Source organism: Paraburkholderia caffeinilytica, from assembly GCF_051027425.1.
Classification (GTDB): Bacteria; Pseudomonadota; Gammaproteobacteria; order Burkholderiales; family Burkholderiaceae; genus Paraburkholderia; species Paraburkholderia caffeinilytica_A.
The window spans coordinates 170,990-227,654 of the sequence record NZ_CP186552.1; the positions used below are offsets into that span (position 1 = coordinate 170,990).

The 56,665-nt window shown below is 61.6% G+C and carries 52 protein-coding genes, 1 tRNA gene and 1 pseudogene (2 of these 54 cut by a window edge); 29 read left to right on the top strand and 25 right to left on the bottom strand.

Annotated features, from left to right (window positions below; translation table 11 throughout):
- The 6 genes from ACOSV0_RS00730 to ACOSV0_RS00755 form a co-directional block, all read left to right on the top strand.
- Positions 1-435, top strand: partial view of a xanthine dehydrogenase family protein molybdopterin-binding subunit gene (locus tag ACOSV0_RS00730; protein ID WP_434108094.1) — the 3' portion only. It extends 1,944 nt beyond the left edge of the window; only the last 435 of its 2,379 coding nucleotides appear in the window; the start codon falls outside the window, past its left edge; the stop codon is at positions 433-435.
- 22 nt (positions 436-457) lie between these two features.
- Entirely contained in the window at positions 458-1,255 is a 798-nt protein-coding gene (locus ACOSV0_RS00735) for an FAD binding domain-containing protein (RefSeq protein WP_434108095.1), read from the top strand.
- 285 nt (positions 1,256-1,540) lie between these two features.
- Entirely contained in the window at positions 1,541-2,428 is an 888-nt protein-coding gene (locus tag ACOSV0_RS00740) for an AAA family ATPase (RefSeq protein ID WP_434108096.1), read from the top strand.
- A complete protein-coding gene (locus tag ACOSV0_RS00745) occupies positions 2,407-3,819 on the top strand; it encodes a vWA domain-containing protein (protein WP_434108097.1) in 1,413 nt (470 codons plus the stop codon). Before ACOSV0_RS00740 ends, ACOSV0_RS00745 begins: the two co-directional genes overlap by 22 nt.
- Positions 3,810-4,406, top strand: a complete 597-nt coding sequence (locus ACOSV0_RS00750; RefSeq protein WP_434108098.1) for a CoxG family protein — start codon at positions 3,810-3,812, stop codon at positions 4,404-4,406. Before ACOSV0_RS00745 ends, ACOSV0_RS00750 begins: the two co-directional genes overlap by 10 nt.
- Entirely contained in the window at positions 4,379-5,401 is a 1,023-nt protein-coding gene (locus ACOSV0_RS00755; RefSeq protein WP_434108099.1) for an XdhC family protein, read from the top strand. The genes ACOSV0_RS00750 and ACOSV0_RS00755 overlap by 28 nt, the downstream gene beginning before the upstream one ends.
- A 1,338-nt stretch (positions 5,402-6,739) precedes the next feature.
- Here the strand turns inward: ACOSV0_RS00755 and ACOSV0_RS00760 are convergent.
- From ACOSV0_RS00760 to ACOSV0_RS00800, 9 genes are all read right to left on the bottom strand, one after another.
- Complete coding sequence (locus tag ACOSV0_RS00760; RefSeq protein ID WP_434108101.1) at positions 6,740-8,131, bottom strand: amino acid permease; 1,392 nt, start codon at positions 8,129-8,131, stop codon at positions 6,740-6,742.
- 144 nt (positions 8,132-8,275) lie between these two features.
- On the bottom strand, positions 8,276-8,932 hold the full coding sequence (rqpR, locus tag ACOSV0_RS00765; RefSeq protein WP_434108102.1) for a response regulator transcription factor RqpR: 657 nt from the start codon (positions 8,930-8,932) through the stop codon (positions 8,276-8,278).
- A 10-nt stretch (positions 8,933-8,942) separates the two neighbouring features.
- On the bottom strand, positions 8,943-9,782 hold the full coding sequence (locus ACOSV0_RS00770; RefSeq protein ID WP_434108103.1) for a sensor histidine kinase: 840 nt from the start codon (positions 9,780-9,782) through the stop codon (positions 8,943-8,945).
- A 431-nt stretch (positions 9,783-10,213) separates the two neighbouring features.
- Complete coding sequence (locus tag ACOSV0_RS00775; protein WP_408194220.1) at positions 10,214-10,984, bottom strand: ferredoxin--NADP reductase; 771 nt, start codon at positions 10,982-10,984, stop codon at positions 10,214-10,216.
- 754 nt (positions 10,985-11,738) lie between these two features.
- Positions 11,739-12,698 (bottom strand): ABC transporter permease, encoded by a 960-nt coding sequence (locus ACOSV0_RS00780; RefSeq protein WP_434108106.1) that lies wholly within the window; start codon positions 12,696-12,698, stop codon positions 11,739-11,741.
- Positions 12,699-12,727: 29 nt separating this feature from the next.
- The gene (locus tag ACOSV0_RS00785) at positions 12,728-13,705 is read right to left on the bottom strand and encodes an ABC transporter permease (RefSeq protein WP_434110352.1); all 978 of its coding nucleotides are present in this window, start codon (positions 13,703-13,705) and stop codon (positions 12,728-12,730) included.
- A 40-nt stretch (positions 13,706-13,745) separates the two neighbouring features.
- Positions 13,746-15,311, bottom strand: coding sequence for a sugar ABC transporter ATP-binding protein (locus tag ACOSV0_RS00790; protein WP_434110354.1), 1,566 nt, complete (start codon positions 15,309-15,311; stop codon positions 13,746-13,748).
- A 408-nt stretch (positions 15,312-15,719) separates the two neighbouring features.
- Positions 15,720-16,745 (bottom strand): ABC transporter substrate-binding protein, encoded by a 1,026-nt coding sequence (locus tag ACOSV0_RS00795; protein ID WP_434108107.1) that lies wholly within the window; start codon positions 16,743-16,745, stop codon positions 15,720-15,722.
- 110 nt (positions 16,746-16,855) lie between these two features.
- Positions 16,856-17,908, bottom strand: a complete 1,053-nt coding sequence (locus tag ACOSV0_RS00800; RefSeq protein ID WP_434110356.1) for a LacI family DNA-binding transcriptional regulator — start codon at positions 17,906-17,908, stop codon at positions 16,856-16,858.
- Positions 17,909-18,246: 338 nt separating this feature from the next.
- Here ACOSV0_RS00800 and ACOSV0_RS00805 point away from each other — a divergent pair, with 338 nt between their 5' ends.
- Entirely contained in the window at positions 18,247-19,227 is a 981-nt protein-coding gene (locus ACOSV0_RS00805) for an aldose 1-epimerase (RefSeq protein ID WP_434108109.1), read from the top strand.
- A gap of 86 nt (positions 19,228-19,313) precedes the next feature.
- Here ACOSV0_RS00805 and ACOSV0_RS00810 read toward each other — a convergent pair whose 3' ends face one another.
- Positions 19,314-20,111 (bottom strand): endonuclease/exonuclease/phosphatase family protein, encoded by a 798-nt coding sequence (locus ACOSV0_RS00810; RefSeq protein WP_434108110.1) that lies wholly within the window; start codon positions 20,109-20,111, stop codon positions 19,314-19,316.
- An 82-nt stretch (positions 20,112-20,193) separates the two neighbouring features.
- Positions 20,194-20,688, bottom strand: coding sequence for a hypothetical protein (locus ACOSV0_RS00815; protein ID WP_434108112.1), 495 nt, complete (start codon positions 20,686-20,688; stop codon positions 20,194-20,196).
- 292 nt (positions 20,689-20,980) lie between these two features.
- On the opposite strand from ACOSV0_RS00815, the gene ACOSV0_RS00820 reads away from it, so the two are divergent.
- The 4 genes from ACOSV0_RS00820 to ACOSV0_RS00835 all read left to right on the top strand — a co-directional run bounded on the left by ACOSV0_RS00820 (position 20,981) and on the right by ACOSV0_RS00835 (position 25,565).
- A complete protein-coding gene (locus tag ACOSV0_RS00820) occupies positions 20,981-21,958 on the top strand; it encodes an AAA family ATPase (RefSeq protein ID WP_434108113.1) in 978 nt (325 codons plus the stop codon).
- 429 nt (positions 21,959-22,387) lie between these two features.
- Positions 22,388-23,494 (top strand): NAD(P)/FAD-dependent oxidoreductase, encoded by a 1,107-nt coding sequence (locus tag ACOSV0_RS00825; protein WP_434108114.1) that lies wholly within the window; start codon positions 22,388-22,390, stop codon positions 23,492-23,494.
- A gap of 201 nt (positions 23,495-23,695) precedes the next feature.
- Positions 23,696-24,007, top strand: a complete 312-nt coding sequence (locus tag ACOSV0_RS00830) for a high-potential iron-sulfur protein (protein ID WP_434108115.1) — start codon at positions 23,696-23,698, stop codon at positions 24,005-24,007.
- A 265-nt stretch (positions 24,008-24,272) separates the two neighbouring features.
- Positions 24,273-25,565, top strand: a complete 1,293-nt coding sequence (locus ACOSV0_RS00835; protein WP_434108116.1) for an MFS transporter — start codon at positions 24,273-24,275, stop codon at positions 25,563-25,565.
- 8 nt (positions 25,566-25,573) lie between these two features.
- Here ACOSV0_RS00835 and ACOSV0_RS00840 read toward each other — a convergent pair whose 3' ends face one another.
- A complete protein-coding gene (locus ACOSV0_RS00840) occupies positions 25,574-27,094 on the bottom strand; it encodes an amidase (protein ID WP_434108117.1) in 1,521 nt (506 codons plus the stop codon).
- 328 nt (positions 27,095-27,422) lie between these two features.
- The gene (locus ACOSV0_RS00845) at positions 27,423-28,121 is read right to left on the bottom strand and encodes a dienelactone hydrolase family protein (RefSeq protein WP_434108119.1); all 699 of its coding nucleotides are present in this window, start codon (positions 28,119-28,121) and stop codon (positions 27,423-27,425) included.
- Positions 28,122-28,398: 277 nt separating this feature from the next.
- On the opposite strand from ACOSV0_RS00845, the gene ACOSV0_RS00850 reads away from it, so the two are divergent.
- From ACOSV0_RS00850 to ACOSV0_RS00860, 3 genes are all read left to right on the top strand, one after another.
- Positions 28,399-29,502, top strand: coding sequence for an NAD(P)H-dependent flavin oxidoreductase (locus ACOSV0_RS00850; RefSeq protein WP_434108120.1), 1,104 nt, complete (start codon positions 28,399-28,401; stop codon positions 29,500-29,502).
- A 433-nt stretch (positions 29,503-29,935) separates the two neighbouring features.
- Positions 29,936-31,081, top strand: coding sequence for a branched-chain amino acid ABC transporter substrate-binding protein (locus ACOSV0_RS00855; RefSeq protein ID WP_054037935.1), 1,146 nt, complete (start codon positions 29,936-29,938; stop codon positions 31,079-31,081).
- A 153-nt stretch (positions 31,082-31,234) separates the two neighbouring features.
- Positions 31,235-32,239: a cupin-like domain-containing protein gene (locus ACOSV0_RS00860; protein WP_434110358.1), complete on the top strand. Its 1,005-nt coding sequence runs from the start codon at positions 31,235-31,237 to the stop codon at positions 32,237-32,239.
- 225 nt (positions 32,240-32,464) lie between these two features.
- On the opposite strand, the gene ACOSV0_RS00865 is transcribed toward ACOSV0_RS00860, so the two are convergent.
- Both ACOSV0_RS00865 and ACOSV0_RS00870 read right to left on the bottom strand, forming a co-directional pair.
- A complete protein-coding gene (locus ACOSV0_RS00865; RefSeq protein WP_434108121.1) occupies positions 32,465-34,081 on the bottom strand; it encodes a collagen-like triple helix repeat-containing protein in 1,617 nt (538 codons plus the stop codon).
- A 258-nt stretch (positions 34,082-34,339) separates the two neighbouring features.
- Positions 34,340-35,551, bottom strand: a complete 1,212-nt coding sequence (locus tag ACOSV0_RS00870; RefSeq protein WP_434108122.1) for an MFS transporter — start codon at positions 35,549-35,551, stop codon at positions 34,340-34,342.
- A gap of 117 nt (positions 35,552-35,668) precedes the next feature.
- Between ACOSV0_RS00870 and ACOSV0_RS00875 the strand changes: the two genes are divergently transcribed.
- The 3 genes from ACOSV0_RS00875 to ACOSV0_RS00885 all read left to right on the top strand — a co-directional run bounded on the left by ACOSV0_RS00875 (position 35,669) and on the right by ACOSV0_RS00885 (position 38,533).
- On the top strand, positions 35,669-36,331 hold the full coding sequence (locus ACOSV0_RS00875; RefSeq protein WP_434108123.1) for a HugZ family protein: 663 nt from the start codon (positions 35,669-35,671) through the stop codon (positions 36,329-36,331).
- Positions 36,332-36,728: 397 nt separating this feature from the next.
- Positions 36,729-37,031: an H-NS family nucleoid-associated regulatory protein gene (locus ACOSV0_RS00880; protein WP_120297377.1), complete on the top strand. Its 303-nt coding sequence runs from the start codon at positions 36,729-36,731 to the stop codon at positions 37,029-37,031.
- Positions 37,032-37,288: 257 nt separating this feature from the next.
- Positions 37,289-38,533 (top strand): cation diffusion facilitator family transporter, encoded by a 1,245-nt coding sequence (locus ACOSV0_RS00885; protein ID WP_434108124.1) that lies wholly within the window; start codon positions 37,289-37,291, stop codon positions 38,531-38,533.
- A 175-nt stretch (positions 38,534-38,708) separates the two neighbouring features.
- Here the strand turns inward: ACOSV0_RS00885 and ACOSV0_RS00890 are convergent, their stop codons facing one another.
- The 3 genes from ACOSV0_RS00890 to ACOSV0_RS00900 all read right to left on the bottom strand — a co-directional run bounded on the left by ACOSV0_RS00890 (position 38,709) and on the right by ACOSV0_RS00900 (position 40,528).
- Positions 38,709-39,167: an Lrp/AsnC family transcriptional regulator gene (locus ACOSV0_RS00890; RefSeq protein ID WP_012431468.1), complete on the bottom strand. Its 459-nt coding sequence runs from the start codon at positions 39,165-39,167 to the stop codon at positions 38,709-38,711.
- 90 nt (positions 39,168-39,257) lie between these two features.
- Positions 39,258-39,887: an exonuclease gene (locus tag ACOSV0_RS00895; protein ID WP_434108125.1), complete on the bottom strand. Its 630-nt coding sequence runs from the start codon at positions 39,885-39,887 to the stop codon at positions 39,258-39,260.
- Positions 39,884-40,528, bottom strand: a complete 645-nt coding sequence (locus ACOSV0_RS00900; RefSeq protein WP_434108126.1) for an MBL fold metallo-hydrolase — start codon at positions 40,526-40,528, stop codon at positions 39,884-39,886. Before ACOSV0_RS00900 ends, ACOSV0_RS00895 begins: the two co-directional genes overlap by 4 nt.
- 637 nt (positions 40,529-41,165) lie before the next feature.
- Between ACOSV0_RS00900 and ACOSV0_RS00905 the strand changes: the two genes are divergently transcribed.
- The gene (locus ACOSV0_RS00905) at positions 41,166-41,756 is read left to right on the top strand and encodes a septal ring lytic transglycosylase RlpA family protein (RefSeq protein ID WP_434108127.1); all 591 of its coding nucleotides are present in this window, start codon (positions 41,166-41,168) and stop codon (positions 41,754-41,756) included.
- Positions 41,757-41,969: 213 nt separating this feature from the next.
- Here ACOSV0_RS00905 and rsmI read toward each other — a convergent pair whose 3' ends face one another.
- The gene (gene rsmI, locus ACOSV0_RS00910; protein ID WP_434108129.1) at positions 41,970-42,848 is read right to left on the bottom strand and encodes a 16S rRNA (cytidine(1402)-2'-O)-methyltransferase; all 879 of its coding nucleotides are present in this window, start codon (positions 42,846-42,848) and stop codon (positions 41,970-41,972) included.
- Here rsmI and ACOSV0_RS00915 point away from each other — a divergent pair.
- From ACOSV0_RS00915 to ACOSV0_RS00945, 7 genes are all read left to right on the top strand, one after another.
- Positions 42,847-43,329, top strand: a complete 483-nt coding sequence (locus ACOSV0_RS00915) for a YraN family protein (RefSeq protein ID WP_434108130.1) — start codon at positions 42,847-42,849, stop codon at positions 43,327-43,329. The genes rsmI and ACOSV0_RS00915 overlap by 2 nt on opposite strands.
- A 265-nt stretch (positions 43,330-43,594) precedes the next feature.
- Positions 43,595-44,182 (top strand): phosphoheptose isomerase, encoded by a 588-nt coding sequence (locus ACOSV0_RS00920; RefSeq protein WP_434108131.1) that lies wholly within the window; start codon positions 43,595-43,597, stop codon positions 44,180-44,182.
- Positions 44,183-44,202: 20 nt separating this feature from the next.
- A complete protein-coding gene (locus ACOSV0_RS00925) occupies positions 44,203-44,997 on the top strand; it encodes a BON domain-containing protein (protein WP_434108132.1) in 795 nt (264 codons plus the stop codon).
- Positions 44,994-45,344, top strand: coding sequence for a c-type cytochrome (locus tag ACOSV0_RS00930; protein WP_434108133.1), 351 nt, complete (start codon positions 44,994-44,996; stop codon positions 45,342-45,344). Before ACOSV0_RS00925 ends, ACOSV0_RS00930 begins: the two co-directional genes overlap by 4 nt.
- Positions 45,345-45,432: 88 nt before the next feature.
- Positions 45,433-45,508, top strand: a tRNA-Ala gene (locus tag ACOSV0_RS00935).
- Between the two features lie 439 nt (positions 45,509-45,947).
- Positions 45,948-46,298: a helix-turn-helix transcriptional regulator gene (locus tag ACOSV0_RS00940; protein ID WP_434108134.1), complete on the top strand. Its 351-nt coding sequence runs from the start codon at positions 45,948-45,950 to the stop codon at positions 46,296-46,298.
- A gap of 98 nt (positions 46,299-46,396) precedes the next feature.
- Entirely contained in the window at positions 46,397-47,332 is a 936-nt protein-coding gene (locus ACOSV0_RS00945; RefSeq protein ID WP_434108135.1) for a replication protein RepA, read from the top strand.
- Positions 47,333-48,699: 1,367 nt separating this feature from the next.
- Here the strand turns inward: ACOSV0_RS00945 and ACOSV0_RS00950 are convergent.
- Positions 48,700-48,984 (bottom strand): DUF29 family protein, encoded by a 285-nt coding sequence (locus ACOSV0_RS00950; RefSeq protein WP_434110360.1) that lies wholly within the window; start codon positions 48,982-48,984, stop codon positions 48,700-48,702.
- A gap of 53 nt (positions 48,985-49,037) precedes the next feature.
- The gene (locus ACOSV0_RS00955; protein WP_434108136.1) at positions 49,038-49,382 is read right to left on the bottom strand and encodes a hypothetical protein; all 345 of its coding nucleotides are present in this window, start codon (positions 49,380-49,382) and stop codon (positions 49,038-49,040) included.
- 687 nt (positions 49,383-50,069) lie between these two features.
- Between ACOSV0_RS00955 and ACOSV0_RS00960 the strand changes: the two genes are divergently transcribed.
- The 4 genes and pseudogenes from ACOSV0_RS00960 (at position 50,070) to ACOSV0_RS00975 (ending at position 51,065) form a co-directional block, all read left to right on the top strand.
- A complete protein-coding gene (locus ACOSV0_RS00960; RefSeq protein ID WP_434108138.1) occupies positions 50,070-50,333 on the top strand; it encodes a hypothetical protein in 264 nt (87 codons plus the stop codon).
- Between the two features lie 119 nt (positions 50,334-50,452).
- Positions 50,453-50,710 (top strand): hypothetical protein, encoded by a 258-nt coding sequence (locus ACOSV0_RS00965; protein WP_434108139.1) that lies wholly within the window; start codon positions 50,453-50,455, stop codon positions 50,708-50,710.
- Positions 50,700-50,819: pseudogene (locus tag ACOSV0_RS00970) on the top strand (DNA polymerase III subunit beta); the annotation flags it as partial. The gene ACOSV0_RS00965 and the pseudogene ACOSV0_RS00970, both read left to right, overlap by 11 nt.
- 57 nt (positions 50,820-50,876) lie before the next feature.
- Complete coding sequence (locus ACOSV0_RS00975; protein ID WP_434110379.1) at positions 50,877-51,065, top strand: nucleotidyltransferase; 189 nt, start codon at positions 50,877-50,879, stop codon at positions 51,063-51,065.
- An 83-nt stretch (positions 51,066-51,148) separates the two neighbouring features.
- Here ACOSV0_RS00975 and ACOSV0_RS00980 read toward each other — a convergent pair whose 3' ends face one another.
- From ACOSV0_RS00980 to traW, 4 genes are all read right to left on the bottom strand, one after another.
- Positions 51,149-53,356, bottom strand: coding sequence for a DotA/TraY family protein (locus tag ACOSV0_RS00980; protein WP_434108140.1), 2,208 nt, complete (start codon positions 53,354-53,356; stop codon positions 51,149-51,151).
- Between the two features lie 12 nt (positions 53,357-53,368).
- Positions 53,369-53,890 (bottom strand): hypothetical protein, encoded by a 522-nt coding sequence (locus ACOSV0_RS00985; protein ID WP_434108141.1) that lies wholly within the window; start codon positions 53,888-53,890, stop codon positions 53,369-53,371.
- A gap of 352 nt (positions 53,891-54,242) precedes the next feature.
- Positions 54,243-55,685 carry a hypothetical protein gene (locus ACOSV0_RS00990; protein WP_434108143.1) on the bottom strand — a complete coding sequence of 481 codons (1,443 nt, stop codon included), beginning with the start codon at positions 55,683-55,685 and terminating at the stop codon, positions 54,243-54,245.
- Between the two features lie 8 nt (positions 55,686-55,693).
- Positions 55,694-56,665, bottom strand: partial view of a conjugal transfer protein TraW gene (gene traW, locus ACOSV0_RS00995; protein WP_434108145.1) — the 3' portion only. It continues 237 nt past the right edge of the window; only the last 972 of its 1,209 coding nucleotides appear in the window; the start codon falls outside the window, past its right edge; it ends in the stop codon at positions 55,694-55,696.

Consider the following 56,665-nt stretch of genomic DNA (forward strand, 5'->3'; position numbering starts at 1 on the left):
GAGGTCGACCCGGAGACGGGCGTCTGCCGCATCCAGCGGTTCACCGCGGTCGACGACTTTGGCAACGTGATTAATCCGATGATCGTCGAAGGCCAGGTGCATGGCGGGCTCGCCCAGGGCATCGGTCAGGCGATGCTGGAGCGCTGCGTGTACGACAACGAGAGCGGCCAGTTACTGTCCGGCTCTTATATGGACTACGCGATGCCGCATGCGTCCGATCTGCCGAACTTCACCGTCGAAACCGCAAAGGGCACGCCGTGCACGCACAATCCGCTCGGCGTGAAAGGCTGCGGCGAGGCCGGCGCAATCGGTTCGCCACCGGCGGTCATCAACGCGATCCTCGACGCGCTCGCGCCGCTCGGCGTGACCGACCTGCAAATGCCGGCGACGCCGCATCGCGTGTGGTCCGCGATCCACGCTGCCAAACCCCACTAAGATCCTGAGCGGAGCATTCGACATGTATTCATTCGAGTATCAACGCGCGACGGATCCGAAAGCGGCCGCCGCAGCCATCGCCGCCGACAGTGACGCAAAGTTCATCGCCGGCGGACAAAGCTTGTTGCCCACCATGCGTCTGCGGCTCGCGCAGCCGTCGCAACTGATCGACGTGACACGAATTCCGGCGCTTAAATCGATTACCGTCGATGCCGGCAAGGTGACAGTCGGCGCCGCTGTCTGTCACGCGGACGTTGCGGATCATGCGGAGCTTCGGCGCGTATTGCCGGCGCTCGCGGATCTCGCCGGGCACATCGGCGATCGCCAGGTGCGCGCGCTCGGCACCATCGGCGGTTCGCTCGCGAACAACGATCCGGCCGCCTGCTATCCGGCTGCGGCGATGGCCCTGGACGCGACCATCGTCACCGATCGCCGACGGATTTCGGCGAGCGATTTCTTCGTCGGCATGTATGAGACCGCGTTGGCGCCCGACGAGCTGATCGTGGCCGTCGAGTTTCCCGTGCCCGAGCGCGCGGCCTACGTGAAATTCGAGAATCCGGCATCGCACTTTGCGCTGGTCGGCGTGTTCGTCGCGAAGTTCGCGAGCGGCGCGCGTGTTGCGGTGACCGGTGCGGCGTCTTCGGTATTTCGTGTGACGGAGCTGGAAAGCGCGCTATCGGCGAATTTCACGCCCGACGCCGCGCGAGCCGTGACCGTATCCGACGCCGACCTGAACACCGACATGCACGCGAGCGCCGAATATCGAGCGCATCTGATTCCGGTACTCGCCGCGCGAGCGGTGACGAAGGCGAACGGTTAGCGATCGTTGGTGTTGGCGGCTGACGTGATTTGGCAGAGCGCGTCAGCCTTGTTCGATCGCGCACGCGGCGTGGCGCGCTGTTCGCTCTTATCCGCTCCGTTCCACTAACGGTATGAGTGACACGGGCAAGCGCCGCACCATCGATCGAGCAAGCGTTTTGTCATGGCGCGCCCTGGTACTTCGCCGCACAACATGCGGCAACACACCGGACCCGGCGCATTGACGCAATCGCGACACTTCGCCGGCGCGCCGTTTTGCTCTTCACCGTGCAGATTCAGGAACACCATGCAACCCGGTTCAATCGACGACACTCTCGCGCAACTCGCCGCTCAAAATTACTTCGCCAGCCGCGAACTCGCGACCGCGTTGTATCTCGCGCTGCGCATGGAGCGGCCGTTGTTCGTCGAAGGCGAGCCGGGCGTCGGCAAGACCGAACTCGCCAAAGCCGCGGCGGGCATGCTCGGCACCTCGATGCTGCGGCTGCAATGCTACGAAGGACTCGACACCGCCAGCGCACTCTACGAATGGGACTACCCGCGCCAGATCATGGCGCTGCGTCTGGCCGAAGCGGCGGGCGAGCGGCCTGGCAACGACACGCTGTATCGCAGCGAATTCCTGCTGAAGCGTCCGCTGCTGCAAGCGCTGATGCCCGACGAAAATCATCCGGGCACGCGGCGCGTGCTGCTGATCGATGAAATCGATCGCGCCGACGAACCGTTCGAAGCATTTCTGCTGGAACTGCTGTCCGATTTCCAGGTATCGATTCCCGAATACGGCACGGTGCGCGCAGAGCAGCCGCCACTCGTCGTGATGACATCGAACCGCACACGCGAAGTGCACGACGCGTTGAAACGCCGTTGCCTGTATCAATGGATCGGCTATCCCGAGCGCGATCGTGAACTCGAGATCGTCGCGGCGCGCGCGCCGCAGACGTCGGCTGAATTGCAACGGCGCGCGGTCGATTTTGTGCATCGGCTGCGCGGCATGGATCTGTTCAAGGCGCCCGGTATCGCCGAAACGATCGACTGGTGCCGCGCGTTGGAAGCGCTGTCGGTGACGGAGCTCGATCCACAGTCGGTGCAGAACACGCTGGGCGTGCTGCTCAAGTATCAGGACGATCTGGCGCGCGTCGACGCCGCGCAGATCGCGCAATGTCTCGTGACACCGGGATAGCGGCGATGGTGCAAGCAACGGACGGAGACCACAACGTGTCGGCAAGCAGTGAGCCACTCGCAGACGGCGATATTGCGCGAAACAGTAGCGCGTCGGCGGATCGTCCCGCGTCGACAGACGACGCAAGCGCACGCTCGGCGCCCGCGTCCGTTGACCTGTCGGCCGCACCGATCGATACCCCCACACTCGCTCATAACGTCGTCCACTTTGTGCGCGTGTTGCGCGGCGCGGGTTTGCCTATGTCGCCGGCCCAAGCCGTCGACGCGCTCGCCGCGCTGCAGTGGATCGATCTCGGCCGGCGCGACGATGTCCGCGCGGCGCTCGCTACGCTGTTGGTCTCCGCGCCGGACGAGAGCGACCTTTTCCACGCCGCCTTCGATCTGTTCTGGCGCGATCCGGATTGGGAAGGCAAGCTGCGCGCGCTGCTGCTCCCGAAAGTCCGAGATGGACTGCCGCCGCCCAAACGCAACAACCGTCTCGCCGACGCGCTTGCCGTACGTACGCCTCCGTCGTCACACAACAAAACGCCACAGGAAACCGAGCAGCACGAACTGCACGCGCACGTCACCTTCAGCGCGGAAGAACGGCTGCGTCATCGCGATTTCGAAACGCTTTCCGCTGACGAATGGCGCACGTTACGGCATCTGATCCGTGGTCAGCGTCTGCCGCTCGCCACCGAGCCGACGCGCCGCCTGAAGGCCGCTTCACACGGCACGCATGCCGACTTGCGCGCGAGTGCACGGCAAGCGGTGCGGGCGGGCGGCGACTGGACGGTGTGGAAGTATCGCGCGGTGGTGGAACGCAAGCCGCCGCTGGTCTTGCTGCTCGACATATCCGGCTCGATGAGCAGCTATTCGCGCGCGGTGCTGTACTTCTGCCACGCGCTGCTGCAATCACGCGAGCGCCTGCAGGTGTTTCTTTTCGGCACGCGCCTGAGCAACGCGACGCGCGCGCTGCGCGAGCGCGATCCCGATGTGGCGATCGCGGCGCTTACCGATCAGGTGGTCGACTGGTCGGGCGGCACACGGATCGGCGCCGCACTCGCCGAATTCAATCGACGCTGGGCTCGCCGCGTGCTGACCGGCAGAGCCACCGTGCTGCTCGTCACCGACGGCCTCGATCACGAAGCGATCGACGTGCTCGACACCGAAATGGCCCGCCTGCGCCGCTTCGCACACCGTATCGTGTGGCTCAATCCGCTGCTGCGTTTCAGCGGTTTCTCACCGAAGGCGCGCGGCGTGCAGGCGATCCTGCCGTATGTCGACGCGCATCGCCCGGTTCATAATCTGGACAGTCTGACGGCGTTCGGCCGCGATCTCGCGCAACTCACGCGCGCGCCTCGTCTCGCCGTATCCGCCACGACAACCGCAGGAGCAACACCATGGAACTGAGTGAAACCCACACGCTGCCGGTTCCGCAGCAGCGCGCCTGGGATGCCCTGAACGATACGGAAATCTTGCGTGCATGCATTCCCGGCTGCGAAAGCATCGACCCGGATGGTGAAAATGCGTACGCGGTGGTGCTGAGCGCATCGGTCGGTCCGGTGAAGGCGCGCTTCAAAGGGCGTATGCTGCTGACCGACATCGAGGCGCCGAACACGTACACCATCGTTTTCGAAGGCCAGGGCGGCGCGGCAGGCTTCGGCAAGGGCCATACGCACGTCACGCTCGAACCGGACGGCGACGCCGCGACGAAGCTCACCTACACGGCTACGGCACAGGTCGGCGGCAAGCTCGCGCAGATCGGCTCGCGGCTGGTGGACGGTGCGGCGCGTAAAATCGCGGGCGAATTTTTCAAGCGCTTTGGCGCGCAGGTTGGCGGCGACGCTGACGGCGCAACGTCCCCGGATGATGGCGACGCTGCAGCCGCCGACGCGGCGGCGCAGAATACAGAATCGAATGAGGCCGCGGACACCGAGTCCGGCGGTGACGGAACGAAAAGGAAGAAATCATGGACAGCGTGGATCTCGAAGTCCTGAAGTCCAGTGCACGTTGGCTGGAAGAGGGACATCGCGCGCTACTGGTGACGGTGGTGAAGACGTGGGGCTCGTCGCCGCGCCCCGAGGGCGCGATGCTCGCGGTGCGTGACGATGGACTCGTAGTGGGTTCGGTATCGGGTGGCTGCATCGAAGACGATCTGATCGACCGCGTGCGGCAAAAGGGTATTGAACAGACACGCCCGGAGGCGGTGAAGTACGGCATCACGGCGGAAGAGGCGCATCGCTTCGGCTTGCCGTGCGGCGGCACGATCCAGCTGGTGCTGGAACCTTTGACGCAGCAAAGCGGCATTGCCGAGCTGTGCAATGCCGTGGAGGACGGCCGCCTGGTGGCACGCGAAGTCGACATGGTGACGGGCGCGGTGCGGCTCGATGCGGCGCTGGCAACGGACGGCGTGCATTTCGACGGCGAGCGTCTGCTGACGATTCACGGCCCGCGTTACCGGATGCTGGTGATCGGCGCGGGACAGTTGTCGCGCTATCTGTGCAACATTGCAGTGGGGCTCGATTACCAGGTCACCGTGTGCGATCCGCGCGAGGAGTACACGGAGGAGTGGAACATTCCCGGCACGAAGATCGTGCGGACGATGCCGGACGATACGGTGATCGACATGAAGCTCGACGAGCGGTGCGCGGTGATTGCGCTGACGCACGATCCGAAGCTCGACGATCTCGCGCTGATGGAGGCGTTGAAGACGCCGGCGTTTTATGTGGGTGCTTTGGGTTCGAGAAGGAATAATCAGGCGCGGCGCGAGCGGTTGAAGGAGTTCGATCTGAACGATACCGAGTTGGCCCGGCTGCATGGGCCGGTGGGGATTTATATTGGCAGCCGGACGCCGCCTGAGATTGCTGTTTCTATTCTTGCCGAGGTGACGGCGGCCAAGAATGGGGTTTCGTTGCCGACTTTGTTGCAGGTTGAGGGGGCTAAAGCCGCGCGGGAGATCGCGGCTTCTGGAGGGGCTGCTTGTAGTGTTTAGTTTTTTTGCCTGCGGCGCGTTTTGTTGGCTGGTTTGATTGCCTACGGCGTTGGGGTTTGCTTGGCCTGGTTGCCTACGGCGTTGGGTTTTGCTTGAGTTGGTTGCCTGCGCGACGCTTATTGTTGTGCGCCTACGGCGTTGGCCTTTCCTTGAATTGTTATTGGTTTATTAGCGTCGCCCCTGTGCGGGGCAGGCACCTACTTTTCTTTGCCTGCTGCAAAGAAAAGTAGGCAAAAGAAAGCAGCTCACCCCGCCAGCTTATAAGCGGGTCCCCCGCACAGCCGCGGTAGTGGTGCATCTGGAATCTGTGCCCTCGCGCATTCAGCGCTGGTGACAAAGGTGTCATCAGCTCCCACTCCGCACTACGTGCGTCGCGGACGGGTCTGCATGGGAAACCAGCGGCTTCGTTTGAGCGCGGTGGCGGCCATCAGCGTCGCCTCGCCACGGACGTCTGCGCTGGAAGCCAGTAGCTCCGTTTGGATGCGGTGGTGACTATCGGCGTCGCTTCGCCACAGACGGGGCTGCGTCGGAAACGGCATGCTTCGTTTAAAGGCTGTGAGCGCCATCGACGTTGTCCTGGCGAGGACGGGCTACGCGGGAATCCTGGGGCTTCAGCCAAGTTCCGTGGGAGATGCGGTTTCGCCTCGGCGAGGCGCTAAAAAGATATCTGTCCGGAAGTGCTACCCTGCGCTCCGTGTGGCCGACAAGTCGCGGCAGCGCATGCAGGCGTGAATCCGCACTTCGAAAGAAGCGCTGGCGCATGGGAAGAATGCTGCGGATACAACGGCGAGCCGCGGCGTCGGGTGAGGCCTACGCGCGAAAACGATCAGACGGTTCCCGGAACTACGTATCGGCGCGCGCAGCGCCGCCGGAAGAATGACGGCCTTGTCACGAACGTGGAATGTGCGAGGGCACCGATTCCAGATGCACCACTACCGTGGCTGTGCGGGGGACCCGCTTATAAGCTAGCGGGGTGAGCTGCTTTCTTTTGCCTACTTTTCTTTGCAGCAGGCAAAGAAAAGTAGGTGCCTGCCCCGCACAGGGGCGACGCTGATAAACCAATAACAAAACAAGGAAAGGCCAACGCCGTAGGCGCACAACAATAAGCGTCGCGCGGGCAACCAACTCAAGCAAACCCCAACGCCGTAGGCAACCAGACAGAGAAAGCCCAACACCGCGGGCAATCAGATAAACAATCGCCAGGCAGGCAAACCAATCAAGTAAAGGCCAACACCACAGGCATACAGCGAAGCGCCGCGCAGGCAAAAAAATCAAGCAAACCCCAACACCGCAAGCAAACAACCAATCAACCGCGCCGCAGGCAAAAACCTGAACCTTTTACTTCGCCAACCTGGAATGCCGCCGCGAATACCCAAAATAAATCACCATCCCAATGAGCAGCCAAACCACAAACGCCACCCAGGTCACAGCCTTGAGATTGAGCATCAAAAACAGACAGGAAGCGACAGCCAACACCGGCACCACCGGCACACCAGGACACCGGAACGCCCGCGGCAACTCAGGATGCGTCTTCCGCAAAACAAGCACCGCAATCGACACCATCGAAAACGCGGCCAACGTGCCGATATTAATCAGCTCAGCCAGCACATTCAACGGCACCAGCGCACCAATCAGCCCGAAGAAAATCCCCACCAGCCACGTCGTAAAGAACGGTGTAGCAAACTTCGGATGCACCTTCGAAAGCTTCGCCGGCAACAAGCCATCCCGCGACATCGCGAAGATCACACGCGTCTGGCCATAAGCCATCACCAGAATCACCGTCAGCATGCCCAGCACGGCGCCAAGGTCGATAAAACCCGCGACCCACTTTTGACCGGCTACCTGCAACGCGTAGGACACCGGGTGCGAGATATTCGCGAACTGCGCCGACGGCACAATCCCGGTAACCACCGCCGCCACGGCGACGTACAGCACCGCGCACACGCCCAGCGAAGCAATAATCCCAATCGGCAGATCGCGCTTCGGATCCTTCACTTCTTCCGCTGCGGAAGACACGGAATCGAACCCGATGAACGCGAAGAACATCACCGCCGCCGCGCCGAATACGCCGTTCCAGCCGTTCGGCATGAACGGATGCCAGTTCGCCGGCGTCACGTGGAAAACGCCCACGCCGATCACCAGCAGCACCACGGTCACCTTGATCGCCACCATGATGTTGTTGATTCGCGCGGATTCACGCACGCCGAGCGACAACAGTGCGGTGATCGCCATCATCACGAGGAAAGCGGGCAGGTTGAACCATGTCTCATGCCCCGGCAAGGCGCCCGGCGCCGCCGTCAGCACAACCGGCAGGCTCACGCCGAAACCCGACAGCAGCGACTGCAGATAGCCCGACCAGCCGACCGACACCGCGGACGTTGCCAGCCCATATTCGAGCATCAAGTCCCAGCCGATGATCCACGCGGCCAGTTCGCCAAGCGTGGCATACGAATACGTATAGATGGACCCGGCGACCGGAATCGTCGACGCGAACTCGGCATAGGCGAGCGCGGCGAACCCGCAGGCAATCGCGGCGATCAGGAACGAAACCATCAGCGCCGGGCCGGCCTGAACGGCGCCCGTGCCGGTCAGCACGAAAATGCCGGTGCCGATAATGGCGCCGACACCGAGGAAAGTCAGATCGAGCGCGCCGAGCGCTTTCTTGAGGCCGGCGTTCTGGGCGCTCGCGGCGATCATGTGCTCGACGCTCTTCTTGCGAAACAGGGACATTGGCGGTGGGTCTCCAGTTGTGCACGCATCTTGCGCGCCGAATGTCGGGGAAACCCTCCATTTTAACGGATGCGTGCCTCTGCACTATTTTGGGAAGGTGTTGCAGACGATCGCACGCTGTTCAGCGATCGCAGGAGGAGTGTCTCAGCCGGCCATCGCCGGATTCAGATCGACGAGGCGGTTGCTCATCACATAGAAGGTCAGCTCGGCGTTATTGCGCAGTTTCATTTTCTCGAGCAGTCGCGTACGGTACACGCTGACCGTCTTCACCGAAAGCGATAGCGTCAAGGCGATATCCGTCAGCCGTTTGCCGGACGCGAGCATGCAGAGCGTCTGATATTCGCGGTCCGAGAGCTTTTCGTGCGGCAGTTGTTCGCCGTCGAAGGAGACGTAGTCCGCCAGCGCTTCGGCCATGGCCGGGCTGACGTATTTGCGGCCCGCCGCAACCTGCTGGATCGCGCCGATCATCTGCGCGGCGTCGACCGTCTTCGAGAGGTAGCCGGCGGCGCCGGCCTTCAGCGCGCGAACGGCATACTGGTCCTCGCGATACATCGAGAACATCAGCACGGCGACGCGCGGCGCTTTGCGCTTGAGGCGCTTGAGCACTTCCACGCCATTCATGTCGGGCAGCGAAATGTCGAGCAGCACGACGTCGTAGCTGCGTTGGGCGACGGCCTCGAGCGCCTCGGCGCCGCTTTGCGCCTCGGTGACTTCGCGCGCTACGCCACGGTCGAGCAGCAACTGGCGGACGCCTTGGCGAACCACCGCGTGGTCGTCGGTGAGCAGGATGCGCAGACTCATGATGGCGTGCTCACGATTGCAGCGTGCGGCGCTCGGCGCCTGGTGCGCTCGCCAGCATCGCGTCCCACGCGAAGCGTGCACACACGAGCGTGCCGCGCGGCGCTTTGCCGCCGTCGCCGCGCTGTGCGCCGACTCGCCGCCGGGCGCTGATCCGCAGCGTGCCGTCGAAGGCGGCGCAGCGCGCCTGCATGCCGCTCAGGCCGAAGTGGCCACGACGGTTGCGGGCGTTGCGCGTCACGCCGATGCCGTCATCGCTGACGATCAGCGTCAGGTGGCGGCGGCCGGTTTCGATGCGTACGTCGGCGGATTCGGCGCGCGCGTGCTTGGCAATATTGTTCAGTGCTTCCTGGGCGACCCGGAACACGGCCAGCGCGGCGTCGGTGGGCAGGCGCGTGAGCCGTACGTCGGCGGCGCAGACGAAACTCGTGCGCAGGTTCGTGCGCGCGGCGAAGTCGCCGGTCCATTGCGCCAGCGCCCCGACAATGCCGGCCTCGAGCGACGGCGCATGCAGTTCCGCGACGGCCTGGCGGCTCGCGGCACACACGGCGTCGAGCGAACGATTCGCGACGGCGAGCGCGGCCGCGCACTGCGGCGGCGCATCGGCGGGCAGCCAGGTTTCGACGCCGGCAAGGGCGAAGCGCGTCGCGGTCAACTCGGCGCCCACGCCGTCGTGCAACTCGCGCGCCACATGGCGGCAGGCAGCTTCCTGCGCCTGAACGAGCTCAGTCGACAGTTCGCGCACGCGGGCGCGCAACTGCGCGAGTTCACGCTCAGCGGCGGATTGCGGCGCGGCGTGCCCAAGCGAAAGCGGAATGTGGGCGCTAAACGGGACGACAGTCGACGTATCCATGACTTTCCCTCTCAGGAAGCAGTGTGGACGGCGAAGCGGATGCGCATCGGCGGCGCGAAGACAAAAGAACACATGCGAGTCTCTGGCCTCCAGTGATGTCTGTTACCCGGTGTGCGCGACGGACAAATCGCACCGCGCGGCGTAACGAAATTTACATTCAGTAACATGCAGGGCGTACCGCGGCTGACATGAAAACCGACCGATCTTGCGCCGCGATGATATCTCAAAAAAAAGAAAAATACAGGCGCACCAAGGGTTAGCGCCTATATTTCATACAATGGTTGATGTTTTCCGATGCTGTGGCTGTAGGAATAATGCTGACACCAAATGTCAAGCCGATGGCATCGATTTGTAACTGAACAACAAAAAAGGAGCCCGAAGGCTCCTTTCTGTTGATTACGCGGCGTGAGCCGCTCAATTTGCGTGTCTGCTTAGCCGACGAACGCCTTTTCGACCACGTAGTGACCCGGCGCGTTGTTGCTGCCTTCCTCGAAACCGAGGTCGTCGAGCAGCTTGCGTGTGTCGCGCAGCATGTGCGGGCTGCCGCACAGCATCACGCGGTCGTCTTCGAGCGAGAAGCCCGGCACGCCGAGGTCGGCGAACAGCTTTTCGGTTTCGATGAGTTCAGTGATGCGGCCGCGGTTCTGGAACGCTTCGCGCGTCACCGTCGGGTAGTACAGCAGCTTTTCCTGCACCAGCTCGCCGAGGTGCTCGTGCGCCGGCAGGTGATCCGTGATGTATTCCTTGTACGCCAGCTCGTCGACGAAACGGCAGGTGTGCGTCAGAACCACACGCTCGTAGCGGTCGTAAATGTCCGGATCTTTGATGATCGACATGAACGGCGCGAGGCCCGTGCCGGTGGACAGCAGCCACAGCGTCTTGCCCGGCAGCAGGTTGTCGGCCATCAGCGTGCCGACCGGCTTCTTGCCGATCAGGACTTCGTCGCCGACCTTCAAATGCTGCAAGCGCGACGTGAGCGGGCCGTCCTGCACCTTGATGCTCAGGAATTCGAGGTGCTCTTCGTAGTTCGCGCTCGCAAGGCTATAGGCGCGGATCAGCGGCTTGCCTTCGACTTCGAGGCCCACCATCGTGAACTGGCCGTTTTCGAAACGGAACGACGGATCGCGCGTGCAGGTGAAGCTGAAAAGCGTATCGGTCCAGTGATGGACGCTCAGGACTGTTTGTGAATTCAGGTTGCTCATGGCTTCTTGGATAGTGCGAAAACAAAGGCGGCCAGTCGTTTTAGCCGGCCGGCACGGCAAGGGCGATGCTGCGCTAACCCGAGATCGGGAATCACGCGCAATCCGCTATTTTACCGCGCCCGCTGCCTGAGGGCTGCGGCGCGGCGGTTGAGCGTGGTGAAGCGGGTTACCGGACCTGGAAGCGTCGGCGCTGACGGTTGTGACGATCGGCGCCGCGAAGTACGTTGGCATGACTGCAGCCGCGCTTCAGCAAGGGTACGGCGATGGGCGAAAACCGCGCAGGGCGGTTGCCATCGGCTGTCCGGCATGCGCCGGATAGGCGCGCCGCGCGGGCAACATTTTCAGGATGATACCGAAACCCGCCGTGCGCCGCAGCATTGACCCTGCTGATAAAACTGGCAAAAACAGCACGATCGGGGCGAACGATGAGGGACGCGCGGTAGTGGGGAGGGACGTACGGTCGCTTGTATCCGGGCTTGTTTACTGCGCTGGGTTGGTACACAGAAGGTGATTGGTCGACCTTTGAGTCGCCATAAACCCGCTCTGGGAAAGGGAAATTCCTATCGTATAGAAATTACTCCAGACGGCGCCGGGACGAGCGGCCATTACGTTGTCCGCCGGAATTCCCTGCTACACAAAGCCGGTCGCGCGTTGCGTTTTGAGGACACCAACGTAATCAGCGGAAAGCCGCGATTGGCCGGTTCGCCGGCATGCCGTGCCGCAGTTGCTCGCCGGCTCGCCGCCGCATTGCGGATTACGCTGCAGCAGCGACGCGTTTCTTGCCGCGCTGCTTCAGCACTCTCGCCTGCAGCACGATCACCAGCAACAGGAACACGCCGCGAATCACCGATTGCCAGTACGCCGAAAGGCTGATAAACCCCAGGCCGTTTTCGAAGTTCAGCAAGTTGAACACCAGCCCGAGCAGCAGCACGCCGGCAATCGTCATCGCAATCGAGCCTTCGCCGCCGGTAAGCAAGGTGCCGCCGAGCACCACCGCCGAAATCGCGAACAGCTCCCAGCCGACGCCTTCATTTGGCTGCCCTGCGCCGAACTGCGCGGCCAGGATCACGCCCGCCATGCCGGCGAGCAGGCCGCTCACCGCGTAAGCCATCACCAGGGTCCGGTCGACATTCAGGCCCATCAGCCGTGCCGCTTCCTCGCTCCCGCCGATGGCCAGCGAATGCCGCCCGAAGCGCGTGCTGCGCAGCGCGAGCCAGCCGGCTACCGCGGCGACTGCCGCGACGATTCCCGGGATCGGCAGTCCGAACAGATCGCCTTGGCCGAAATTGCCGAAGTTCGAGTCGGCGGCAATCGACACGGCATCGTTCTTGCCGAGCAGCAGCGCGACGCCGTGCGCGCCGAGGCTGGTCGCGAGCGTCACGATGAAGGGCAGAATTTTCAGACGCGTGATGATCAGGCCGTTGAGCACGCCGACGGCCGTGCCCGCCGCGCAACCGGCGAGGACGGCAACCCAGCCGCCATACCCGCTGGTCAGCGCGGCGACGACGCTGGCCAAAGCGGCCACCGTGCCGACCGACAAGTCGATCCCGCCCGTGATGATCACGAAGGCCATGCCGATCGAGATCAACGCGAACATCGAGTTGTAGCGCCAGAACGAGGTGATGTTGTAGGCGGAGCCGAAATGGTCGTAGCGCACAAGGCCGAGCACGATCAGCGCGACCAGAGCAAGCAGGATAGGAAGGTTCTTTTTCATCGCATCGAATCCGAAGTGTCCAGGAGGCGTTAGCGCGAGCGCCGCTGCACGTAAACCGCCGCGACGATGATGCCGGCCTTCACCACCAATGCCGCCGCGTCGGGAATGCCGTGCGCGAGCAGCGTATAGCGCAGCAACTGGATGATCAGCGCGCCGATCAGCGTGCCGCCGATATACGCCTTGCCGCCCGTCAGCGCCGTGCCGCCGACCGCCACCGCGGCGATCGCATCGAGTTCGACGCCGAGGCCAACGACATTTGCGTCTGAGGACGAATTCACCGAAATCGAGATCAGCCCCGCCAACCCTGCGAGCGCGGCGCACAACGTGTAAGCGATCAGCTTGACGGTGGCCGTCGGCACGCCGCACAGATAGGCGGCCTTTTCGTTGCCGCCGGTGATCAGCAGATACTGGCCGAACAGGGTCTTGCGCACGATCCACGCGAACAGCACGACCAGCGCGAGCATCAGCAGCACCTGGAACGGTACGCCGGCGACCTTGCCCAAAGCGATCCACTGGAACGCGGGCGTGTTGAACGCCTGCAGGCTCCCATCGGTCACGACCTGAGCGATGCCGCGCCCGGCAATGAACAGCACCAGCGTCGCGACAATCGGCTGGACGGATAGCCTCGTCACCAGCAAGCCGTTGAAGACACCGCACGCGGCGGCGGCCAGCACCGGCAGCACGAACGCGAGCGCGATGCCGCCCGGCCCAGGAATGTTCAGAAACAGCATCGGCGCGAGTGCCCCCGAAATCGCCATCGACGCGCCCACCGACAGATCGATGCCGCCCGTCGCCACCACCAGCGTCATGCCGATGCCGACGATCACGATCGTCACCACCTGCGTCATGTTGACGTTGAAGGTCTGCAGCGACCAGAAGTGCGGGGTGAAGATCAGGTTGAAGAGCACCATCGCGAGCAACACGATCACTTCGCGTTGCATGGCGAGATGACGCCATTTCTTCACCGTCGATGCGGCGGTGATGTGCGGCGCGGCTGTGGCTGGCATCGACGGTGCGGTTTCGTTATGCAACGACTCGGTGTGCAACTTAAGCGCCATGACGGTCGCCCTCCAACGCGTCTTCGATATGTGCGGTCTGGGCGGCTTCGACCAGTTGCGACTGGCCTTCGCTGCCGTAGGCGATGGCGTCCATGATCGCGGTTTCGCTCATGTCGGCGCCGTTCAGTTCGGCGACGGTGCGGCCGTCGCGGATCACCACCGCGCGGTCGGCCACGGCGGTCAGTTCTTCGAGTTCGGAAGCGGACAGCAGCACGGCGAGGCCCGCATCGCGCAGTTCGCGCACGATCTTCGCCACGTCGGCTTTGGCGCCGACGTCGATGCCGCGCGTCGGTTCGTCGAGCAGCAGTAACGAAGGCTCCGCGGCGAGCCAGCGGGCGAGCAGGACCTTCTGCTGATTGCCGCCCGACAGTTCGCGAATCGGCTGATCGGCCGAACGCAGCTTGATGCCGAGCGAAGCAATGAAACGGTCGACGATCGCCTGCTGTTTCTTTACGTCGACCACGCCGTTCTTCGCCAGCGTGCGCAGGCAGACGAGCGTGAGGTTGTCGCGCACCGAGAGTTCGGGGACGATGCCTTCGGCTTTGCGGTCCTCGGTGAGATAAGCGAAGCCACGTGCGATGGCGTCCTGCGGCGACTTCAACGCGATCGTCTCTCCACCGATCGACAACGAGCCTTGTTCGACAGGATCGGCGCCGAACATCAGGCGCATGGTTTCGGTACGGCCCGAGCCGAGCAGGCCCGCGAGCCCGACCGCTTCGCCCGCATGCACGTCGAGCGAGACGTCGCTTACTTTCGGATGTGCGCTCAGGTGTGAAGCGGAGATCGCCAGCTTGCCGCGCCGCGCCAGATTCGCTTCGCGTGCGGTGGCGTCTTCCTGCACGACGGCGGCAAGCGTGCGGCCGAGCATCGTCGTGACGAGTTGCAGCTTGTCCATCTCCGCCATCGTGCTTTGCGCGACCGTCTGGCCGTCGCGCATCACGGTGACGCGGTCGCATAGCGCGTACAGTTCGTCGAGCCGGTGCGAGACGAAGATCACCGCGCGGCCGTCGTCGCGCAGTTTGCGCACCACGGTGAAGAGCAGCTCCACTTCGCGTTCATCGAGCGACGAGGTGGACTCGTCCATGATGACCATCTTCGCGTCCGACGAGACGGCGCGCGCCAGCGCCACCATCTGCTGGATGGCGGTCGAATAGCGGTTGACCGGCTTCTTCACATCGATCTGCAAACCGAACGATTCGAGCAGGGCGGCGGCGCGTTGCTGCACCGCGCGCCAGTCGATCAGGCCGAAGCGGCGTGGCTCGCGGCCGAGGAAAATGTTCTCCGCCACCGAGCGGAACGGCACCAGGTTGATCTCCTGATAGATCGTGCTGATACCGGCTTCGCGCGCCTGCTTCGGCGTGCGGAAATCGACTTCGCGGCCTTCGAAGCGCACGCTGCCCGAGCCGCGCCGATAGGCGCCGGTCAGTATCTTGATCATGGTCGATTTGCCGGCGCCGTTCTGGCCGATCAGCGCATGCACTTCGCCGGTGGCCACGCTCAGATTGGCGCTGCGCAACGCGGGGACGCCGCCGAAGCTGATGCCGATGTCCTGCATCTCAAGCAGCGGCGAACGGGTAAGGGGAGAGTGCGGTGTCTGCGTGCCGGATTCCGTCACGGGGTGTCCTCCTGATGCGTGTACTGCTTCACGTGCTGCCTCATGCGTTCCATGAACTGCATGCATTGCGCAGTGCGAGCCGCTGTGGCCGTTCGTTCGGGCTTTATGCAGGCGGTGCGGTCGAACCATGTTACGCCGCATAAAAGCGAAGCGACGGCCCGTGCTGCCACGAACGCGTCGCTCCGAACCCTTCCCGTCCCCCGCCCGCCGAGGAGACTGATTCAGGGCGGGGGACGTCCTGCGGACACTGCCCTCGAAGAGGCTTTCTCCGAGATACGGAGCGCCTGGACACTCCGCTAAAGCGCTGCCCTCAAGCTACACAACCGCGTGTACCACCGTGGCTGTCGATCAATAGCCGTACTGCATGTTCTGCTGCACGTTGCTCTTGTCGTAGAAGCGGTCGGACACCTTGACCCACGTCGGGATCTTTTCGCCCTTCGCATAACGCTGGGCGACGTCGCAGGCTAGCGGGCCGAAGAACGGGCTCGACTGCACGCTCGCGCCGAGTTCGCCTGCGGCGATCGCGTCCATACCGCCCTTGGTGCCGTCGATCGTGACGATCTGGATGTCCTTGCCCGGCTGCTTGCCGGCGGCCTTGATCGCGGCGATTGCGCCGAGCGCCATTTCGTCGTTATGCGCGTAGACGGCGGTCACTTCCGGGTGCGCCTGCAACAGCGTTTCCATCACCTGACGGCCCTTGTCGCGCGCGAAGTCGCCGCTTTGCGAGGCGATGATCGTCATGCCAGGGTTCTTCGCGATGATTTCGTCGAAGCCCTTCTTGCGATCGTTCGCCGCGGATGCGCCCGTGGTGCCTTCGAGTTCGATGATCTTCGCCTTGCCGCCGGTCGCCTTGACGAGCCAGTCAGCCGCGCGATGGCCCTGATCGATGAAGTCCGAGCCGATGAAGGTGATGTAATCGCGGCCCGCCTTGGCCACCGACTGATCGACATCGCGGTCGACCAGGATCACCGGAATGCCGGCCTTTTTAGCTTGCAGCACGACCGGCGCAAGCGGCTTTTCTTCGCGCGGCGGGAACACCAGCAGATCGACGTGCTGCGCGATCATGTTCTGGATGTCCGATACCTGCTTGGAGTTCGAGCTGTTGGCGTCGGTCATGACCAACTGCCAGCCGCACTTCGCGGCGATGTCCTTGAAGCTCTTGGTTTCCGCGAGACGCCACGGATTGTTGCTTTCGGTCTGCGCGAAGCCGACCTTCAGCGGGGTCTTGGCAGGCAACTTCGGCAGCGCGTCGTCGGCGTACGCCGTCGCCGTTGCAACGCTGAAACCGATGGCCAGAGCCAGCAGCGAACCTGCCAGCGGACGAATCTGCTGCTTGCGCACGTGCTTGCGCGACTGCGTGTTGAGCGACGCCATTGTCTTCCTCCAGTACCGGTGAGGTGTATTTGCTTTTAGTGTTTCTCCTGCCGGCCGAGTTGCTCACTCTGACCGGACGTGCCGATTATTCCATCGAGAATTATTATCGGTCAATCACTAATAATATTAATTATTGGCTTTTCTGCCTCGGTAATTACCCTGACCGAGCTGCGTTCGACGAGCGGACCGTCGAGTTTCACCAGCCGATGCCGCACCGGCGCGCCGGCTGCACGGTTGTGTTCGTCCTGCAGCAAGGTTTCGACGGCCCAGCGTCCCAGCTCGTAGTTCGGCAGCACCACCGTCGACAGTGGCGGATGCGTGTGGCGGGCAATTTCCTGGTCGTCGTAGCCGAGCACGGACACGTCTTCGGGCACGCGCAGGCCGAGTTGTTTCAGTGCCTCGATCGCGCCGAGCGCGGTCAGATCGTTGGCGCAGAAAATGGCGGTCGGTGGATGTGCCTCGCGCATCAGGGAGAGCGTCATTTCGAAGCCGACACCCGAGCTCCAGTCGCCGTCGCGCACCAGTTCCGGCGCGTAAGGCAGATCGGCGGTGGCAAGCGCGGTGCGATAGCCCTTGAGGCGGTCTTTCGAGGCGTCCTGCCAGGGTTCGCCGTTGATATAGCCGATTCGCCGATGCCCCGACTGCAGCAGATAGTCGGTCGCCAGATGGCCGCCCGCGACCTCGGCGGGCACCACGGACGAAAACCCGCCTTCGCTCGTATAGCAGTTCAGCAGCACGGTGGGCACTTGTGAGAGCGCCGCCGGCAGGGTGACCTTGCGGGTGTACACGGTCGCGTAGATCACGCCGAATACGTGCGGGTTCGACAGCGTCGCATCGAGCACCTGCTTCTCGATATCGGCGTTGCCGTGCGTCGAGTAGACGGCAAGCATCTTGCCGCTTGCATAGGCCGCATCGCGCGCACCGTCGATATTGACGACGGGGTGCGGACTCGTGGAAATCTCGTCGGCCAGATAGACGATCAGGTTGCGTTCGTCGTTCGAAGCCGAGACCGGCTCGCGCAGCGAAAGCCGGTAGCCGAGATCGTGCGCGGCCTTCAGCACCTTGTTGCGGGTGGTCTCGGAGAATTTCGCGCCGGTCGCATTGTTCAGGACCAGCGAGACAGTGGATTGCGACACGCCGGTGAGCTTGGCGATGTCGGTCATGGTCGGACGGCGTTGAGTCGATTTTTTCATTGTGCGGGCCGCGCTGTAGCGGCGCGAAAGCAGGAGCATGCCGGTGGCATGTGTGATGCCGACGGTACCACTAATAATATGCGCGCGGCAACGCGCGCTAACCCGCCATTTGGGAGATTTGGTAAGGCATTGACCGGCTCGTTCTGACAATTTTATTACTAATAATATTGACCGATATGCTTTGACGTGCGATTCTCGGTCGCGCGGACCCTGACGGTTCGCCGGCCGCGCGCTATGCGCGGCATGTCATAGGAGACTTTGATGCGCATTCATGCCGCCATCCGCCTGAGGCACCGCCTTTCCTGACTATGCGCGACGTTTCCTTGAATTCGATCCTGCCGTTCGCAACCGGGCTCACGTGGCTCGACGACCCAGTGATCGCCCCCACGCTTGTCACGCTGACGGCAGGGAGCATGCGAGTCGTGATCGCGCCTGAAATCGGCGGCGCGCTGGCGGCTTACTACGAGTCGACGCCAGAAGGCCCGCTGCACTGGCTGCGTCCGGCTACGCAAGCGGCGTTCGATGAACGCGATCCGTTGCGGATGGCGAGCTTTCCGCTCCTTCCCTATTGCAACCGGATTCGCGACGCGCGCTTCCCGTTCGACGGCGGCACGGTCGATCTGAGCGGCAATGACCTGCGTTTTGCGCACGCGCTGCATGGCAATGCGTGGCGGCATCCGTGGCAGGTGGGGGCGCGCACGGAAAGCTCGGTGGAATTGCACTTCGACCACGAACCGGATGCGAAGCTGCCCGGCGACTGGCCGTTCCGTTATCGCGCGCGGCAGCGCATCGAGCTGATTGGCGGTGCGCTGCGCATCACGTTGTCCGCGCAGAATCTGGGTGACCGGCCCATGCCCTTCGGCATGGGCCATCACCCGTACTATCCACGCACCGCGCAGACCCGCATCTACGCCGACGTGCAAGGCATGTGGCATGCCGACGCCGACGTGCTGCCCACGCATCTCGGGCCGCATCCCGCGGTCGAGGCGCTGCGCCACGGCATGTCGCCGGATGCGTTCGCACTCGACAACAACTTCGCCAACTGGTCGCGCGAGGCGACGATTGCGTGGCCCGACGAACACCGTCAACTGACGATGACCGCCGATGCGCCCTTCGATCATATGGTGGTATTCGCGCCGGCCAATGATCCGCAACTGTGCGTGGAACCGGTGACCAACACCACCGATTGCTTCAACGCGGTCGGCATGCAGGACCAGGTGGGCGGCTGTGTATTGCAGCCGGGCGAGGAGATCGCAGCGGGCTTGATCTGGACGCCGCAAAGAGGCTAAGCGCGGTTGTCAGCTCCGCCCTTGCGCTTTCACGCTTGCGACTCGCAAAAAGAAAAAGGGCGGCCATGCCGCCCTTTCAATCTGGCTCACTCCACCCGCAACCGTGCCATATACGGCAAGTGATCCGAGAGCCACGCGGTTTCCTGCGTAGGCTGGATCCATTCGACCGGCATCATGCCGCGCACGAACATCTTGTCGAGCGCGAGTGCCGGTGAGAAAGCCGGAAACGTGCGGCCCGATTCGCCAAGCAGCGTCGCCACTTCCTGCAGGCCGTGTTCGGCGAAGAGCGGCACCGAATCGTTGCGCCAGTCGTTGAAGTCGCCGGCTAGCACCAGCGGACCTTCGGGCGCTTCCTTCGCGATCCAGTGCGCGATCCAGTTCATCTGCCGCAAGCGCGCCGAGCGCGTGAGCGCGAGATGCGCGCACAGCAGCGTGACCGAATGACCGCCGAAGGTCGCCCGCGCCACCAGCAATCCGCGCTTTTCGAAGCGATGCGCGGAGATGTCCCAGCGTCCGCCGAGGTCGAGCGGATGCGGTGACAGAATCGCATTGCCATGCCGCCACGACGGCTTGAACACATTCGGTCCAAGCGCGATTTCGAGTTCCGCCGCGCGTGCGATTTCGGTGGCCTGGCAATGCCAGACATCGCTCAACGGATCGGCGAGCGGTGCGCCGAAACTACTGGCCAAGATCGGCGAGGGCATGCGCCGCGCCATCGCTTCCTGCAAAAAATACGCGTCCGCATGGGTCGACTGAACCCAGCGCTGCATTGCCTGCCAGGCCTGAAAACCGAGCGGTGTGCGGCCCTTATGCAGATTCCAGCTCACCGCAATGAAATCCTTGGGCGCTACGCTCTCGCGGATCAATTCTTCTGGGTTTCGCATGCCGCGTTGTCCACGTGTTCTGTTGAGGCTTCGGTTATTCGCTTCAATTCGGTTTGAGTCGCGCGAGTTTGCGCGGTTTGCGCTAATTCGGGCTGTTGGCGAGGCTCGCACGCACGCGGTAAACGAGGTTCGGATTCTTGTCGACGATCGTCCAGCTCGTCCACTGTCCCGCCGGCACTCTCAGGCCCGGATGGCTTGCGCTCACCTGGCGCGGTTGCGGCGGCAGCTTGCAGCCGGTGTCGGTTTGCTGCGGGGTGTCTTCCTCGAACGTTTCCTGGGCTTCGATCGACAGCGTGACCGCATTCGCATCCGCCTGAAGCGGCGAGACCGTCAGCGTGCGCGTCAGATCGATGCTGCCGCCGGGCTGATCTTTGCAGCCGACGTTATGCTGCACCATCTTGTGATGCGTATCCGTGCGGGCCTGGCCGACGGTGGTGGTGCCGTCGAACGCGTCGATCTGCTGGCCGTCGCGCATGACCTGCAACTGCCATTGCACGACCTGCTGCGCCGGCTGTTGTTGCGCGTTCGCGAGCAACGAAGTGCCGAACAGCACGGCGACGATACTGGTTTTCCACATAAAAAAGTCTCCGGTCACTGCGTCCGGTCGAGTAGTCAGAGGGCCATCTTACGCCTGATGGCCTGAACGCTTTTCTGACACCTCAAACGGGGCCGGGTTCAGCAACACACCATTTCGCAGGTGCGGGGAATCCGCGAAGGGACTTCCGCCGGGGCATTGCCGGAAACCCGCCGTTGTTAGCAGCAGAGCCGCATGACTGCTGGCTTGCACACGAATATGTCATCGTTACACTGGACTTGAAACGGCGCCCATCAGGTGCCGCAGCAGCAAGACCAGCCAGACGGGGTGAGCGATGACAACAGCTATGGTCAAACAGGAAATCGCCGTGGCATCTTTCAGCCGGGTATACGACCTCGATCAGGTCGAAACCGCGCTGAACGATCTCGGCGACGGCGCGAACGAGGCACTGCGCGCCACGTACGAAAAGATGCTGAAAACCGGCAATCTGCGCTTCTGCGTCAAGCCGAACCGGATGCCGTCGATCGACGATCTGATCGACGCGCTGCCCAACTTTTCAGCGCCGCTCGACGACGTTCGCAAGCAGGTCGCCCTGTGCCTCGAAACCGAAGACCGGCTCGAACTGATGCCGATCCTGCTGCTCGGCGATCCAGGCATCGGCAAGACGCACTTTGCCAAGCAGTTGGCGCGCCTGCTCGGCACCGCCTACCAATACGTAGCGATGAGTTCGCTGACCGCGGGGTGGATTCTGTCGGGCGCCTCGTCGCAGTGGAAGAACGCCAAGCCGGGCAAGGTGTTCGATGCGCTCGTGAACGGCAGCTACGCGAACCCGGTGATCGCGGTCGACGAAATCGACAAGGCCACCGGCGATTCGCAATACGACCCGCTCGGCGCACTGTACGCGCTGCTCGAGCACGATACAGCGCAGACCTTCATCGACGAATTCGCCGAGATTCCGATCAATGCCGGCCATGTGATCTGGATCGCGACGGCGAACGACGAGCGGTCGATCCCGGAGCCGATTCTGAACCGGATGAACGTGTACGAGATTCCGCCGCCGGATCATGACGGCGCGCGCCGTATCGCCCAATCGATCTACGACGAGATTCGCTCGGCGCACAACTGGGGTCTGCGCTTTCCCGAAACGCTCGGCGACGCCGCGCTCGACGCATTGAAGCTGGCGTCGCCGCGTGAAATGCGGCGCGCGATCCTGAATGGCTTCGGCGCCGCGCGGATCGACGGGCGCGATCGGATCGAAGCCGGCGATATCCGTCTGGATTACGGAAATCGTCGAAAACCGATCGGTTTTTGAGGTTTTTTGCCCTGTTTTTGCCTGAAAGCCGCCTTCGGGCGGCTTTTTTATGGCCTGAAACCGGGTATCCATACCGGAAATACGATGAATGCCTCGGCAATTGTTGCTAATTGTGAGATGCGATGACGTGTCGCGACACGGCGCCACGCAGCCTCTCGCCGGCATCAAGAGTCGAGCGCGGCGACCTTCGACGGCGTACACTGATTCTGTCCGGCCCCTACGTTTAAGACCTGATCAAGACCGAATGCCCGCAGTTGCCCGACTGCGGGCATTTCCGTCTGTGCAGCGTCGTACAATTTTGCAAAGCGATTGCGTAAGGCCAGGTGCGTTCGACAGCGAGCGGTGTGCGGTCTTCCATAGCCGCATCCGGTCTTCATCTATATCGGGTGAATGAGGCAGCGCGCGGCGAGGTCGGCCGCGTCAAGGGACATGGATCAAATCGAATGTGTAGTGATCGGCGCGGGCGTGGTCGGTCTCGCAGTGGCACGCGCACTGGCGGCGCGCGGGCGCGAAGTGATCGTGCTGGAAGCAGCCGAAGCGATCGGCGTGGGTACCAGTTCGCGCAATAGCGAAGTGATTCACGCGGGAATCTACTATCCGCGCGGCTCGCTGAAAGCGGCGCTCTGTGTGCGCGGCCGCGAGATGCTCTACGACTACTGCGTCGAGCACAACGTGCCGCATTCGCGCTGCGGCAAATTGCTGGTTGCCACTTCGCGCAATCAGATTCCCCAGCTCGAAAGCATCATGGCGAAGGGCCGTGAAAACGGCGTGCTCGACCTGATGCGAATCAACGGCGACCAGGCGCAAGCGCTGGAACCCGCGCTCGAATGTGTCGAGGCCGTGTTCTCGCCGCAGACCGGCATTGTCGATAGTCACCAGTTGATGCTGGCGATTCAGGGCGACGCCGAGCGCGACGGCGCGGTGTGTGCGTTCCATGCGCCGGTCGAGGCGATCGAGGCGAGCAACGCGCGCTTCATCATCAAGGTGGGCGGCAGCGCGCCGACCACCATCAACGCCGCCTGCGTGATCAACAGCGCCGGTTTACACGCGAACGCGCTGGCGCGCAAGATTCGCGGCCTCGACGCGCGGCATGTGCCGCCGCTCTACCTCGCGCGCGGCAACTACTTCAGCATCTCGGGGCGCGCGCCGTTCAGCCGGCTGATCTATCCGATGCCGAACGAAGCCGGCCTCGGCGTGCATCTGACGATCGATCTCGGTGGCCAGGCGCGCTTCGGTCCCGACGTCGAATGGGTCGATGCGATCAATTACGACGTCGATCCGCATCGTGCGGATTCCTTTTACTCGGCGATTCGCGCGTACTGGCCCGCGCTTCCCGACGATGCCCTGCAACCCGCGTATGCAGGCATTCGTCCGAAGCTCTCCGGCCCCGGCGAGCCGGCCGCCGACTTCGTGATCCAGGGGCCGGCTGCCCATGGCGTGCGCGGGCTCGTCAATCTGTTCGGTATCGAGTCGCCGGGACTCACGGCCTCGCTCGCGATCGCCCAGCGTGTCTGCGAACTGAGTGGGCGCGCTTAATTGTCGCACCCGCGAATTCTCGCCGCGTTGTTTGCGTCAGGCGCTCAACGGCCAATTCGCGCTCGAAACGGGCGCGCGGGGGCGTAGCAATTCGGTTATCTCTATCATTTGAGTCATCACGCGCGACGGCTTCATTGCTATCCTTGGGGACCGCTGTCATTAGAACGGCGATCAGTTCAATATAAATGGAGTGAGTCCCCCATGAAATCTTCCCGTCGTACGTTTTTGATCACCAGCATTGGTGTGGCATCGACCTTCGCCCTGTCGCGCCAGGCTTTCGCCGACGCACCGAAGGTCGCCGAGACCGATCCGACCGCACAGGCGCTCGGCTACAAGGCTGACGCGAGCAAAGTCGACAAGGCCAAGTACGCGAAGTACGCAGCCGGCCAGGACTGCGGCAACTGCAGCTTCTACCAGGGCAAGCCGACTGACGCCTACGCCGGTTGTCCGATGTTCGCGGGCAAGCAGGTCGCGAGCACGGGTTGGTGCAGCGCATATAACAAGAAAGCCTGATTACGTTTCAGCCGCGCGCACATTCAGTGTCGTGGCAAATGCGCCGCAACATCACGGCGCCGGACTGCGGTCCGATCATCGAGGCGTCTGCTGCCCTGCGCAACAGACGCCTTTTTGTTGCTTGAAAACAGCTTGCACGGTCTTTACACTCCAATCCGATTGCCGCGGCTGGTGCTGTTTTTTCTCGCTCGCGCTAAAGCACGCCGAAGCACATCTACGCTGAGACGCCTTACTACGCGACATTTTTCGCAGGCTGGAGATTCGAATGGCACCAGCGTCAAGGAGCCTCAATACACGCGCCGTCGTGGCGGCCGTGATTGGCAATGCACTCGAATGGTACGACTTCACCGTGTTCGGTTTCCTCACGGTGGTGATCGCACAATTGTTCTTTCCGGCAGGCAACGACTATTCGTCGATACTGCTGACCACCGCAACCTTCGGCGTCGCCTTTGTCATGCGGCCGATCGGCGGCATCGTACTCGGGCTTTACGCGGATCGCGCGGGGCGCAAGGCGGCGCTGTCGCTCGTCATCGGGCTGATGACGCTCGGCATTCTGCTGCTGGCGATTGCCCCGCCGTATTCGGCGATCGGCATCGGCGCGCCGTTGATGATCGTGCTCGGGCGTTTGCTGCAGGGTTTTTCCGCCGGCGGTGAATTCGGCAGTTCGACCGCTTTGCTGATCGAAGCGGCGCCGTTCTCGAAACGCGGTTTCTACGGCAGTTGGCAGATGGCGAGTCAGGCGGCCGCGCTTCTGCTCGGAGCGGTGGTGGGCGCGCTGATCACGCGCGGCCTCTCGCCTGAGGCGCTGAAGTCATGGGGCTGGCGCGTACCGTTCATCGTGGGATTAATCATCGGGCCGATCGGCTTTTATATCCGCCGGAATCTCTCCGACTCGGAAGCCTTTCTGCTTGCGCAAAAAACGGCGCGGCGCGCGACACTCGGCGAAGTGTTCAAGAGCCATAGCCGCGACGTGCTGTGCGGGCTCGGCGCGGTGATCGCGCTCACGGTGACCATCTACGTGCTGATCAGCTATCTGCCGACCTTTGCGGTCAAGCAACTGAAGTTGCCCTATGCGCAATCCTTCTACGCGGTGATCGTCGGCAATCTGCTGTTGACCGTGCTTTCGCCGCTGACGGGCGCATGGTCGGACCGGATCGGGCGCAAGGGGCTTTCGCTGTGGTCGCTGGTACTGACGCTCGTGATCATCTACCCGCTGTTCGCGTGGCTCGCGGCGGAGCCGAGCGTGTCGAAACTGATTCTCGTGCAGGCGCTTCTGTCGATCACGCTGTCCGGCTATTACGGGCCGTTCGGCGCGTTGATTGCCGAGCTGTTCCCGGCGAACGTGCGCTCGATTGGTTTATCGCTCGCATACAACGTCGCGGTGATGTTGTTCGGCGGCTTCGGGCCTTTCGTCGTGACGTGGCTGATCAATACCACGGGTTCACCGCTCGCGCCGACCTATTACGTGATGGGCGGACTGGCGATGTCGATCGTGGCAGTGGCGTGTATCCCCGGCAAGCGCCATGCGGATCTCGATGCACAGCGCAAACCGGCTTGAACGTTCGTTTAACTGCGTGCAGGTATCAACGGCGGCCGTTTGTCGAACCACGGCCGTGCCGCTTCGAGTTGGGCGGCCAGCCGCAATAGCGTTGCTTCACCGCCGTTACGCGTGGCGAACTGCACGCCGATAGGCAGTCCGCGCGCGTTCCAGTAAAGCGGCACCGACATCGCCGGCTGTCCGCTCAGATTGAACAATTCCGTGCATCCCGCCCATGCGAATGCCTTGTTCGACGCTTCGGTCAGCAGCTTCTTCATCAGGGCTTCGAGCGGCATCGCCGTGACGGCGCGCATCTGCATGCGCTCGGCGGACGTCGGCTGCATTTCGCCGATCTTGATCGGTGAGGCGGCGAGCGTCGCGCACAGCAGCACGTCGTAGCGGTTCAGCAAATCGGCGAGGCGTTCGGTGATGCGACGCTGTTCTTCCAGCGCGCTGGGCAGGCCGCGCTCGCCGAGTTTGCGGCCGACGTGCGCCATGGCCCACGTCGAAATTTCGAATTCGTCGCGCTGCGGTTTGCGGCCGGTGATGCGATCGGCGTTCAGCACCATTTCTTCCGCCGTCACCGACCAGAGCATCAGGAACGCATGGCGGACTGCCGCGAAATCGATGCCGAGCGAGACCGGTTCGATGTTGTGGCCGAGCGAACTGGCGAGTTGCGCAGCGTCTTCGAGCGCGGCGCGCGAGTCGGCGGAGAGCGAGGGGGCCAGCATCGAATCGGTGACGTAGGCAATATTCAACGGCTTGCACGGCTCGCGGCTGGCGCCAAGGAAAGTGCCCGGGGCGCCGAGTGGTCTGTCCGCGTTGCCTGCCAGCAGATCGAGCAGCAACGCGCTGTCGCGCACGCTGCGCGATACCGCATGATCGATGCCGAGTTCGCCGACCGCTGCCGTCGGCGTGGCGCGCGGCACACGTCCGCGGGACGGCTTGAGGCCGAACAGGCCACAACATGAAGCGGGAATGCGAATCGAGCCGCCGCCATCCGATGCATGCGCGAGCGGCACGATGCCGGCGGCGACCGCCGCGGCCGCACCGCCGCTGGAGCCGCCTGGCGTATGGTCGAGATTCCACGGGTTGCGGCATGCGCCGAACAATTCGGGTTCCGTATAAGGCATCTGACCGAGTTCGGAAGTGCTGGTCTTGGCGAAGATATTGAGGCCGGCCGCTTTTGCAAGCGCGACGACCGGTGCATCTTCGGTTGGAATGAAATGGCGATAGTGACGGCTGCCCATCGACATGCGCAATCCGGCGACTGCCGCGCCCAGATCCTTGATCAGATAGGGCACACCCGCGAGCGCTGCCTGCGCGCTTCCGCCATCCATATTGTTTGCGCCATTCGCTCTGTTCGCATCATCACGCGAGGCGCGCCGGCGCGCTGCGTCGTAGTCCTTCAGGACGATCGCATTGATCGCGGGATTGACGGCTTCGGTGCGGGAAATCGCGATGTCGAGCAGCTCGCGCGCGCTTGCTTCGCGGCTTCGAATCAGTTCGGCGAGGCCGATGGCGTCATGAGCGAGATAGTCTGATTGCACGACGGAGGGGCCCTCACGATGGAGTATTGGATTTGCCGGTTGCCTATGCGCATGATGAACGGCTCTGCCGGACGTTCCGTCGTGCCCGGTTCGTCGATACGCATGGAAGAAGACGACGCGCCGATGGCGCGTCGTCTTTGAGAGAGTAACTCAGTACCGGCGCCCGTTGCAGACGCCGATTAAAGTCGCGAGCTGCCGGCGCGGGCGCCGGGTACAGCCGCGGGTTGCAGGTGCGAGTTACGGCTGCGAACTGTGATCGCGAACTACGGCTGTGAATTACAACCGTGAATTGCAGCCGTGAATTGCAGCCGCGAGTTACAACCGCGAGTTACAACCGCTCACCCAGAAAGGTCAGCGTGCGACCATGCGCGAGCGCCGCCGCGGGCTGGTTATAAGACGCGCGGTCCGAGCAGTTGAAGCCGTGATCGGCGTTCGGATAGATGTTGAATTCCGCAACGGCGTGACCGGCGAAACGCTCCTGAATCTGGCCGACAGCCGACAGCGGAATATGCGCGTCGAGTTCGCCGTAATGGAATTGCATCGGCACCTTGATCTTCGCGGCCTGATCGAGCTTGTTCTGGATGCCGCCGCCGTAATAAGCGACCGCGCCGTCGAGCGTGCCTTGCGCGGCTGCCAGATACGCGAGTTGGCCGCCGAAACAGAAGCCGATCGCCGCAACCTTGCCGGTCACTTCCGGCATGGCGCGCAGCGCAGCGGCTGCTGCGCCGATATCGGCTACCGCCTGATCGACATTGGTCTTTTGCATCAACTCGATGCCTTTCTCACGATCCGCACCGTCATACGTCAATTCGACGCGCGGCTGCACGCGCCAGAACACGTCCGGTGCAAGTGCGACGTAGCCGTCTTGCGCATACTGATCCGCGATCGAACGGATATGGCTGTTCACGCCGAAGATTTCCTGAATGATGATGACGGCCGGTCCCTTGCCGCCTTTGGGCAGCGCCAGATAGCCGCCGAAGCTGTCGTTGCCGGCAGGAATGTCAATCCAGCGGGAAGTCGTGCTCATGTTGCTCTCCATTTACCCGCGCGTCGTTGAAGCGCGGAGTCGGTCTGAATGAATGCCAGAGGCCTGAATACCTGAAGCGGCCGATCAGTTTGCCATCAAAAGAAACGGCTTGCAGTGAGGCCGCGCGCGACCTGACAACGCTCGTCATGCGGCGGCCATCTCGTAAGACGATTGAAACATTCTCGATAATTCATTTCTCCGTCGTGACGTGGCTCGGTACAGTCGGGCGTATCTGCTTGCCCGTGTCGCGAGCGCGTTGTTGGGACAGGAAACGAACATGAACGAAGACAATTTTGTGACGCCGTTTGCGGCGCGTTTCGAATTGCGTGTGCCGGTCGTGCAGGCGCCGATGGCCGGCGGCGCGACGACGCCCGCGCTGGTCGCCGCGGTATCGAATGCAGGCGGTCTTGGCTTTCTGGCGGCGGCGGCGTTGTCGCCCGAGAAGATTGCGAGCGAGGTCGCGGCGATTCGCGCGCTGACGGATCGTCCGTTTGGCGTGAATCTGTTCGTGCTGGAGCCAGCTGCGCCGGATGATGCCACCGTGCGCCACGCGCTCGAAGCAATCGATCCGCTGCGCGCGGACCTCGGTTTGCCGCCGGGCCAGCCGCTCGAACGTTACGCGCCGGATTTCCGCGCGCAACTGGACACGCTGATCGAATTGCGCGTGCCGGTGGCGAGCTTCACGTTCGGGCTGCTTTCCGCTGAGGACGTCGCTCGTCTGCATGCAAGCGGTCTATATGTAATAGGCACCGCGACGCATGTTGCCGAGGGTGTCGCGTGGCGCGACGCGGGCGCCGATGCAATCGCGGCGCAAGGCGCGGAGGCCGGCGCGCATCGCGGTACCTTCATCGGCGCATTCGAGGAGGCGCTGGTCGGCACCATGGCGCTCGTGCCGCAACTCGTCGACGCGACCGGTTTGCCGGTGCTGGCCGCCGGCGGCATCATGGACGGACGCGGCATCGTCGCCGCGCTCGCGCTCGGCGCGCAAGCCGCGGTGATGGGCACCGCCTTCCTCACCTGTCTGGAGAGTGCGATACCGCAGGCATGGAAAACCCGCGTACGTTCGATGTCCGACACGTCGACTTCCGTGACGCGCGCGATCACCGGCCGCCATGCGCGCGGCATACGCAATCCGTTGATGCAGCGTTTGAGCGAGTCGGCGGATAAGATCGTGCCGTATCCGGTGCAAAACGCCTTGACGCAGGAACTACGGCAAACCGCGAGCCGCGCGGGTAACGGCGACTATCTGTCGCTCTGGTCCGGCCAGGGCGCGCCGCTTGGCCGTAAGCGCCGGGAAGGCCTCGGTGCCGCTGAACTGGTTGGGCAACTCGAGCAGGAATGGCAGGCGGCAGCAGCACGGATTGCCGCGCTCGAGCGTTGATTCAGCATGACCCAGGCGCGCCTCGCAGCGATCTGCGAGGCGCCTTGTTTTTTAACGCAATGCCTATTCGAACCATTAACGGTTTAACACGCTAAAAGCTTTAGGCTTTGTTGTCAGAGCAAACGCTTACCTGGCGGAAACCCGCATGGGTTGGTGCTTTCCAGCCTGTCTGCCCGGCCGTAACCGGTCCTTGTTGGATAAACGCTATTAGTGTTCATCCCACTTCCTCAAAAAAGTCCCACAATTTAATTTGATGGCCTACACTTGCGCGCAAGTACGGGTTGCCGCCTGCCACAAACAGGTTGGTGAACGTGCTGGCCAAGTGCATGAACGATGCAACCGGCGTGGTCGTCCACGGGACTGAGCGACACGTGTAGGGAAGCGGGGGCACAGGGCGATTACGTTGTTTTTGGGACCGAAACTGGAGACTTACATGAACATCAAGATTCAAAAGCTGTTGCCGATCAGCGCTGCGGCCATGTTGTTTGCGTCGTTGGCAACGGGCGCGGTGGCGGACGAGGTCGTCAAGATCGGCCACGTTGCACCGTTGACCGGCGGTATCGCTCACCTGGGTAAAGACAACGAAAACGGCGCGCGTCTGGCTGTTGAAGAAATCAACGCCAAGGGCCTGACGATCGGTGGCCAGAAAATCACGCTGCAACTCGACGCACAAGACGACGCAGCTGACCCGCGTACGGCTACGCAAGTCGCGCAGAAGCTGGTTGACGATAAGGTCGTCGCAGTGGTCGGCCACTTGAACTCGGGCACCTCGATTCCGGCTTCGAAGATCTATAGCGATGCTGGCATCGTGCAGATCTCGCCGTCGGCAACGAACCCGGCCTACACGCAACAAGGTTTCAAGACGACGTACCGCGTCGTCGCGACCGATGCGCAACAGGGTCCGGCACTGGCTAACTACGCAGCCAAGGGCCTGAAAGTGAAGAGCGTCGCGATCGTCGACGACTCGACCGCTTACGGCCAGGGTCTCGCCAACGAATTCGAAAAGACCGCCAAGTCGCTGGGCCTGAACGTGATGTCGCATGACGCGACGAACGACAAGGCTGTCGACTTCCGCGCGATTCTGACGAAGATCAAGGGCGAAAACCCGGACGCGATCATGTACGGCGGTATGGACGCAACCGGCGGCCCGTTCGCCAAGCAAGCCAAGCAGCTCGGCCTGCGTGCGAAGGTGCTGGCAGGCGACGGCGTGTGTACCGACAAGCTGTCGGACCTGGCTGGCGACGCAACCGACAACATCGTCTGCTCGGAAGCCGGTATGGCGCTCGAGAAGATGGCTGGCGGCGCAGCGTTCCTCGCCAAGTATCAGAAGCGTTTCGGTCAGCCGATCCAGATCTACGCTCCGTTCACGTATGACGCTGTGTACATCATCGTCGACGCTATGAAGCGTGCGAACTCGACCGATCCGGCGAAGATCCTGGCAGCAATGCCGGCGACCGACTACAAGGGTGTGATCGGCGAAACCACGTTCGACTCGAAGGGCGACCTTCAACACGGCGTGATCTCGCTGTACAACTACAAGGCCGGCAAGAAGACGCTGCTCGACGTAGTGAAGATGTAAGAACCGCATGACGGAAGACAGCTTTGTTTGTCTTCCATCAGGTAGTTAAAAGGCACGCGCGCCGTATGGTTCGCGTGCCTTTTCTTTTGGGCATTTGCGTGAGAGGCTGACGGGCTTGAGAACGTCGTTTGGGAGAGTGCCGTGACCACTGTGATGCGTTCGATCGATAACGGCTGGCGTCGCTGGATTGCCGAGAATCTGCTGCTCGACGCATCGCCCGCTGCTCTGCACGGTGCGCTGGTCGGACACGGTTTCGACCCGGCCGAAGCGGCGCGCGAAATCGAGGCAGCGCTCGCGAGTCCTTACTTCGACGGGGCCACGCGTTTGCGCAATCGTTTGCGCAAACGTGAATGGATATTGTCGGTGTACGGCACGCTCAATCGCATGCGCGCGGGCAGCGATGTGATCGAACGGCGCGAGCGCTTATCGCGTGACGCGTTCTTTGAGCAGTACTACTTTCAGAACCGGCCGGTCATTATCACCGGCGCTTTCGATTTCTGGCCGGCGCGCACGCAATGGAGTTTCGACTACTTTCGCGAGCGGTGCGGCGATTGTGAAGTCGAAGTGCAGTTCGGCCGCGAGTCGGATGCGAATTACGAAATCAATCAGCCGAAGCTCAAGCGCATGATGCGTTTTGCCGATTATGTCGATCTCGTCGAGCGCAGCGGCCCGACTAACGATTTCTACATGACCGCCAATAACACCTCGCACAATCGCGCGGCACTCGCGGCGTTATGGTCCGATGTGCCGGCTATCGGCGAATATCTCGATGCCGGATCGCCCGATACCGGTTTTTTCTGGATGGGACCGGCTGGAACGAAGACACCGTTTCACCATGATCTGACCAATAACTTCATGGCGCAGGTGATGGGCCGCAAACAGATCAAGCTGGTGCCGTTATCCGATACGCCGCATATGGCTAACTTTCTCCATTGCTATTCGCAGGTGGACGGCAGCGCGATCGACCACGAACGTTTCCCGTCGATGCGCAATGCGCATCTGCTGGAATGCACGCTTGAACCCGGCGAATTGCTGTTTCTGCCGATTGGCTGGTGGCATTACGTGGAAGGACTCGACGCGTCGGTGACGATGACGTTCACTAATTTTCTGCAGCGTAACGACTTCTCGAGTAATTACGTTACGTATCACGAACTGTGATGTGCCGCTGAATCTGCCCGCGTCCTGGACGGGGTTTGAATGTTTTTGTTGCAGTTGCTCTCGTGTGCAGCTTCCGTGTCCCCGTAGCAGTCGCTCCGGATTGCGAATCTCTTACTCCCGCCATTGCCGCGATAAAAAAACGGCGAACCGGTTGACCCGGTTCGCCGCCCCCCTTTGACGCCTGTTTTTTGTCGCGCCGTTATTTGCTGTCGTTGTTCGTATTCGTTACTTCTTCGTCGTCAGACCGCCCAGACCGCCAAGCAAGCCGCCGCCGGTCGTGCCGCCGGTAGTCCCCGCCGTACCGGTCAATGCGCCGGTGACGGTATTCAGCAGACCGGTGATCGGTGCAAGCGGGCTGGTGGTCCCGCCGCCGCCGCTGCTCGAACCCGCCGCCGACCCGAGGGCGCCTGTCAGCGACGACACCGCGGCCGTCACAGGCGCCAGCGGATTGCTGGTGCTGCTGCCGCCGGTCGCGCCGCTCAATGCGCCGGTGACCGAGGTCACAATGCCCGTCAGCGGTGCCAGCGGACTGGACGTGCTGCCAGAGCTTCCACCGAGGCTGCCGAGGCTACCGGTCACGGTGCTGAGGACGTTGGTCAGCGGCGCCAGCGGGCTGGCCGTTCCGCCGGAGGTGCCACCGAGGCTACCGGTCACAGTGCTGAGGATGTTGGTCAACGGTGCCAGCGGACTGCTCGAACCGCTGCCGCCGGTCAGACCGCCGCTCAAGGTGCCTGGTAGCGCGGTGAGAATGCTGGTCAACGGTGCCAGCGGATTCGTGGTGCTGCCGCTGCCGCCCGGATTCAGGATGCCGGTGATGCCGCCAAGCGGGTTGCCACTGCTCGAACCACCCGCGGTCAGCAGGCCACCGGCCGAAGTAACGGTGTCGCCGAGCTTGGTCACGACATTGCCGAGATTCTGGCCGATCGGATTGTTGGTCGCGCTGCTCACCTGGGTACCCGCGCTGTCGAGGCCGTGACCGATGGTCGACAGCAATCCGTTCAGCGGTGAACCGAGACCGGTCGTATCGCCGACGGTTTGAGTCGTTTGTGCGAGCACGGTGGTGATCGGCGTGATCGCGGTGCTGACGGTTTGCGTGACTTGCTGGATCGGGCCGGTTGTCAGTTGTGAGGTCAGTTGCGTGCCGATGCCGCTGACCGTATTGCCGACTGTCGAGACCACGCTGCCGAGCGGCGTGGTCAGCGGACTGAGCGGCGCGGTGGGACCACTGCCGAGACTCGTCACGAGCTGACCGGCGCTGTTGACGGCCTGGCCTGCGTCGTAAACCAAACCGCCGCTGCTCGCCAGCGTCGTGCCAAGCGGGTCCTTGGAATTGCCGAGCTGGCCGAGGCCGTTCACCGCGCCTGTGCCGACTGCGGTGACACCGGCACCTAGATTCGACACGACGTTGCCGAGCGCGGTGGTGGTGGCCGGATTCGCGCCGGGAATCGGCGTGAGGCCGATCTGGCTGCCGATCGCGGAGACGGTTTGGCCGGTCGCGGTGACCACATTGCCGGTGTTCTGGACGACGACGCCGATCGGATTGGCGCTGGTTGGCGTCGGTGTGGGTGTGGGTGTCGGCGTTGGAGTGGGCGTCGGCGTCGGCGTCGGAGTTGGAGTTGGAGTGGGCGTCGGAGTTGGTGTCGGCGTCGGCGTCGGCGTTGGCGTTGGCGTTGGCGTCGGTGTCGGTGTAGGAGTCGGCGTTCCGCCGCCCGAACCAGAACCCGAGCCAGAACCCGAACCACTTCCGGTGCCCGGCTTGACCAACGTGCTTCCACATCCCGTCAGTAAGATCATCGACGACACGCACATGGCGATCGCCGATAGTTTGAAATTGCGATTCATGGTCTGCTCCCCCGTAATTTGGACATTGCTGGGGGAGCTAACTGCAAGGCCTATGCCATTTATATTCGCAGTACCGAGGAGTCGAATAAACTCATATGAATCAACATGTTGGGGGCGAACTCATAAAAGAGTGAGCGTCCTGACGCAGCCGATGTGGCGGGGAACACATCAGCGTGCAGGCTTCGCGTAACGTAACGTAAGCTTGGGGTTTTTCATATTGCGTAACGTGCGGCGATGCAGCGGCAGCGCGCGTCTACGTCAAATCTTCAAACGCCGCAGTACCTTCGGGCCTGCGATCGCGATTAGCGCCGCACACACGGCCACCACGGACAAGCCGATCGGCAAACTGGTCACCTGCGTCACCGCGCCGATGATCACCGGCCCGAGCAGCAGCCCGAAGTACGCCAGCCCGGCCACATGCGCGAGTCCTTCGGCTGCGTGAATGCCTTTGACGCTCGCCGCTGCCGCGAACAGCACGGGCATCATGTTCGCCAGCCCGAGACCCATCAGCGTGAAGCCGATGAGGGCGGCGACCGGGTTCGGCAGCAGCAGCGCGCCGACCATCCCCGCGCAGGCGAGCGACGCGCTCGCCATCACCAGTTGCGGGGCGCCGAAGCGGGCTCGCACGGCGTCGCCGGCGAAACGCGCCGCTGCCATGCCGCCTGAAAACGCTGCGTAGGCCGCGCTCGCGAGGGCTGGCGTGGACAACACGACGTCGCGCATATAGACCGTGGCCCAGTCGTACATCGCGCCTTCGGCGATCAGGGCGACCAGCGCCATCACGCCGAGCGCCCACAGGGCCGGCGAGCGCCAGCGATTGGCGCGTGGCGTGGCGGCGTCGGGATGGTCGGCGTGCGGCACGTGCGGCAGCACCGAAGGACAGGCCGCGAGCAGCACCGCCGCGCTGACCGCCGCGGCTAGCGCGAGATGCACAGCCGGCGCCATGCCGCGCGACAGCAAGGCGCCGCCCACCGCCGCGCCGAACATGCCGCCGACGCTGAACATGCCGTGCAGCGACGACATGATCGGCCGGCCGAGCGCTTTTTCGACAGCGCTGGCTTCCGCGTTCATCGCGACGTCGAGCGTGGCCATGCCGGCGCCGAAGAAGGCCAGCACGATCAGCAACATCCAGTAAGCCGGCACGATCAGGATGAGCGTCGCACACGCCGTCATCACCAGGCCGCCCGTCAGGCAGGCGCGGCGCGTGCCGACCCGCGCGATCCACGAAGCCGTGGTCGCCATTGCACCGATCGAGCCGCCGGCCACCGCCAGCAGCGCGAACGAGAGCATTGCCGCGTTCAGATGGAAACGGTCGCGCACGGTCGGCACATGCACCCCCCACGACGCGTACATCATGCCGGCGATGAAGAACACCGCCATCGTGGCGATTCGCGCGCGCTGCCGGGCGCTGTCGGAGAGATCGCGATGAGCTGCGGGGAGGGTGGCGAATTCGGGGGAGCGGTCGGACACAGAAATCTCGTGAAAGGGAACGCGCAAGAAAGCGCGTTGAAAGCGAATTTCCGATTCTAACGAAGCGCACTGTCTTATGCTTGGAGCGGGTCGATCCAACACTTGAGGAACGCGCACTTGAACATTCCCGCTCACGCCCCGCTGCATCTGCTGCATACAGCCGCTATTGGTACGCTCGCTACCCACGCGCGTCAGCCGGAAGGCTTTCCTTATCCGTCGGTGCTGCCGTTTGCACCGGACCTGCAGCATCGTCCGACGATCCTCGTGAGCCGGCTCGCCGAGCATACGCATAACCTGCTCGCCGATCCGCGCGCCGGCTTTCTGGTCGTCGATGCACCCGACGGCGACGTGCTGAGCGGCCAGCGTGTCACCTTGCTCGGCAGGTTCGAACCGGTCGACGCCTCTCCCGAAGTCGTGCAGCGCTATCTCCGCTATCACGCGGACGCGGAACGATATCTTGCCCTCGGCGACTTCACGTTCTGGGCAATGAGGCTCGAACGATTGCGCTATATCGGCGGCTTCGGCGCGATGGGCTGGCTGGATGGCGCCGAACTCGATCCACTGCCGCCCCTCGGCTTCGATGAAGAAGACGCGCTGATCAGACATTTCGCCGGTCACCCCTCGGTTGCCGGCGGACTTCAATTGCTCGGCGTCGATCGATATGGCGCCGATCTGAAGCGGGATGGTGTGCGTACCCGTTTTGTCTTTGACGACGCAAAACTCAATACTGAAACCTTGCATGCGGCGCTCGAGGATTGCATCCAGCGCCATACTGATTAAGTCCTGATTGCTGTTTCGGGAAAACACTTATGCCGCTATAACAGTACGGAGCGTGCATCCCAATATGTTCCGACATTTCATGTCGAAGCTTTCATGGCATGAAATGTTGGTGCAGATTTCTTATCTTAAATTTCATGGATTGATAGTTAATCTGATAATTACTGATGTGTAGCCATACTTTTCAGCAAAGTTCGAAAAATTATCTATTTGAAAGGGGCTGCGTAACATCCTGGTCGAGTGAAATTTTTTGAAACGAATTTAGATTAATTTTACGGCGCCGCTTTTGTAGTCTTTCTATTTTGTGTTAATCTCGCCATCAAATTCCGAGGCATGTACACCTTCAAAGGGCAAGCTGGCTTAAGACTGGCAGTCATTTATCCGAAACACAAGGGAACCTATGTCGTCCTACAAAGAACTACTCGCTCAGCGCGAGAAGCTTGAAAAGCAGATCGAAGAAGCAAAGTCGCGCGAATACGCAGAAGTGTTGAATGAGATCAAGCAGAAAATGACCGATTACGGCATTTCGCTGACTGAGCTTGGTGGTGGCCGTGGTGCCAAGGCGGCTAAAGCCGGCCGCCCGCGCGCAGGCGTTGCACCGAAATATCGTGACCCGGATAGCGGTAGCACGTGGTCGGGCCGTGGCAAGCCGCCGCGCTGGATCGCAGGTCTGGATCGCGAGAAGTTTCTGATCCAGAAGTAATACGAATAGGCCAATCAGCGGCGCTTATCGCGTCTGCTGTTGCGAGAAAGAACCGCGTACCGTCAAGGGCGCGGTTTTTTTATTGCCTCCAAAAATTGGCCGAGGCTCTTTGTCGCACGTGCTCCATAAAACTGGAACGCGAATGCTTTTCGTTTAGATAAGCAACTGATTTAAAAGGATTTTTTGTGGTCTATTCAGCGCGTATCGAGATGTCCCGGGTAGAATGCAGGCATTGAACTTTTTGCTTCGTTTCAGATATGCCTTCCACCGTCACCGTCCAGTCCGCTGAGAAACATCGCGTTGCGCGCAAAAGTACCTTTGTCAGTATTGCGCTCAATACGGTGCTGATGGCGCTGCAAATCGTCATCGGGGTGTTTGCTCATTCGCAGGCGTTGGTTGCCGACGGTATCCATTCTCTAGCCGATCTGATTTCCGATTTTGTCGTGCTAATCGCGAATCGGCACAGTGGCGCCAAGCCCGACGCGGATCACAATTACGGACACAGCCGCTATGAAACGGTTGCGTCATTGTTTCTGGGTGCGCTGCTGATTGTGGTCGGCGTGGGTATGTTGTGGCGCGCCGGCACGCGTCTCGCCGATCTGCAAAGCATCCCCGCCGTGCATATGAGCGCGCTCGCGGTCGCGGTGCTGGTGCTGATTTCCAAAGAGAGCCTGTTTCGCTACATGCTGCGCGAAGCGCAACGCGTGCGTTCAGCGATGCTGATTGCGAACGCATGGCACGCGCGCTCGGACGCCGCTTCGTCGTTGGTGGTTGCGATCGGCATTGTCGGTAGTCTCGCAGGCGTGCGCCTGCTCGATCCGATCGCCGCGGCGATTGTCGGCTTCATGGTCGCGCGCATGGGCTGGATGTTTGGCTGGGACGCGTTGCAGGATCTTTCCGACCGCGCGCTCGACCAGGCCGCCTCCGCCGACATGCGCGCGCTGTTGCTCGCGACGCCCGGCGTACGCGACGTGCACGAAATGCGCACCCGCAAGATGGGCGACTTCGCTCTCGTCGATGCGCACATTCTGGTCGACCCGCTGATTTCGGTATCGGAGGGACACTACATCGCCGAATCGGCGCGCTTGCGCATCCTGACCGACAACCGTGTGCTCGACGCGCTGATCCATGTGGACCCGGAGAACGACGCGGTTGCGCGTCCGCCCGTCAATCTGCCAAACCGGGATCGGGTAGTCGCCGAGGTCAATGCCGCGCTCGCCGCAGGTGGCGTGAAGGCCGCAGCGGTCAATATTCACTACTTGAGCACGGGGCTCGACGTTGAAGTGGTTTTGCCGGCGGCGAGTTCGCCCACAGCCGGAAGCGATGCGCCATGTCTTGCCCGCGTCGATCTGGACGCGCTCAAGCGCAGCCTGGGTGCCCGCAAGCTGGACGTGCTGCAAGGGGTGGATGCACTACCGGCCGAAAGCGGCGTCTCGACCGGGACAGAGTCTGGAGGCGTCAGCGCCCGCGCCAAAGCTGCGGAACCGCACAGCGCCACCTGATCGCCGTTACTCGAGTCGAATCATCCGCCGTGCGCGAGTCGAATCAGCCGCTGTGCATGAGCCGAATCAGCCGCCGTGCACGGGCCGCCGTTTCAGATCGTGCCGGCTGCACGGATTTAAGGTTGAGGCGGTATAGCGTCACAACGAGGCGGTCTCATGCCCTTACGGCTCAGCCTCACAGCGGCAATTGCGTATCGAATTTGATTTCGCGCAGCACAACGCTCGTGCGCACCTGTGCGACGGCGGGAATCTTGAAGATGCGTTCGTGCAGAAAGCTGTCGTACGCCTTGATGTCCGGCGCGACGATCTTGAGGATGTAGTCGGATTCGCCGGTCGTGCTGTAGCACTCGGTAACCTCAGGGCAGGTGGCGATTTCCCGCTCGAACTGTTCGACCCCGCCCTCGGTGTGGCGCGTGAGATGGATATGCGCGAGCGCGCAGACGTGCAGACCGAGCTTTTCGCGATCCAGTAATGCCGTGTAGCGCTGGATCACCCCCGATTGCTCCATATCCTTGATACGGCGCCAGCATGGGGTGCTCGACAGGCCGACCTGATCGGAAATCTCTTGCACGGATCGGCGTGCGTCGAGCTGCAGCAGGCGCAGGATTTTTTGAGAGAAGGTATCGAGTGTCAACTGCGCCTCCGTTGGCGTCGCCGTATCAACGCATAGTAGAGGGCGCGAAAACGAAACGCAACGGAAACCGGCTTCGGCGAGGGAGATTACCTAATTTGCCGGTTCCTCAGCGGCGTTTTGCCCTGAGTCGTCCCCATCTTTATTGGCCGCCGGCGTGGCGGCCTGAACAGCGCGCAGATCCTTGAGCATGTTGCAGAAAAGCGCGCCCTGTTCGATCGCGTCGTCCAGCGCGACATGCGTGTGCGGATGTTCGTCGAACCAGTGCTTCGGGAAGCGCGGCTTGATGTTCTTGCGGTACGGCAGGCCAGTCAGTGCGAAGGCCAGCGTTTTGATGTCGAGCGCCGACCACGAAAACGGGCAGCGGCCGACAAACCGCATCATGTACCAGAACATGTAGGTGAAGTCGAAGCCGGCCGGCATCGCCACGAACACAGGTTTGCCGGGCAACGCCTCGACCCATTCGACATAGGCCGTCAGCGCGGCCTGCGGATCCTGCAAATCCTTGCGGCAGGCTTCCCAAGCCTCCGGCTGCGTTTTCCACCATGCTTCCTGCACAGGATGCGGCTTGGCGCCCTCGAGCAAGTCGAGATTCGCCGAGAAGGTGGCGATCAGCCGTTTGTCTTCCGTGTATGCGGCGGAGGCGAAGCTGAGCATCGAGTGCGGACCTGGAATCGGGCCGTCTGCTTCGACATCGGTGCTCACATAGATTTCGCTGCTCATGCCTGGACTCCGTCGGCCACATACGGATTGGTGCGGCGCTCGGCGCCGAACGTGGAGGTGGGGCCGTGGCCCGGAACGAAGGTGACGTCGTCGCCGAGCGGCCAGAGTTTTTCGCGGATCGCGCGGATCAGGTCGGCGTGATTGCCGCGCGGAAAATCCGTGCGGCCGATCGAGCCGGCAAACAGCACGTCGCCCACCAGCGCGAGCCGATGCGCGGGGCTGAAGAACACCACGTGGCCGGGTGTGTGTCCAGGGCAGTGATAGACCTCGAGGGTTTCGTCGCCGAATTGAACGGTCTCGCCGTCCTGCAGCCAACGGTCCGGTTCGAACGCTTCGGCCGCGGGAAAGCCGAAGCGCGTGCTTTGATCCGGCAGCTTGTCGAGCCAGAAGCTTTCGTCGGGATGCGGGCCTTCGATCGGCACGCCGTAATGCGTGGCGAGCGTCTTCGCGCCGGCACAGTGATCGATGTGGCCATGCGTGAGGAATACTTTTTCAACCGTCACGTTCTGGCGCGCGATTTCACCCTGGATGACATCCAGGTCGCCGCCCGGATCGACGACGGCCGCGCGTCCGGTTGCCTCGCAAACGAGTAGCGAACTGTTCTGCTGGAACGGCGTGACGGGGATCAAGGTGACTTTCATGGATGACGGCGCCGCTGGAAAAACGTTGATTGTACCGGCGTCTCATCGATGCCCGTCGAGGGCGTCGAAGCCCCGCTGCAGCGGGCTTTCGGCTGCCTATTTTTGCAGCAAAAGTGAAAATTCATCAAGGATTTCAGTCGCTTGTCATCCCAAAATTTTCTTTTGGGTATAATGCGTTCCATGCACAAGGAATTGTGTATGCCACAAGGCGATGCGTCCCCATCAAAAATGGGCACGCGGATTGCCACTCAAGTATGGGCTGTCGCAGTTTGGGGCGGCCATCAGGTATCGATGCATTCGATGCACACGTCTTACCCAGCCAGGCGCCGCGCGCCTGCAACGGACTTAAATACCGTGACGCTGGGTGGGGCCTACGCCGCTGTTCCTGCGCGCTGAGTTCCGCGCGCAAGAACGTGTTTGCCACGTTCGATGGCGGCATGTGGGGTCTGGTCAGGCTGCCGGGGACAGGTTGCGCCAGACGTGAAAATTAACCGTGCGGTAGCGGCTGGGTAGCCGCGTGCGGGCTTTGACGTACTGCGCTTTTCTGCGCGGCGCGTTGTCGTCCATTACCGCCGGAGTCGCAGGCAACACGCTCAACTTTCGCGTGATGCGGCTCGACAATTTGATTGCACGTCTTATGAAAACTCGGTTATCCCGCAGTCTGGGGACTCTTTTTGCCTTTTTTGTGCTGGCCGGCTGCGCCACGCCTCCGGGCGCGAGCAGTACGTCCGACAGCGGCGCGCCGCTGAGCACGAAGAGCGCGCAGGCAGGCTCGTTCGGCCCGCAATCCTTCGGTAGCGCGCCGGCCTCCGACGCAGCCGCCAAGGGCTCGTCGCTGGCCGATGCCAAGCCGCTGTCGGATGATGGTCCCAGCATTTCGGACTTTCATCAGACCGGCCGCGCTTCGTGGTACGGCCGTGGCTTCCATGGCCGCCGCACCGCCAACGGCGAACGTTTCGACATGCACGCGCTGACCGCGGCACACCGTACGTTGCCGCTCGGCTCGTATGTGCGCGTGACCAATCCGGCCACGTCGCGCTCGGTCGTCGTACGCATCAACGATCGTGGTCCGTATGCACGCGGCCGTATCATCGACTTGTCGATGGCCGCCGCCGCCGCGCTCGACATGCGCCATGCCGGTACGGCGCGCGTACAGATCGAAGGTTTGACGCAGCAGGAAGCTCGGGCTGCGCGTAATGAAATGCTGGCGTCGAACGCAGACAAGTGATGTAGCAGCGGCCGCGGGCGCGCCTTTGACGCGCTCGTGACGCCGGGCAACATGGCGCTAACTCGCGCCGTTGTTCGCCAAAAGACAAAGGGCCGCTTTGCGCGGCCCTTTTCTTTTACTCATCAACCGTGGCTGCGCGCAGCCGCTCATTCCTTTCGGTCCGGACCCGTGCTGCGAGCCTGATCCGCTGACGGACATTTCTTCCCGTCCGCGTTATTCCCCGTCTTTCTTCAGCGCCAAAGCGCGCGTGTAGAGCGCGTTGCGCGATGCGCCCGTGAGGGTCGCCGCGACTTTTGCCGCGCTGCTTACCGTCAACTCTTCCAGCAGGATACCCAGCAACGCGTCGTGATCGTGTTCGCCTGCGGCTTCCGGCTGCGCGCCTTCCACCACCAGGACGAACTCACCGCGTTGCCGGTTTGGATCGGCGGCGAGCCACGTTGGCCCTTCGGCCAGGGTGCCGCGGTGCAGCGCTTCATGTAACTTCGTCAATTCCCGTGCGATCAGAAGCTTGCGCTCGCCGCCGAATGCGTCGGCCAGCGCCTGCACGGTTTCGACGATCCGGTGCGGCGCTTCGTAGAACACCATCGCGTGCGGATGGCTCGCGAGCGGTTGCAATGCCGCCGCGCGCGCTTTTGCCTTCGGCGGCAGAAAGCCGAGGAACGAGAACGTTGCGACCCAGTCGCCGGCCGCGCTCAAGGCGGTGGCGAGCGCACTTGCGCCGGGCAGCGGGATGACAGGGAAACCGGCCTCGCGCACCGCGTCGACGAGTTTCGCGCCGGGGTCCGAGATGCCTGGCGTGCCTGCATCGGACACGTAGGCCACGCGTTCACCCGCTTGCAGGTGCTCGATCAGGCGCAGCGCCGCGGCCCGCTCGTTGTGCTGATGAACTGCGACGAGCGGTTTCGAGATGCCATAGCGCGCGAGCAATTGGCCCGTGTTGCGGGTGTCTTCGGCGGCGATGCGATCCACCAGTCCGAGCACATGCAACGCGCGCAGCGTGACGTCGGCGATGTTGCCGATCGGCGTGGCCACCACATACAGCGCGGCGGCAGGGTACTGCTGCCCTTGCGCGAGTTCGGAGAGAGGAGTCATGAGACAGAAGACGCAGACAGACAGAACGAGGCCGCCATTGTGCCACGCAGCGGCGCGTGAACCGGGCGGCGGGCAGGTGAGTGCGCGGGCCGGGGGCCACAACTTTTCGAGACCAACCGGGTCCAAACTCGTCGGCGCGGCTTTCGAGGCGCGTGCGATGGAGTTTTTGCAGCGGCAGCGCTTGCGTTTCGTCGCGCGCAATGTGTTGTGCCGCGGCGGTGAGATCGATCTGGTCATGCGCGACCGTGACGGCGCGCTCGTGTTCGTCGAAGTACGTGCGCGTGCGCAGCAGCATTACGGCGGCGCGGCAGCGAGCATCGGGTGGCAAAAGAAGCAGCGGATCGTGCGTGCCGCGCGGCATTATCTGGCAACCCGCAGCAGGCGTTCGCATGATGAGCCCGCGTGCCGTTTCGACGTGATTGCGTTCGAAGCAGGCCGGCTCGTGTGGCTGCGCGATGCGTTTCGCGCCGACGAAGTCTGACGCAGTGCGCGGAGAACACGCGTGAGTGCGATAAACTTGCGCTCGCGTGCGGGCCTCGTGGACGCCGCCGGCATCCAGGAAGCGGCGAGGAAGCGGCGAGGAAACGGCGAGGAAACGGCGAGAAACCCGCGCATTTCGCGACGGTTTTACGCATACGCACGCACTGCGTTGCCGGCAGGGTTCACCCGAGCGGTACGACTTCGCAATACGACTTCACAACACGGCCGCGTACTGCGGTCCATTCGCGGTAGAAAAAAGAGACTCGATGTCAGTCGAACGTATTCAACAACACTTCCGCGATAGCGCGGCAGTCAAACTCGAAGCCCTCGAAACACTGTCGATGCCGATCGCCGCCGCGATCGACACGATGTTCGCAGCGCTTGCCAACGGCAGCCGCATTCTTGCGTGCGGCAATGGCGGCTCGGCGGCCGACGCGCAACATTTCGCCGCTGAACTGATCGGCCGCTTCGAGCGTGAGCGCCCGGGCTTGCCGGCGATCGCGCTGTCCACTGATACATCGGTGCTCACCGCTATCGCCAACGACTACTCATTCGAGCAGATTTTTTCGAAGCAGGTGTGGGCCCTTGGCCAACCGGGCGATGTGTTGCTGGCCGTCACCACGTCCGGCAATTCCGCCAACGTGCTGGCCGCGATCGAGGCCGCGCACGAGCGCGAGATGATCGTGGTCGCGCTGACCGGCAAGGGCGGCGGCCGTATGCAGGAAGTGCTAAGCGATACCGATATCCACATTTGTGTGCCGTCCGATCGCACCGCGCGTATTCAGGAAGTGCATTTGCTGACCATCCATTGTCTGTGCGACGGCATTGATGCCATGTTGCTGGGCGAAGACTGATTCCGAAGGAGAGCTAGTTGATGAGCGTATTCCGCGTCAAGAAGACATTGGTGAGAACCGTGCTGGTGATCGGGTTCGCGGCGGGACTGTCCGCGACATTGCAGGGTTGCTTTCTGGCCGTTGCCGGCGCGGCGGGCGGCGGCGCGCTGGTGGCGACCGACCGGCGCACGCTCGGCGCGCAGACCGAGGATCGCGAGATGCAGGTGAAGGCGCTGGCGCAGATCAGCCAGAACTTGCCCGACAACGCGCACGTCAACGTGACGGTGTTCAACCGCCGCGTACTGCTGACCGGCGAAGTGGCAGGCGACGTCTCGAAGCAACGCGCGGAAACCATCGTGCGCGGTTTGAACAACGTCAACACGATCGTCAACGAACTGGCGATCATGCCGGCGAGCTCGTTCTCGTCGCGCACCAATGATACGTACCTGGAAACGCGCGTGAAGACCGCGCTGATCGCCGAGAAGAACATCTCGGCGAACAACTTCAAGGTCGTGGCCGAGCGTGGCTCGGTGTATCTGATGGGCCTGGTCACAATGGACGAAGGCAATCGCGGCGCCGACGTTGCAAGCCGCGTGCCGGGCGTGGTGCAGGTCGTGAAGGTGTTCCAGTACATCCAGCCGCAGGAAGCGGCGGCGGCTGCCGCTGCAGCGGCGACCGCACCGGTAGCGGCTTCGCAGCCGGACGCGAGCGCGCCGACTGTCGGTGCGATTCCCGATTCGTCGGTGAGTTCGCGTCCGCTCGATCAGCAATCACCGGCGCCGGTCAGCAATTCGAATGCGGTGCATCCGGGTAATCCGGCCGCGACGACACCATGAAGCGAGGCGTCGCGCTCGTTGCCGCGATGTTGACGGTTAGCGCGTTGGCAGGGGCTTTTGCATCTGCAGCGCGTGCGGCCGACGCGCCGCGTGGTCAGATCGTTGCTAACTCGAATGCCTGCATGGGATGTCATGCGGTGGACCGCAAACTGGTCGGCCCGTCGTTCCAGCAGATCGCAGCAAAGTACAAGGGCGATGCGCAAGCGCCGGCAAAATTGGCGCGCAAGGTGAAGGACGGCGGCTCCGGCGTATGGGGCATGATTCCGATGCCTGCGCATCAATCGATGAGCGATGCTGACATTCGCACGGTGGTGGATTGGGTGCTGGCTGGCGCACCGTCGAAGTGATGTTTGGCGACGCGTTTTGCCACCGGGTTGTACCGCCGCGGGGCCTTGGCAAAACGCAAAATGCCTGTGCTAGAATTGTTTGCACGTTGGGGGGGTAGCTCAGCTGGGAGAGCGTCGCGTTCGCAATGCGAAGGTCGGGAGTTCGATCCTCCTCTCCTCCACCACCAAATCCTTTAAAACCGGCCACTTAGGCCGGTTTTTGTTTTTATCCTTCCATGCTTATTTGGGTCAATTTTGGTGTCGGGCTGTCCCAAATTTGTCCCTTGCAGTCCATGTCTTCAGGCGACAAGTCTTGACTGCCCCGAGCAGACCAAAGACAATCCAGCACGTAGTTATCCTGCATCCATGAGCCTTGACCTAGATCGGGAGATCTAGGGCCCGCGCGGGCAAGCACCTTCCGCGTGTGGTTAACGGCATGCAAACCGGCTGATACGGACGGAGTCGGGGCGGCGCAAAAACAAAGCCCGCGCGCATGTCGAGGAATCGCCTGTGGGCCACTCGGCCCGCCATTTGGTACAACACTGAGGTGTCTGGGCCGGTGGTTGGTGCGCACGTTCGGTAGCTCATACGCTTTCACAGCGTGTGGGTCGCCGGAGCTTGCCCATGCCAACAGAGTTGCTTGTTGAATTGCTGACGCTCAGTCAGCTGTGTCCTCTCCTCCATCGCAAACCAGCCACGGTTTACGCCGATATCGCGGCGAAGCGGTTTGACCGTTTGCCGCCGCTTGTTCGATTGCCGGGGCAGCGGAAGCTCCTGTGGCGGAAGCAGGACGTTTTCGAATGGATCGAACAGCACGTCCAGCCTGCGGTGGCGGCTGTTGCCGATACGCGCAAACCCACGAGTGCAAAGACTCAACTGAACGGAATTGATCCACCTGAGCAACGCAGGCAAATCGGTCGCCCGACCAAGCGGCAACAACTCGAGCGTTTAGCCGCCGCGCGGGGTGCCAGGTGAGTTTCCCCTCAGACAAACTAGCCAGTTCGCAAAGGAATGGCGTTGGGACACCCATAAAGCGAGTCTCTCCCGTTCAGCCAAGTGGAAGCAATATATGCTTGCCGGCTGCCTGTGAAGGAGGAGTTCGCCCACGTGGCCGACGAGATATCTCGCAGCGGCACCGCGACCTCATAGAAGAGGCCCTCCGAATCGAGCAAGAAGAGGCCGGCGTTGCCTGCGCGACTGGCTATCTTGCCCGCACGCTCGCGCAGGCGACGCTTCCGCACTCAGATCCGAAATTGGCACCAGGCCAGATGTATAGCAGAGACACCGGCAAGCTCACGCTCACGGTCAGTCCTACCAGCAAGCGTCACGGCATACCTTACGGCTCGATCCCGAGGATGATCCTCGCCTGGATCTGCACAGAAGCCGTGCTCACCAAGGAGCGCACGCTTTCGCTAGGCCATAGTCAGTCGGATTTCCTTAAGAAGGTCGGGCTTCACAACAACGGGCGTGATATCCGTCGCTTTCGAGAGCAGAGCCTGCGATTGTTCAAAGCGGTGATCTCTATCGAGCATGCCGACGACTACGTAGACGCATCGAAGCGACTGATGATCTCCGACCAATCACATGTTTTCTGGCATCCGAAAGAGGCAGACCAGTGCGCCTTGTGGGAGAGCACCCTCGAGTTATCACAGCGCTTTTTCGACGAAATTCGGAGCGCACCGGTACCGATTAAGCTGGAGGTTTACTACTCTCTCAGCAAATCGCCTCTTGCGATGGATATTTACGCTTGGCTTACCTATCGCATGTACGTTCTGCGGGTCTCTGGACGAAGAGATGCACTCATCCCGTGGGCCAGCCTCAAGCATCAGTTTGGTGCCGGTTATGCCGATAAGCCTGACAGCAATCAGGGGCTCTACGACTTCAAGTCAAACTTTAGGAAGCGGTTGCGCGAGGTCCTTAACTTCTACAGGGAAGCAGAGGACCATGTCGAGGACACTGGGCCTCATCTTCGCCTTACTCCTTGCAAGCTGCATATTCCAGCACGCTGAGGAGGCGTGCATCCTTCCGACACCGGAGCGTTGCGAGCGTCCCGGTTTCTCGAAGCCGGAATCAAAGAGGTTCGCTCCATTGCATTTGTGGATAAGTGCACATGTCCACGTGTAATTGCTCAGACGACCTGTCAGCCTTGTTCCGCAAGGGATCCAGCGGGAGCAGCGCGAGTTGTCCACGTGCAATCGCTCAGATATGAACGTGTAATCGCTCAGACCTTTGCGTGTAATCGCTCAGTTTTCCGATACGTGCAATCACTCAGAATCCCTGTTGGGTAAGGAGTTTCGGACAGACGTTTCGTGCAGCAAGTAGTGTTTTCAAGTAGCTTTTCAGGTATTTCTTATACAGGTAGTTAGCAGTCTTTGATGTGGACAACGCTGTCACCTGGTTGTTGTCATCACTTCCGTCATTTTTCGCCTTGAGCGCGACCAAACAACCTCCGGTACGTGGCGCCATTCAATCGCCGCACGTGGTTTTAGCGCTCGTCGCGGCAAGCCACGCCGATCGCTAAGACCGGGATAAATCCCGCTCGTTGCGTGCTGCTTCGCAGACCGCAACAACCTGGATACCCGACCCCTGTGAGGGCCATTGCGACTGCAACGTGGTTCACACAGTTCCGAAAAATTTTGCAGAATGACGATACCGCTATGCGGCTGGCGATTTGCTTCCTCGGCTGGAATCCGGTGTGGAAAACTCGTTAGATCTAATGCTGTCGGCGCGAGATCAGTCGTCGGGCGTCCAACTCGTGATGGGAGAAATAGGCGCGCGCCTGTCGCGCAGTCAACCCCTGATAAAAGCACAGCTGGTCAACAACCGCCCAGCCGGATTGCCCGGCCTTGAAGGCCGGTCGGCGCTCTCCCACCGCCCTACGGGCGGCGGTGCCCGTGCGCCTCAATCCGGGCTCGTGGCACTCGCGATGCCGCATCGTCGATCAACGGCTTGGGCTTGCAGAGAGAGGGACCTATGGTCGGCAAACCTTATGGCTAAGGCAAGCCGCATCGCGGCGCGTCAGGCCGAAGGCAACGTTCGTGGGGAGCCGGTGGGCGGGTGTAGGACGCCGGCTACCAAGCCGGCGCTGTCCACGCCCTTGTGGTGTGGGCAGTGCTCCCGTCCACGGGCGGGCGCGGAACGACCACTGCCGCGCGAATCGACGGTTCGACTGGTCAAGCTAGCACAGTGCCGAGATGTCGTTTTTTGGGCGAGCCGCGACCAAATAACCTCGGCATACTTGCGAGAACGCAGAGTGGTAGGCTGCTGTCAAATGTTCCACGGAAGAATTCGAAATTTCCCCAAACGCCCGTCGCAAAAGGCTTTTCGGCGGCCACGGGCAAGCATGTTCCACGCAGACATACAGCGCTTGGCCCTATCAACGAAGTCGCCCTGACATAATAACGCTTATGTCAGATTTGGCCGGCTGATCGTCATAGAAATGACGTTGTACGTAATAATGAGTTGGACTACTGGGACGAATTGCGAGGGTTGCCATGTACCAAGCGGTCAGGCTCAGGCCCTCCAGATATTCCCATTGCAGCGGGTTTTGCAGCATCTTGGCGAGTCGTTCCAACGGTTCGTGGCGCAACGCGCGCGTGAGGTTTTCCAGCTCTTCGGCCAGCTTTTCCCGATCCAGTTCAGCGAATCTGCTGGCGCGCAGCTTCGCTGCGTGATATTCGGCTCACAGCGCAAAGTCGGTGTTGTAGTCAGTCACTAGTCCGCGTCCTCCCGGTCAAAATCGGCAACGCGCAGGACCGGTTTGCTGATGGCTTCGCGCATCCTCTCAAGGATGGCCAACGCCGTGCTGTCGTCATCGCCCATGTCCAAGTCCCAATGAACGATCGCTGGTTTTTCCGTGTAGCCCCACGGTACACCATCGCGGTAGTGGACCTCGTGGATTGCGCGCCAAGATTCCTCTCCGCCCGTGAATTGCATCACACGATAGTTCCAGTGCGACGCGGGCTGCGCATCTAAATTCATCTCACGAATCGTTACTGGCCGCACTGGTTTGCGGATGATGCCTTTAAGCGCTGTTACGTCCTTCGTTTTGATGCTCATGTGCGAGGTTAAACGCTCCCGTGTCGGGCTTGTAGTTTAGCGGAACCGTGTTTTGGTGCGCGGACAGTCGCCCTTGTCGCCAAAATAGCCCGTGGTGCCGCTGGCGATGATCGGTCAAGGTTCCCCGGGCGAGAGATCGCCTGAAAGACTCGAAGGGGCCAAATCTTGCCGCGTTTGAGCCCGCCGGTTGAGGTTATTTGGTCGCGCATGTATCGCGCAGGTCGCAAATTCATGCTTTCGAGGTTCCGGTGTCTCGGCGTATCCTTGTGGTACGAATACAGCTAGGAGCACAACATGCTTGATTCGAGACTCGGCAGGTACCTCACCAGCAAGGAATTTTTCGATTGTGCAGCCGAGGTCGTTGAGGATGCCGTGTGCGAACTGGAAAGGCGGGGATTTGCGCCGACATAGGACCGATCGGAGCAGGACAAGGAGGACGCGTCATGCCAGCCGACAAACTAGGCCGCTATATGACCAGCCCTGAATTTTTGAAGCGAGCCAACGTAGCTGTCGTGGAGGCAGCGCGACAGCTCGAGGCGAAGGGTATCAAGCCAGTCTACCTCGACCGGAAGACTGGCCGGATTGTCGGCGGTGAGGACGACCAAGGTCGCGAAAAGGGCTCTTGCGAGGGTCAGACGGTTCCCGATATATTGAAAAATAACGGACCGAGGCAAAGAGGGTACGAGAATGAGCGATAACGGAGCCGCGCTTGGCAGAGCTTTTGCTGCCGAGCGGAATGCGGCAGACTGGAAGGTGTATGCGAAAAATCTTGAGCAACAGCTGTTGGCGGCAGAAGCGAACCTCGCGGGCAACAAGGCGCTGAAGGACGCGGCCCTGCGAGAACTTGCAAAAGTTGCTCCATCGAATTACCTGATGGTGCAACAGAATCGCCAGCGGATCTATGACAAGGATTTCGACGCTATCGTAGCGTCAGGCCGTCGCGTTGCGTAACCCACTTCACGGAGAAAAACCCGTCGAGTAGACGGGCGTCCACTACATTCGTTCGCGAGAGATGCGACCGGCGTCTTTGGGGCTAGGACGATGACGCGCGACGAACTGCACAATCCCTCGTGCCGGTTCACAAGGACGCGACAAGCCGTTATGCGCGCCTGCGCGAGATACCGAACCCGTACCACAGCGAGTCTGCTGCAGACTCGATCGGCTCGACCTGTCTGGCAATCTTGGGCGAAGCCCTATGCTATTTCGTAGGCGATTGGGTGACATGGCTGTCGTTCCGTATCAAGCCGGATTGTCAGTTGCGTTTCGGCGGTGTCCACTATCGCGAGATCACGGACGCTGAACTCGAAGAGGGCAACAATGACCGGTAACGTCGACCCAGCGACCACGCAGGCGATATGCGCCTTCCTGGCACGTCTGGAAGGTCGGTTTGTGGTTGCGCACGCGATACTGTACGGAAGCCGGGCTAGAGGCTACCACCGGCCGGACAGTGACGCAGACCTTGCGCTAGTCCTAGCGGGCCACGGCGGCGACGCGATGGCTGCAACGCTGGCGATGGCCGATGAGGCGTTTGATGTGCTGCTCGATACCGGCATCCGCATCAGTCCGCTCGTATTGTGGGAACGCGAGTGGCAGCGTCCCGAAACCTATTCGAACCCGGCTTTGCTCGCGAACATTGTCCGCGATGGTGTGCCATTCGACCGCCTGCTGTCGGGCCGCAGATGACCGGCTGGCGCAGATTTCAACGGCGCGACATCCCATAACGGTTCACCGAAAAGAACATATAGCCCGTCGTTACGACGGGCTTCTTACACGCTTTCGCGACGGATCCGGTTAGCGTCAGTGGGGTCCGCTGGAGCGCTGCCGCCGCCAAGCATCGCAGGCGCTTGACTACGGGCAGTGTTGGCCCCTTGATTGAGGCCTGCGCCGAAATTCTGATTAGCTTTGTCGGTCAGATCCTGCCCTACGCGTCCGGCCATCTGGCCGCCGATCCAAGCAAACACCTGATCGGGGATCACGTGGATAAGCGAGAAAGCACCGTTCACGAGCGACAGGCACATGCTCACATAGAGCACGATGAACCCGACTATGCTGACCAGCCCGGTGGTCGAATCGTACTGCGCGTTCTGTAGGGCAACACTGAACATTGAATTGAGCAACGTTCCGAGCGCGACGACACCGGCCCCGCCAAATACGAAACCCAACATCATGAACACCGGCCGAAACATCACATTGAGCAGGAAGATATAGCCGTGCGTTGTGCGCTGGCCCATGCCTTCGCCGTCACCGTCAAGGTGCGCAAACCCCCATAACGGCGATGCCACAAGGCTTTCGCACACAACGGCAAACCAGCCAACCACGCCTCCGAACCAAACCATGAACGGTAGCATCGGTATGTAGATCGACAGCATTGCGCCGAAGAAAAACAGCGTAATAACCAGCATGACGATGAAGGGGCCGAGTGCCTTCATCACGCCGCTGCCCATGCCACCAACCAGTCCTGAGATCCCGCCCGTGACGACCTCTGCCGCCTTGCCAATCAGGGTGTCTTTCGCGCCTAACGCGGCCTCGACACCAGCGTATCCAGCGAGTGCTACCCACCCCGCATCAAGGATGCGATCACCAAGGTTTTTCATGCCGATCAGCGGATTGGTGGCGGCGCCCGGCCCTTGTCCCGAATTCCAGCTAACGACCCACTTCACCAGTCCCTGCCCGTTGAAGATCTTCCCGATGATGGTCTTCGGATCAGCGCCGGTTATACCCGTCGAAAGGTTGTCCAATGCACCCTGCGTTGTAGCAACCGATGCGTCCTGTTGAAGCTGTTGGCTATATACAGTGCTCACCTTACGGTATAGCTGCGGATACGGGATGTTGTCGGCACCAGTGCCGGGCACTGCCGCAGCCGTCGCGTTCGCCAGGTTGCTGACCTGCGAATTCGCTTGCGCGAAGGTCTGATACCAAGCGCCCATCATGATCCAGCCGTCGCGTTGCAGGTTCGACTGGATGACACTCGCTAGTCCATTGATCGCGCTTGATGAGTTCGAGATCGCCTGTGTAATCGAGGACTGGTATTGCAATGCCGCCTGGTTGATGGTGTTCTCGGGATCGGCCGCCTGCGATTGCCTGTTCACCGAAGACACGTAAGCCTGCGCTGCGGCTAACAAAGTGGACTGCATCGCGGTCAGCGCGTTTTGATGTGCGCTGAGCATTTGCGAGTAAGCCGCGTTCGGATCGGCCGAATAGACGACCATGCCATCGTATTCCGGCATCGACGGCGGCGATGCAAGGTTGATTTCGGCGCCGCCGCACGAAAGGCCGCGCTGATTCATCAGGACGATCTTGGTGCTTGTCGCGATTGGGTTGAACTTCTCGGCCGGATCTACGGACACACCGCTATCGTTCGGCATGTTGTCGATCGCCGTGTTGGCCGACTGAGCACACAGGTTCGCTTCGAACAGGGCTTTTGCAAGCATCGTAGCCTGCGGCGCAGCCGGCGTCGCGATCATCGAGCCACCCGTGTTGAGCACGTTCACGGCGGCGTCCAGCGTGAGATTGGCGATGCCGACGCCGAGCATAGTTCCCCACAGCATCACCATCTGCACACCGCTGAAGCCACCGAACACCGGTACGAGAGACGAGAACCCGACGCTGGTGCGGATGATGAACCACGGCGATGACTTTTTCTGCCCCATGAATTCGCCGTCCTGCCCGGTCGCGATAAGCGCAGCGCTAAAGTGATACATCGCCCAAATCACGCCCACCGCGAGCACGCACGAGTTCAGCACGAGAAACATTTGTGCGACCATGCCGCCCGCTCCGCTGCCGGCAGCGAGCGGGTTGTGTACTGCTGGCCCGAACACCAGTTCGAGCAGGGACATGGACTTGTCACCACTTCGGTTCGCCGCGTTCTGGATATCGCCGATCGACACGGACTGCTGCTGCGCAAACGATGTTGTCGCCACCATAAGAAACGCGGTTGCTAACGCTCCTCGCTGGAGTTGCTTGAGATTTTTCATCGACAGACCTAGCTAGAAGATGCGAGGATTGAACACGCGTATCAATGCACCTTGCGCCCGGAAGAAGTCGCGGTAGTTGCCGAGCGGCTCGTCGGGCCGCCGCGGACCTGTTTCCATCTGCCATAGGCGATGCTCGTACTTGACCGCAAACAGCATCGGCAGACAGAGGCCGAGCATGCCGTTCACCACGGCGAAAATGTCCCCGCCGAACACCCCCCAAATGACATACAAGCCGCATAGCGTGACGAAGACGAGGCACACGCGTTTCTTGTTGAGGCAGTCTTGCGCGATCCGCTTCAGCGGAAGTGCGTCGGCCGACCGGAGTGCGAGCGCTTCGCGATAGCTTCTGACATGGCGGCTTGTCGGCTTTTGCCGGTCGATTTCATCAGTCAGGTCGCGCACTGTCTTTGCGCCGGTTCCCATCGCGTCTTTCGCGGACTTGAAGGCCCGGAAGATCGGATAGCCGGGGATGATGTACAAGCTTGCGCGTGCGATACGGCGGCCGATGCCGGCTTTCTTCGATTCGTTGCTCATCGTGAATCTCCTTCTCGACTGCGTTTTCGAGCTTTGTGTAGGCCTGTTTCAAGAGGAACCACCAGAAAAAAACAACCCACGCTACTGCTAGGCCAACACCGAGCCAGTTCGTTTCGTCATGATGGTTGCGGGCCCACCACACGGAGGCGAGTAAAAAGCAATGCACGAGGCCGCAGATTTGCGTGATGAGGCAAGCGTCTTTGAACTGGTTGTGAGTGAGTCCCCCGCGTGCGCGGCGACGTCGCACGACGAGGGGGATAGCCGCGATTACATACATAAAGTGGTTGAGACGTTTCATGGAGCCACCTTCAGCTATGTTCTGTTCGATTCGTAATGTCGAAATGGGCAACCCCTACGACTTCAGGCACGAATAGAACCAGTGCTCCTGCGCTGCTCCGACGTTCGCCAGGTAGTAACCAGCGGGACAGCCGTTTCGAAACGGATCGTATCCACCGCAGAGCCAAGATTGATTTTCGTTTCCCGTGCCTCCCTGAACATCGTCGTAGCCACACATCGTTCCCGAAGGTGTTTGACCAGGCGATTGCCAGACATAGTTTTGGCAAAACAATGGCCCATTGCCTGAGTTGCCAATCAAACCGTTGGGAGAGCAGCTAGTGCCCGCACTTGCATAGCCATTCGGCTGAATATATTCATTTGCCGTAAGCCGCCCGGTCGTTAGCAATTGGCCACTCCCGCCTCCACCGCCTACGACCGTCACGCCAGCCCCGTTCCAAGGCTTCAGGTACAGGTTTCCGCCGCCAGTCTCGATGTACTGCGTACCTGGGTTGTAAATCTGCGTACCGTTGCCCATGATCGTGTTGCCGTTGATCGAGGCCTGTCCAGCGACGTTCGCGTTGCCGTTCACCTGCGCGCCGGCCGCTGTGACCGTCCCTGCCGAATTCACGTTGCCGACGAGCGCTATGTCGGCAGGTGCCCCACCGGGATGCTGTAAAAATAGCGATCCGGTTTGATAGATCGCTGAGTTCGAGCCGTCTCCGTAATAGGTTGAGTTTCCGATCTGGACATTCCCGCCGGCCGCCGCCACGACTTTCTGAGCGTTGACCGTGGCTGCATTCGAAATGTCATGCAGCGTGCCATCTGTGCCCTTGAAATTCAGAGCGCCTTCCATTGGCAGTGACCCGTCGCGTCGCACGTAGGCTGCCCATCCGCTCGAACCGTAACCCACGCGCATCGCCAGAATGCCGGCGATATTGCCCATCGGATTTGCCTGGGACCATCCAGCACTTATGCCCGTGATCGTGCCGGGAGTCAGCAGGTCCGAATAGCCCCCGTCGCCGCCGATCGCCGCTGCTCCATCATCCAAAGTCAAAGGCTTGCCGGTCGAGGGGTCTGTAATAGCGCCAGCGATGTACACCAGTCCGCTGACATCGCAACTCGGGGCAACGCACCCTGCCGGTGTCTTGGCAAGTAAAATCACATACGGCGTCCCGTAGGCGCTCGTTGTGGCGTAGTCGGCAGGGATCACGTTGATATTTTGCAATTCCGTCATCGTGGGCGCGTACGCATTCGCGACGCCAGGAACCGCAGTTCCGTTGACCAGATTCGCGTAGTACTTGGCGAGATACACGCCGTTAATGCTGTTCCCGATATCGGCAAGTACGTTCCCCTGTGCAGAAGTCTGCTGCGACAGCATTTCCTGACGCTGCGCCCATATCTGCGTAGCGGCAAACGCGATCGCAATCGACGCGCCGATTCCTAGCGAGAGCAAGTCATAGATGCCTCGCTGCCGAGCGCGCGAGCCGATGAATAATCTATTGAGGTTCAATGCGTGCATTTGGTGGTTCACCGGGCATTAGTCACGCGTACGCGCTGAAGTTGAGCTTCGATTGCGGGACGATCGGCCGAGCGTTCGTGTGCAGCAAGGGATTGCCCAGACAGGACATTCGATTGCCTCACGGCTTTGACCAGTTCATGAACCTGATCAACCAAAAATGCTTGGGTGAGAAGCTGTTCGCGCTGGAGTTTCGTCGGATCGGCCACTGCACCGAATTCGATTTGCCAGTAAGGATTTTGCCAACGGCGGCCTGCCTCGAAGTCTTCGAGTTCCGCCAGGCTCATGGTGCCGGTGCTCTTGGCAACGCTTGACGCGTTCGCATTGAAATACTGAGCCGCAGCGTCTGACTGCTTGATGTCTTGGATCAGTTGGGCGCTACCGGGGAATGGCATGCGCGACGCAATCAGGTCGTTCATGGGCTTGATTGCAGACGACATGTTCGCCTGATACGCCTTTTGCATCGCGATATATAGCTTGCCCGTTTCCGTGCTGGCCTCAGCCTTGGTGATGCTCTCGGGCGGTTGCGGATCGATTGACATACGGGCATAGGCGCGCGCCGCGTCCTGCTGCTGCGGTGTGAACGTCAGATCTATGCTTTTCCCCGGCATGCCTGCACCGATGAGAACAGAATCCACGTCCGCATCGGCGTCCGGCATAGTGGAAGTTTTGCAGCCAGCGTAGCCCATTTGCAGTTCGAGCGGACTGCAATAGTTGTCGGCGTGGATGCTTGCTGAAGCTCGACGCGATGCCTCAACCGAAGGGGCGAGTGAGTTGAGCGCCTTATCAAGCGGTGCATAGCTAACACGCGAGCCACCGGGCCGATAGCTCGACGCTGTTGTGGCAGCGCTATGGATGGCCTGCAATGCATAGTTGCTGCTCGACGTAGCACAGGGATCGATGGGCAACTCGGTTTCCCGAGCAACCTGATCCATTTCCTGTTGCCGCTGCACTTCGAGCGCCATTTCGCGCTGCGTGTTGGA

What these genes read in the sequence shown, in the direction of transcription:
- ACOSV0_RS00735 (WP_434108095.1), top strand. Translation starts at nt 458, where the DNA reads ATGTATTCATTCGAGTATCAACGCGCGACGGATCCGAAAGCGGCCGCC.
- ACOSV0_RS00740 (WP_434108096.1), top strand. Translation starts at nt 1,541, where the DNA reads ATGCAACCCGGTTCAATCGACGACACTCTCGCGCAACTCGCCGCTCAA.
- ACOSV0_RS00745 (WP_434108097.1), top strand. Translation starts at nt 2,407, where the DNA reads ATGTCTCGTGACACCGGGATAGCGGCGATGGTGCAAGCAACGGACGGA.
- ACOSV0_RS00750 (WP_434108098.1), top strand. Translation starts at nt 3,810, where the DNA reads ATGGAACTGAGTGAAACCCACACGCTGCCGGTTCCGCAGCAGCGCGCC.
- ACOSV0_RS00755 (WP_434108099.1), top strand. Translation starts at nt 4,379, where the DNA reads ATGGACAGCGTGGATCTCGAAGTCCTGAAGTCCAGTGCACGTTGGCTG.
- ACOSV0_RS00760 (WP_434108101.1), bottom strand. Translation starts at nt 8,131, where the DNA reads ATGTCCCTGTTTCGCAAGAAGAGCGTCGAGCACATGATCGCCGCGAGC.
- rqpR (WP_434108102.1), bottom strand. Translation starts at nt 8,932, where the DNA reads ATGAGTCTGCGCATCCTGCTCACCGACGACCACGCGGTGGTTCGCCAA.
- ACOSV0_RS00770 (WP_434108103.1), bottom strand. Translation starts at nt 9,782, where the DNA reads ATGGATACGTCGACTGTCGTCCCGTTTAGCGCCCACATTCCGCTTTCG.
- ACOSV0_RS00775 (WP_408194220.1), bottom strand. Translation starts at nt 10,984, where the DNA reads ATGAGCAACCTGAATTCACAAACAGTCCTGAGCGTCCATCACTGGACC.
- ACOSV0_RS00780 (WP_434108106.1), bottom strand. Translation starts at nt 12,698, where the DNA reads ATGAAAAAGAACCTTCCTATCCTGCTTGCTCTGGTCGCGCTGATCGTG.
- ACOSV0_RS00785 (WP_434110352.1), bottom strand. Translation starts at nt 13,705, where the DNA reads ATGCCAGCCACAGCCGCGCCGCACATCACCGCCGCATCGACGGTGAAG.
- ACOSV0_RS00790 (WP_434110354.1), bottom strand. Translation starts at nt 15,311, where the DNA reads ATGCAGGACATCGGCATCAGCTTCGGCGGCGTCCCCGCGTTGCGCAGC.
- ACOSV0_RS00795 (WP_434108107.1), bottom strand. Translation starts at nt 16,745, where the DNA reads ATGGCGTCGCTCAACACGCAGTCGCGCAAGCACGTGCGCAAGCAGCAG.
- ACOSV0_RS00800 (WP_434110356.1), bottom strand. Translation starts at nt 17,908, where the DNA reads ATGACCGACATCGCCAAGCTCACCGGCGTGTCGCAATCCACTGTCTCG.
- ACOSV0_RS00805 (WP_434108109.1), top strand. Translation starts at nt 18,247, where the DNA reads ATGCGCGACGTTTCCTTGAATTCGATCCTGCCGTTCGCAACCGGGCTC.
- ACOSV0_RS00810 (WP_434108110.1), bottom strand. Translation starts at nt 20,111, where the DNA reads ATGCGAAACCCAGAAGAATTGATCCGCGAGAGCGTAGCGCCCAAGGAT.
- ACOSV0_RS00815 (WP_434108112.1), bottom strand. Translation starts at nt 20,688, where the DNA reads ATGTGGAAAACCAGTATCGTCGCCGTGCTGTTCGGCACTTCGTTGCTC.
- ACOSV0_RS00820 (WP_434108113.1), top strand. Translation starts at nt 20,981, where the DNA reads ATGACAACAGCTATGGTCAAACAGGAAATCGCCGTGGCATCTTTCAGC.
- ACOSV0_RS00825 (WP_434108114.1), top strand. Translation starts at nt 22,388, where the DNA reads ATGGATCAAATCGAATGTGTAGTGATCGGCGCGGGCGTGGTCGGTCTC.
- ACOSV0_RS00830 (WP_434108115.1), top strand. Translation starts at nt 23,696, where the DNA reads ATGAAATCTTCCCGTCGTACGTTTTTGATCACCAGCATTGGTGTGGCA.
- ACOSV0_RS00835 (WP_434108116.1), top strand. Translation starts at nt 24,273, where the DNA reads ATGGCACCAGCGTCAAGGAGCCTCAATACACGCGCCGTCGTGGCGGCC.
- ACOSV0_RS00845 (WP_434108119.1), bottom strand. Translation starts at nt 28,121, where the DNA reads ATGAGCACGACTTCCCGCTGGATTGACATTCCTGCCGGCAACGACAGC.
- ACOSV0_RS00850 (WP_434108120.1), top strand. Translation starts at nt 28,399, where the DNA reads ATGAACGAAGACAATTTTGTGACGCCGTTTGCGGCGCGTTTCGAATTG.
- ACOSV0_RS00855 (WP_054037935.1), top strand. Translation starts at nt 29,936, where the DNA reads ATGAACATCAAGATTCAAAAGCTGTTGCCGATCAGCGCTGCGGCCATG.
- ACOSV0_RS00860 (WP_434110358.1), top strand. Translation starts at nt 31,235, where the DNA reads ATGCGTTCGATCGATAACGGCTGGCGTCGCTGGATTGCCGAGAATCTG.
- ACOSV0_RS00865 (WP_434108121.1), bottom strand. Translation starts at nt 34,081, where the DNA reads ATGAATCGCAATTTCAAACTATCGGCGATCGCCATGTGCGTGTCGTCG.
- ACOSV0_RS00880 (WP_120297377.1), top strand. Translation starts at nt 36,729, where the DNA reads ATGTCGTCCTACAAAGAACTACTCGCTCAGCGCGAGAAGCTTGAAAAG.
- ACOSV0_RS00885 (WP_434108124.1), top strand. Translation starts at nt 37,289, where the DNA reads ATGCCTTCCACCGTCACCGTCCAGTCCGCTGAGAAACATCGCGTTGCG.
- ACOSV0_RS00895 (WP_434108125.1), bottom strand. Translation starts at nt 39,887, where the DNA reads ATGAGCAGCGAAATCTATGTGAGCACCGATGTCGAAGCAGACGGCCCG.
- ACOSV0_RS00900 (WP_434108126.1), bottom strand. Translation starts at nt 40,528, where the DNA reads ATGAAAGTCACCTTGATCCCCGTCACGCCGTTCCAGCAGAACAGTTCG.
- ACOSV0_RS00905 (WP_434108127.1), top strand. Translation starts at nt 41,166, where the DNA reads ATGAAAACTCGGTTATCCCGCAGTCTGGGGACTCTTTTTGCCTTTTTT.
- ACOSV0_RS00915 (WP_434108130.1), top strand. Translation starts at nt 42,847, where the DNA reads ATGAGACAGAAGACGCAGACAGACAGAACGAGGCCGCCATTGTGCCAC.
- rsmI (WP_434108129.1), bottom strand. Translation starts at nt 42,848, where the DNA reads ATGACTCCTCTCTCCGAACTCGCGCAAGGGCAGCAGTACCCTGCCGCC.
- ACOSV0_RS00920 (WP_434108131.1), top strand. Translation starts at nt 43,595, where the DNA reads ATGTCAGTCGAACGTATTCAACAACACTTCCGCGATAGCGCGGCAGTC.
- ACOSV0_RS00925 (WP_434108132.1), top strand. Translation starts at nt 44,203, where the DNA reads ATGAGCGTATTCCGCGTCAAGAAGACATTGGTGAGAACCGTGCTGGTG.
- ACOSV0_RS00930 (WP_434108133.1), top strand. Translation starts at nt 44,994, where the DNA reads ATGAAGCGAGGCGTCGCGCTCGTTGCCGCGATGTTGACGGTTAGCGCG.
- ACOSV0_RS00940 (WP_434108134.1), top strand. Translation starts at nt 45,948, where the DNA reads ATGCCAACAGAGTTGCTTGTTGAATTGCTGACGCTCAGTCAGCTGTGT.
- ACOSV0_RS00955 (WP_434108136.1), bottom strand. Translation starts at nt 49,382, where the DNA reads ATGAGCATCAAAACGAAGGACGTAACAGCGCTTAAAGGCATCATCCGC.
- ACOSV0_RS00960 (WP_434108138.1), top strand. Translation starts at nt 50,070, where the DNA reads ATGAGCGATAACGGAGCCGCGCTTGGCAGAGCTTTTGCTGCCGAGCGG.
- ACOSV0_RS00975 (WP_434110379.1), top strand. Translation starts at nt 50,877, where the DNA reads ATGGCTGCAACGCTGGCGATGGCCGATGAGGCGTTTGATGTGCTGCTC.
- ACOSV0_RS00980 (WP_434108140.1), bottom strand. Translation starts at nt 53,356, where the DNA reads ATGAAAAATCTCAAGCAACTCCAGCGAGGAGCGTTAGCAACCGCGTTT.
- ACOSV0_RS00985 (WP_434108141.1), bottom strand. Translation starts at nt 53,890, where the DNA reads ATGAGCAACGAATCGAAGAAAGCCGGCATCGGCCGCCGTATCGCACGC.
- ACOSV0_RS00990 (WP_434108143.1), bottom strand. Translation starts at nt 55,685, where the DNA reads ATGCACGCATTGAACCTCAATAGATTATTCATCGGCTCGCGCGCTCGG.